General features: G+C 62.0%; 43 protein-coding genes (1 of these 43 cut by a window edge). 25 read left to right on the top strand and 18 right to left on the bottom strand.

The annotated features are described in order from the left end of the window. The coding region (locus FEV51_RS10020) for an IS3 family transposase (RefSeq protein ID WP_138615238.1) at positions 1–261 on the top strand (261 nt) is incomplete at its 5' end. Between the two features lie 26 nt (positions 262–287). Here the strand turns inward: FEV51_RS10020 and FEV51_RS10015 are convergent. Together FEV51_RS10015 and FEV51_RS13355 are read right to left on the bottom strand one after the other, a co-directional pair. Continuing rightward, positions 288–602 carry a hypothetical protein gene (locus tag FEV51_RS10015; protein WP_138618499.1) on the bottom strand — a complete coding sequence of 105 codons (315 nt, stop codon included), beginning with the start codon at positions 600–602 and terminating at the stop codon, positions 288–290. A gap of 272 nt (positions 603–874) precedes the next feature. Further along, complete coding sequence (locus FEV51_RS13355) at positions 875–1102, bottom strand: hypothetical protein (RefSeq protein WP_246034525.1); 228 nt, start codon at positions 1100–1102, stop codon at positions 875–877. Here FEV51_RS13355 and FEV51_RS13350 point away from each other — a divergent pair. Beyond that, on the top strand, positions 1101–1478 hold the full coding sequence (locus FEV51_RS13350) for a hypothetical protein (protein ID WP_342773747.1): 378 nt from the start codon (positions 1101–1103) through the stop codon (positions 1476–1478). The genes FEV51_RS13355 and FEV51_RS13350 overlap by 2 nt on opposite strands. A gap of 48 nt (positions 1479–1526) precedes the next feature. Here the strand turns inward: FEV51_RS13350 and FEV51_RS10005 are convergent, their stop codons facing one another. Then, positions 1527–2837 carry a sulfotransferase family protein gene (locus tag FEV51_RS10005; protein ID WP_246034524.1) on the bottom strand — a complete coding sequence of 437 codons (1311 nt, stop codon included), beginning with the start codon at positions 2835–2837 and terminating at the stop codon, positions 1527–1529. Between the two features lie 141 nt (positions 2838–2978). Here FEV51_RS10005 and serS point away from each other — a divergent pair, with 141 nt between their 5' ends. From serS to FEV51_RS09990, 3 genes are read left to right on the top strand one after another with little or no spacing between them, the layout of a single operon-like run. Next, positions 2979–4259 carry a serine--tRNA ligase gene (gene serS, locus FEV51_RS10000; RefSeq protein ID WP_138618495.1) on the top strand — a complete coding sequence of 427 codons (1281 nt, stop codon included), beginning with the start codon at positions 2979–2981 and terminating at the stop codon, positions 4257–4259. Continuing rightward, on the top strand, positions 4259–5023 hold the full coding sequence (surE, locus tag FEV51_RS09995; RefSeq protein ID WP_138618493.1) for a 5'/3'-nucleotidase SurE: 765 nt from the start codon (positions 4259–4261) through the stop codon (positions 5021–5023). The genes serS and surE overlap by 1 nt, the downstream gene beginning before the upstream one ends. Beyond that, the gene (locus FEV51_RS09990; RefSeq protein WP_138618491.1) at positions 5020–6126 is read left to right on the top strand and encodes a potassium channel family protein; all 1107 of its coding nucleotides are present in this window, start codon (positions 5020–5022) and stop codon (positions 6124–6126) included. The genes surE and FEV51_RS09990 overlap by 4 nt, the downstream gene beginning before the upstream one ends. Positions 6127–6138: 12 nt before the next feature. On the opposite strand, the gene FEV51_RS09985 is transcribed toward FEV51_RS09990, so the two are convergent. Further along, positions 6139–6549: a DUF1761 domain-containing protein gene (locus FEV51_RS09985; protein WP_138618489.1), complete on the bottom strand. Its 411-nt coding sequence runs from the start codon at positions 6547–6549 to the stop codon at positions 6139–6141. 75 nt (positions 6550–6624) lie between these two features. On the opposite strand from FEV51_RS09985, the gene rimO reads away from it, so the two are divergent. From rimO to FEV51_RS09945, 8 genes are all read left to right on the top strand, one after another. Then, positions 6625–7995: a 30S ribosomal protein S12 methylthiotransferase RimO gene (gene rimO, locus FEV51_RS09980; protein ID WP_246034523.1), complete on the top strand. Its 1371-nt coding sequence runs from the start codon at positions 6625–6627 to the stop codon at positions 7993–7995. A 253-nt stretch (positions 7996–8248) separates the two neighbouring features. Next, entirely contained in the window at positions 8249–10606 is a 2358-nt protein-coding gene (locus FEV51_RS09975) for an EAL domain-containing protein (protein ID WP_138618485.1), read from the top strand. Positions 10607–10841: 235 nt separating this feature from the next. Further along, entirely contained in the window at positions 10842–11645 is an 804-nt protein-coding gene (locus tag FEV51_RS09970) for a transglutaminase-like domain-containing protein (RefSeq protein ID WP_138618483.1), read from the top strand. A gap of 95 nt (positions 11646–11740) precedes the next feature. Further along, positions 11741–13183 (top strand): glucose-6-phosphate dehydrogenase, encoded by a 1443-nt coding sequence (gene zwf / locus FEV51_RS09965; protein ID WP_138618481.1) that lies wholly within the window; start codon positions 11741–11743, stop codon positions 13181–13183. Next, positions 13176–14990 (top strand): phosphogluconate dehydratase, encoded by a 1815-nt coding sequence (gene edd / locus FEV51_RS09960; RefSeq protein ID WP_138618479.1) that lies wholly within the window; start codon positions 13176–13178, stop codon positions 14988–14990. The genes zwf and edd overlap by 8 nt, the downstream gene beginning before the upstream one ends. Continuing rightward, a complete protein-coding gene (glk, locus tag FEV51_RS09955) occupies positions 14990–15958 on the top strand; it encodes a glucokinase (protein WP_138618477.1) in 969 nt (322 codons plus the stop codon). Before edd ends, glk begins: the two co-directional genes overlap by 1 nt. Next, positions 15955–16566, top strand: a complete 612-nt coding sequence (gene eda, locus FEV51_RS09950) for a bifunctional 4-hydroxy-2-oxoglutarate aldolase/2-dehydro-3-deoxy-phosphogluconate aldolase (RefSeq protein WP_138618475.1) — start codon at positions 15955–15957, stop codon at positions 16564–16566. The genes glk and eda overlap by 4 nt, the downstream gene beginning before the upstream one ends. Positions 16567–16656: 90 nt before the next feature. Beyond that, a complete protein-coding gene (locus FEV51_RS09945) occupies positions 16657–17304 on the top strand; it encodes a L,D-transpeptidase family protein (protein ID WP_246034522.1) in 648 nt (215 codons plus the stop codon). A gap of 12 nt (positions 17305–17316) precedes the next feature. Here the strand turns inward: FEV51_RS09945 and tilS are convergent, their stop codons facing one another. From tilS to FEV51_RS09920, 5 genes are all read right to left on the bottom strand, one after another. Continuing rightward, positions 17317–18267, bottom strand: a complete 951-nt coding sequence (gene tilS / locus FEV51_RS09940) for a tRNA lysidine(34) synthetase TilS (RefSeq protein ID WP_138618471.1) — start codon at positions 18265–18267, stop codon at positions 17317–17319. A gap of 115 nt (positions 18268–18382) precedes the next feature. Next, positions 18383–19330 (bottom strand): tetratricopeptide repeat protein, encoded by a 948-nt coding sequence (locus FEV51_RS09935; protein WP_138618469.1) that lies wholly within the window; start codon positions 19328–19330, stop codon positions 18383–18385. A 100-nt stretch (positions 19331–19430) separates the two neighbouring features. After that, on the bottom strand, positions 19431–20285 hold the full coding sequence (locus FEV51_RS09930; protein WP_138618467.1) for a helix-turn-helix domain-containing protein: 855 nt from the start codon (positions 20283–20285) through the stop codon (positions 19431–19433). 159 nt (positions 20286–20444) lie between these two features. Next, a complete protein-coding gene (gene ptsP / locus FEV51_RS09925; protein WP_138618465.1) occupies positions 20445–22715 on the bottom strand; it encodes a phosphoenolpyruvate--protein phosphotransferase in 2271 nt (756 codons plus the stop codon). Positions 22716–22789: 74 nt separating this feature from the next. Beyond that, a complete protein-coding gene (locus FEV51_RS09920) occupies positions 22790–22945 on the bottom strand; it encodes a YdcH family protein (RefSeq protein ID WP_138618463.1) in 156 nt (51 codons plus the stop codon). A 152-nt stretch (positions 22946–23097) separates the two neighbouring features. On the opposite strand from FEV51_RS09920, the gene FEV51_RS09915 reads away from it, so the two are divergent. Next, positions 23098–23307: a YdcH family protein gene (locus tag FEV51_RS09915; RefSeq protein WP_138618461.1), complete on the top strand. Its 210-nt coding sequence runs from the start codon at positions 23098–23100 to the stop codon at positions 23305–23307. A 107-nt stretch (positions 23308–23414) separates the two neighbouring features. Beyond that, positions 23415–23870 carry a DUF1465 family protein gene (locus tag FEV51_RS09910; RefSeq protein ID WP_246034520.1) on the top strand — a complete coding sequence of 152 codons (456 nt, stop codon included), beginning with the start codon at positions 23415–23417 and terminating at the stop codon, positions 23868–23870. Here FEV51_RS09910 and glpK read toward each other — a convergent pair whose 3' ends face one another. Continuing rightward, positions 23871–25334, bottom strand: coding sequence for a glycerol kinase GlpK (gene glpK / locus FEV51_RS09905; RefSeq protein WP_138618459.1), 1464 nt, complete (start codon positions 25332–25334; stop codon positions 23871–23873). Positions 25335–25439: 105 nt separating this feature from the next. Here glpK and FEV51_RS09900 point away from each other — a divergent pair, with 105 nt between their 5' ends. From FEV51_RS09900 to FEV51_RS09880, 5 genes are read left to right on the top strand one after another with little or no spacing between them, the layout of a single operon-like run. Then, positions 25440–26312: an MBL fold metallo-hydrolase gene (locus tag FEV51_RS09900; RefSeq protein ID WP_138618457.1), complete on the top strand. Its 873-nt coding sequence runs from the start codon at positions 25440–25442 to the stop codon at positions 26310–26312. Continuing rightward, positions 26297–26983: a DUF4230 domain-containing protein gene (locus FEV51_RS09895; RefSeq protein ID WP_138618455.1), complete on the top strand. Its 687-nt coding sequence runs from the start codon at positions 26297–26299 to the stop codon at positions 26981–26983. The genes FEV51_RS09900 and FEV51_RS09895 overlap by 16 nt, the downstream gene beginning before the upstream one ends. Beyond that, the gene (nadA, locus tag FEV51_RS09890; RefSeq protein WP_138618453.1) at positions 26980–27966 is read left to right on the top strand and encodes a quinolinate synthase NadA; all 987 of its coding nucleotides are present in this window, start codon (positions 26980–26982) and stop codon (positions 27964–27966) included. The genes FEV51_RS09895 and nadA overlap by 4 nt, the downstream gene beginning before the upstream one ends. A 47-nt stretch (positions 27967–28013) precedes the next feature. Then, complete coding sequence (locus FEV51_RS09885; RefSeq protein ID WP_138618451.1) at positions 28014–30128, top strand: prolyl oligopeptidase family serine peptidase; 2115 nt, start codon at positions 28014–28016, stop codon at positions 30126–30128. Between the two features lie 34 nt (positions 30129–30162). After that, positions 30163–31479: a DUF2254 domain-containing protein gene (locus FEV51_RS09880; protein ID WP_138618449.1), complete on the top strand. Its 1317-nt coding sequence runs from the start codon at positions 30163–30165 to the stop codon at positions 31477–31479. Here FEV51_RS09880 and FEV51_RS09875 read toward each other — a convergent pair. Further along, a complete protein-coding gene (locus FEV51_RS09875; protein WP_138618447.1) occupies positions 31476–32399 on the bottom strand; it encodes a DMT family transporter in 924 nt (307 codons plus the stop codon). The genes FEV51_RS09880 and FEV51_RS09875 overlap by 4 nt on opposite strands. Before the next feature lie 54 nt (positions 32400–32453). On the opposite strand from FEV51_RS09875, the gene FEV51_RS09870 reads away from it, so the two are divergent. After that, on the top strand, positions 32454–33569 hold the full coding sequence (locus FEV51_RS09870) for an alkene reductase (protein WP_138618445.1): 1116 nt from the start codon (positions 32454–32456) through the stop codon (positions 33567–33569). Between the two features lies 1 nt (position 33570). On the opposite strand, the gene FEV51_RS09865 is transcribed toward FEV51_RS09870, so the two are convergent. Together FEV51_RS09865 and lipB are read right to left on the bottom strand one after the other, a co-directional pair. After that, entirely contained in the window at positions 33571–33882 is a 312-nt protein-coding gene (locus FEV51_RS09865; RefSeq protein WP_138618443.1) for a hypothetical protein, read from the bottom strand. Further along, complete coding sequence (lipB, locus tag FEV51_RS09860) at positions 33879–34550, bottom strand: lipoyl(octanoyl) transferase LipB (RefSeq protein WP_138618441.1); 672 nt, start codon at positions 34548–34550, stop codon at positions 33879–33881. Before lipB ends, FEV51_RS09865 begins: the two co-directional genes overlap by 4 nt. A 74-nt stretch (positions 34551–34624) precedes the next feature. Here lipB and FEV51_RS09855 point away from each other — a divergent pair, with 74 nt between their 5' ends. After that, the gene (locus FEV51_RS09855; protein WP_138618439.1) at positions 34625–35443 is read left to right on the top strand and encodes a glycerophosphoryl diester phosphodiesterase membrane domain-containing protein; all 819 of its coding nucleotides are present in this window, start codon (positions 34625–34627) and stop codon (positions 35441–35443) included. On the opposite strand, the gene FEV51_RS09850 is transcribed toward FEV51_RS09855, so the two are convergent. Continuing rightward, on the bottom strand, positions 35440–36039 hold the full coding sequence (locus tag FEV51_RS09850) for a class I SAM-dependent methyltransferase (RefSeq protein WP_425466617.1): 600 nt from the start codon (positions 36037–36039) through the stop codon (positions 35440–35442). The genes FEV51_RS09855 and FEV51_RS09850 overlap by 4 nt on opposite strands. A 124-nt stretch (positions 36040–36163) precedes the next feature. Here FEV51_RS09850 and FEV51_RS09845 point away from each other — a divergent pair, with 124 nt between their 5' ends. Beyond that, a complete protein-coding gene (locus FEV51_RS09845) occupies positions 36164–37555 on the top strand; it encodes an MFS transporter (RefSeq protein ID WP_138618435.1) in 1392 nt (463 codons plus the stop codon). 6 nt (positions 37556–37561) lie between these two features. On the opposite strand, the gene FEV51_RS09840 is transcribed toward FEV51_RS09845, so the two are convergent. After that, the gene (locus FEV51_RS09840) at positions 37562–37906 is read right to left on the bottom strand and encodes an arsenate reductase family protein (protein WP_138618433.1); all 345 of its coding nucleotides are present in this window, start codon (positions 37904–37906) and stop codon (positions 37562–37564) included. 170 nt (positions 37907–38076) lie between these two features. Here FEV51_RS09840 and FEV51_RS09835 point away from each other — a divergent pair, with 170 nt between their 5' ends. Next, entirely contained in the window at positions 38077–40167 is a 2091-nt protein-coding gene (locus tag FEV51_RS09835) for a TonB-dependent receptor (protein ID WP_138618431.1), read from the top strand. A gap of 12 nt (positions 40168–40179) precedes the next feature. Here FEV51_RS09835 and FEV51_RS09830 read toward each other — a convergent pair whose 3' ends face one another. From FEV51_RS09830 to FEV51_RS09820, 3 genes are read right to left on the bottom strand one after another with little or no spacing between them, the layout of a single operon-like run. Beyond that, a complete protein-coding gene (locus FEV51_RS09830; RefSeq protein ID WP_138618429.1) occupies positions 40180–40728 on the bottom strand; it encodes a (2Fe-2S)-binding protein in 549 nt (182 codons plus the stop codon). Positions 40729–40741: 13 nt separating this feature from the next. Continuing rightward, positions 40742–40957 (bottom strand): hypothetical protein, encoded by a 216-nt coding sequence (locus tag FEV51_RS09825; RefSeq protein ID WP_138618427.1) that lies wholly within the window; start codon positions 40955–40957, stop codon positions 40742–40744. Further along, positions 40957–41724 (bottom strand): class II aldolase/adducin family protein, encoded by a 768-nt coding sequence (locus tag FEV51_RS09820; RefSeq protein ID WP_138618425.1) that lies wholly within the window; start codon positions 41722–41724, stop codon positions 40957–40959. Before FEV51_RS09820 ends, FEV51_RS09825 begins: the two co-directional genes overlap by 1 nt. Positions 41725–41795: 71 nt before the next feature. Here FEV51_RS09820 and FEV51_RS09815 point away from each other — a divergent pair, with 71 nt between their 5' ends. Then, positions 41796–42273: the 5' portion of an MATE family efflux transporter gene (locus tag FEV51_RS09815; protein WP_342773746.1), read on the top strand. Its footprint extends 965 nt past the window's final position; only the first 478 of its 1443 coding nucleotides appear in the window; its start codon is at positions 41796–41798; its stop codon lies off the right edge, out of view.

Genomic DNA, 42273 nt, shown 5'->3' with positions numbered 1-42273 from the left:
TCCTACGATTATCAAAAGATGCTGCAGGCTTACGGCCTGCGGCCATCGATGAGCGGCAAGGGTAATTGCTATGATAACGCCTCTGTCGAGACATTCTTCAAAAGCCTGAAGGCGGAACTAATCTGGCGGCAGAGCTGGCCAACACGGCGACAAGCCGAGGCCGCCATCTTCCAGTACATCAACGGGTTCTACAATACCCGCCGCCGCCATTCATATCTGGGCGGCATCAGCCCGCTCGCATTCGAAGCCAAAGTGGCATAATGAGATCAGTGACCGGCACAAAACCGTTACAAGTCCAGGTCAGAGAGCTCGACTTCGGAGGTTTCCATCTTGAGCAGCGTCTGTAGGTCCTTCGCCTGAGCCAAGCACATCTCCCCGAATACCGCGCTGGACAGGTCAGCGACCTTGTTCAGGAATATCTTGCGGCCATCGCCGTCGCCCACGTCGAATATCCGGTCATCGGGCCGCGACCATAGCTGCGAGGTCCCATTATCGGTGTTGAGCGCTTCGCGGCACAGGACCTCGAGCGACTTGCCCTTGAGCAACGTCGCATCCCCGGGCGTGAAGCGCCGATAGTGGACCATGTGGTAGGTGTTAGCCATCGTTCCCCCAATCAATTGGCAAGACTTTCCGGCCGTTATTGCCTGTGGCGGAGGAAATGCCAAGTAAACAGGACGAAGAGCCGGACCGATCACGGCAGCGGCGATTTACACAGCATAGGGGCTCACGTCGCTGTTCGCGCACCCGTAGCACAGGCGATGGTGCGGCCCCTCGCTCTCGATGGGCGTACGGCAGCGGAGGCAGGGCCGCGTCACCGTCTCCACCGGGTCGTCGAACACGTCCCGGCGCTTGCGGTAGTTTCGCGGCCGCTCGCTCACGCAACCTCGAGCATCGCCAGCATGGTGCCGAAGGCGCGCGATTGCTTCCTCGTCATCAGCCGCTTCGCGTCGTCCGTCCCCGGCGCATTGCGCAGCACGTCCACCCAGAGCTCCTTGCCCCGGTCGATACGGCACATCAGCCCAAACCAAGCCCCGAGCTCGGCCATCGACACCCCGAAGAGGCGCGCGAAGCGGCGCATCCAGAATACACCAGAATGGACCATGGCCGGAACGCTCGGCGCGAATGTGCCAGTGGGGAGCGGCGATCTCAATTTCAGCACCACAGTAAGCTATCGCAGCAAGACCAATCAGTTCGAAACCCCGAGCGCATATCTCGATCAGCCGGGATACGCTCTGGTGGACGCTTCACTGGTGTGGAGTTCCGCCAGCGATCGGTTCAGCCTTGGTGTGCATGGTCGCAATCTGACTGACAAGCGGTACATCACCTCGGGCTATCAGTTCGTGGCCACAAATCCCGATGGCACACCGATCCTCAATGCCGGTGGCCTGCCTTCACCCACGCTGGGTCTCGAAGGCATCGTGACAGCGTTCTACGGCAATCCGCGGCAGGTTTTCGCGACCGCAACGTTCAAATACTGAGTCTGAGATACGACTGGCGGCGGCGCAGCCTGGTGCGCGCGCCCCATATCACGCTTCAGTAGCGGCGCGAAGGTTGGCTCCGAAGGACAACGGCTGTTCCACTGGAACATCGAACGCGCGCACGTAATCGCCCAGCCGGTCGTAAACCTCGCCTTGGGTCAGGCCGAATTCTTCAAGGCTGTAGCGATGGGGGCGGCGCTTGAGGGCGGCAGCCTTCGCCAGATAGCTTTCCATCGCGGGCACGGCCGGGGCGATGTCGAAGCCCAGAAAGCGGTAAACCCGCTCCATCGTGCCGCGCCAGTCATTGTCCATCGCGTCAAACTGGACGTCGATCATCCGTTCTGCCGGGATATTCGCGCGGACGGCGCGCATCCGGTCGATCATCACTCCTGTCTTGCGCAGCCATTCGCGGCCCACTTCCTGCGCATCGGCATGATCCGAATAGATGATCGTCTGGTTCCACGCGAGCGAGGCGGCGCTGCCAACGATCTGCTGGGGATCGCGGTGCGTGAAGATCAGCCGTGCGTCTGGGAACACCTCGAGCAATGCAGGCAGGTCGAGCATATGCTGCGGGGTTTTCAGGATCCATGGCCGCAAGCTCGATTCCTGCTGTGACCAGCCGATCAGCCGCAGCAGATTGGCCATGTGGCGATAGGCGGGCACCGCGCTTTGCCCCTCGCACCAGCGGCCATAGGTGGGCACGCGCCATTGCGCCTCGTGCTTCATGCCCCACAGGCTGGCGACCAGCAGGCCCAGCTCCTCCTCGGGCTCATAGAGTCCGGTGGGATGGATCGAGAGTGTGCGCGGATTGGCCAGCCGGGCCACTTTCATGATCCGCGCGGCCAGCTTCGGGCGGAAATCCGCTTTGCGGCCCGCCATCACTTCTTCGAAATCGGGGCGCGGGACCGGGCTGATCGTTTCGAAACTGCGCAAATGCGCAAAGCGCGTATCGCTGGCCAGCAGCCGGTGAAGCCGCGTTGTACCCGACCGCATGGGCCCGACAATTATCACCGGGTTCCGGATCGGACGGGCAAGGATTTCAGGATGCCGTTTGAACCACATCTGCGCCAGCAAACGGTCGCGCAACACATGATGGAATTGCGCCGCAGCAGACCAATCGCCTGCCGCATTCAAGCGCGCTTCGGAACGGATGGAATCGAGCAGAACTTCCAACGGCCCCTCGAACCAGGGGTCGCCAAAATCGTCCAGCCTGGTCGCCTCGGCCGCTTTGGCGAGCATGGCGTCTTTTTCAAGATGCGCCCGATCAATGGCCCCGACCCGGCGTCCAGCACGGATGGCAGTGTCCAGCACATCGATAAACCGGGTCCGCCGTGGCGGCTGGATCGGGTCGGCTCGCAAGTCGGTTCTGCCCCTAAGTTGCCGTGGCGGGTGGAAAAGCTGCCTGTGCCTAACGCCCCGCCCGCACAGTCTCAACCCCGTTCACCGGCCCGTTGCCCAAGCCTCTGGTCAAGCGCGCGGCGAGAAGGCATAGCCCGCGCCATGCACGACATCGCCACTATCCGCGCCAATCCCGAAGACTTCGACACCGCCATAGCCCGGCGTGCTCTCGAGCCGGTTGCCAGCCGCATTCTCGCCCTCGACACCCAGCGCCGTGAAGCGCTGACCAAGGTGCAGGAGGCGCAGGGCCGCCGCAATGAAGCATCCAAGGCCATCGGTCAGGCAATGGGCCAGGGCGACAAGGACAAGGCCGAAGCTCTCAAGGCCGAAGTTGCCGAGATCAAGGCGGCAATGCCTCGATGGGAAGAGGCCGAGCGCAAGGCCGCCAGCGAGCTGGAAGATCTGCTCGCCGCGCTGCCCAATGCGCCTGCTAGCGACGTTCCCGCCGGTGAAGACGAAGCTGACAATGTCGAGATCGCACGCTGGAGCACCCCGCGTACCTTCGATTTCGCGGCGCAGGAGCACGCCGACATCGGCCCGGCGCTGGGCATGGATTTTGAAACCGGCGCAGCGATTTCCGGGGCGCGGTTCACCTTCCTGCGCGGCGGTATGGCGCGGCTGCACCGGGCGCTGGGCCAGTTTATGCTGGACCAGCAGACGGGCCAGAATGGCTACACCGAATGCGCCCCGCCCGTGCTTGTGCGTGACGAGGCGCTGTTTGGCACTGGTCAGCTGCCCAAGTTTGCCGAAGATCAGTTCAAAACCACCGATGGCCGCTGGCTGATCCCCACCGCCGAGGTCAGCCTGACCAATGCGGTGCGTGACCAGATCATCGACACCGCCAGGCTGCCGATGCGCCTCACCGCGTTGACGCCCTGCTTCCGGTCTGAAGCGGGTGCTGCGGGCCGCGATACGCGGGGGTTCATTCGCCAGCACCAGTTCGAAAAGGTCGAGCTGGTGTCGATCGTCCGGCCCGAGGATAGCGAAGCCGAGCATGAGCGGATGACTGAAGCCGCCGAAGGTATCCTGCAGGCGCTGAACCTGCCCTATCGCAAGATGCTGCTGTGCGCGGGTGATATGGGTTTCACGGCGCGCAAAACCTTTGACCTTGAGGTCTGGCTGCCCGGCCAGAGTGCCTATCGCGAGATTTCATCCTGCTCCAACACTGGTGATTTCCAGGCGCGCCGAATGAATGCGCGGTTCAAGCCTGAGGGCGAGAAGAAGACCGTTTTCGTGCACACGCTCAACGGCTCGGGACTGGCGGTCGGACGCACGCTGGTGGCTGTGCTGGAGAATTACCAGAACGCCGATGGCAGCGTCGATGTGCCAGATGTGCTCGCTCCCTATATGGGCGGCGTAACCCGGTTGGAGCCTGCCGCCTGATGCGCATTTTGCTGACCAATGACGATGGCATCCGCGCGCCGGGGCTGGTCGTGCTGGAGGAAATCGCGCGCCAGTTCAGCGACGATATCTGGATCTGCGCACCCGACGAGGAGCAATCGGGCATGGGCCATGCGCTCACGCTAACCCGCCCGATCCGGATGCGCCAGCATGACGAGCGGCGCTTTTCGGTCAGCGGCACGCCTACCGATGCCGTGACGATGGGACTGCGCAAAGCTCTGCCCGGCCCTCCCGATCTGATCCTGTCCGGCGTCAATCGCGGTGCCAATCTGGGCGATGATGTTACCTATTCAGGCACCGTCTCTGCCGCCATCGAAGGCGCATTGGCGGGTGTCCGTTCGATTGCGTTCAGCCAGGTCTATTCGCGGGAGGGACTGGGCGATGCGGTGCCCTTTGAGGCAGCGCGTGCATGGGGTGCCAAAGTGCTCGCCCCCTTGCTCGACACGCCGCTGCCCAGCCGCACATTGGTCAATGTCAATTTCCCGGCCCGTCCCGCAGCGGACGTCAAAGGCATCCGCATCGTGCGGCAGGGTTTCCACGACTATTCGCGCGGAACCGTCGTCGAAGGGCGTGACCCGCGCGGTTACAAATACTATTGGTTCGGTCTGGAAGCGATCGAGCACACGCTGGATCACGGAACCGATCTGGAGGCAATCGACGAGGGCTATGTGTCGGTAACGCCGTTACAACTTGACCTGACCCATCACGCCTCGCTTGGTGCAATGGCGGAACGCTTTGCCGAATGACGCTGCTCGGTGATATCACCAAGGCGCGGGCAAAGCGCATCAAGGCCAGCAACCCGGTGCAGACGCCGTTGCGGCGCGCGGTCCAGATTCCGGTCTGGGGCGATCTATTTATCCGGATCGGCCTGGCACTATCGCTGATCACGCTGGTGATCCTGATCCATTGGTGGGACCGCGAAGGCCTGGTCGACAACCTTGATGGCGATGTCAGCTTTCTGGATGTCGTCTATTTCACCATGATCTCGATCACCACCACCGGATTCGGCGATATCGCGCCGATTTCGGACCGGGCACGACTGGTGGAGGCGGTGATTGTTACGCCGGTCCGCTTTGCGGTCCTGTTTATCTTTGTAGGCACAGCCTACAACTTCCTGATCAAACGTACTTGGGAGAAATGGCGCATGACCCGAATTCAGGAACACTTGTGCGGCCATATCGTCGTACTCGGCTATGGTGTCTCGGGCTCCGAGACGGTTGCCGAGTTGATCGAACGCAGCACCGATCCTAGCTCGATCGTAGTGATCGACCCCAGCGAAGAGCGGCTGGCGGAGGCCGAACGGCTGGGCTGTAATGTCATGGTAGGTGACGCCACCCGCGATGAAACCCTGAAGGCGGTGCGTATTGAAGAGGCCGAAAACGTCCTCATCTCTGCTGGCCGTGACGACACAACTATCCTGATCACGCTGACCGCTCGCTCGTTGGCACCCAATGTACCAATCAGCGTGGTCGTGCGCGCCGATGACAATGAAATGCTCGCACGGCAGGCGGGCGCGAACAATGTCATCAACCCTGTACGGTTCACCGGTCTGTTGCTGGCTGGCAGCGCGAAGGGCGAACATATCGCCGAGTACCTGGCCGATCTCGCTTCGATTTCGGGACGCGTGCAATTGATCGAGCGGATCGTCGATGCTGAAGAGGCCGGACGCCCGATCTCCGAGCTTTCTACGGGGGGGCGCGGGCTGCGTGTATATCGCGGCGGCAAAGTGCTCGGCTTCTGGGAAGATGAATGCAGCATCCTGCAAGCAGGCGACGTGCTGGTCGAGATCATCCCGACCGTGAACGGTTCGACGCAGGGTGATGGCCACGATCGGGACGATACGGAGTAAGCCAAGCCGCGCTTACGGCAGGTAGGCGTGCACCACACCCATCGCGATGTAGAACAGCGCCCAATAGCCTGCATCGATGAAAAACAGCGCCTTGCTCTTTTGACTGAACAGATAGTTCGTCCCGATCGCCGGTATGATAAATCCCACCGCCACGCCCAGCGCGGTCATCACTTTGGCCATGACAGACAAATCCTGCGCGTAGCTGTCAAAGGTGTGCGCCAGCGTCCAACTCGCCAGCAGCGAGAACAGGAACGCGCCGCCATAGACCATGGCCATGTTTGCATTTTTCACCTGTTCCTCGGTCAGGCCGACCGCGCCCAGCCACTTCTTTCCCATGACCGGACCGTACCAGATGCCGCCGACGACAAAGCCAGCCAGCGCCGCCAGCACCACGGCCCACCAGTTCACTGCAAACAAGTTCATTGCAAACCTCCCCAACCCGCGACCCAGCGAAATGCTAGCGCAATCTTGCGCATGGGTGTAGGGGCGCGCGCAATCATGACTGCTGCAACAACTCTCCCTGACCAGAAAAAGGTCGGCATGGTCAGCCTCGGCTGCCCCAAGGCGCTGGTTGATTCCGAGCGGATTCTGACGCGCTTGCGCGCCGATGGCTATGCCATGAGCCCCGATTATGCGGGCGCCGATGTTGTGCTGGTCAACACCTGCGGCTTCCTCGATTCGGCGAAAGAAGAAAGTCTCGAGGCGATTGGCGAAGCGATTGCCGAAAACGGCCGGGTCATAGTAACCGGCTGCATGGGCGACGAGGCCGATGTGATCCGTGCGCGCTTCCCGCAAGTGCTCGCCGTGACCGGCGCGCATCAATATGAAGACGTGGTCGAAGCTGTGCATGAGGCTGCGCCGCCCAGCCAGGGCCCATATCTCGACCTGATTCCCCAGCCCGACGTCAAGCTGACCCCGCGCCATTACAGCTATCTGAAGATTTCTGAAGGCTGCAACCATTCCTGCGCATTCTGCATCATCCCGGATTTGCGTGGTAAGCTAGCCAGCCGCCGTATCGACGCAGTGCTGCGCGAGGCGGAGAAGCTGGTTGCCGCCGGCACTCGTGAATTGCTGGTGATCAGTCAGGACACCTCGGCCTATGGTGTCGACACCCGGCATGACGAACGCAGCTGGAAGGGCCGCCAGGTTCGCGCCCATATGACCGATCTGGCGCGTGAACTGGGCAAGTTACAGACGCCTGAGGGCGCTCCGCCTTGGGTGCGGCTGCATTATGTCTATCCCTATCCCCATGTCGACGCGGTGATCCCGTTGATGGCCGAGGAATTGCTGACGCCCTATCTCGATATTCCGTTCCAACACGCCAGCCCCAAGGTGCTGCGCGCCATGAAACGGCCCGCGAATGAGGCCAAGGTCCTTTCGCGGCTCAAGAACTGGCGCGAGATTTGCCCCGAGATCGCCATCCGCTCCAGCTTCGTGGTCGGCTTCCCGGGCGAGACAGAGGACGATTTCCGCTATCTGCTCGACTGGCTTGAAGAGGCGCAGCTGGACCGGGTCGGCGCATTCCGTTTCGAACCGGTCGAAGGGGCACAGGCCAACGCCCTACCCGATCAGGTGCCTGAAGCGATCAAAGAAGAACGCTACGCCCGGATCATGGAAGTGACCGAACGGATCTCGACGGCGAAGCTGGCCGGCAAAGTCGGCAAGACCATCCCGATTATCATCGACGAAGTTGGCGAGGCAGACGAGGACGGCGATATCGGCGCAACCGGCCGCAGTCAGGCCGACGCCCCGGAAATCGACGGTGCCGTCTATCTGCGCAATGTGCCCGACACGCTGTTGCCGGGCGCGATTGTCAACGCCGCGATCGAAGACGCCGACGAGCACGATTTGTTCGGAGTGGTCGCCTGATCGCGTCCGCTCGAGGATGTCGAACGCAGCGTTTACCTTCTCGCTCAATCATGCGCTGAACCGCTATGACATTGTGCAGCAATGATCTTTTCTTCGGCAGTTTGCGAAACCCGCAGCAAACCTTCGTCAATTCTTCGGGGTATTTCCTAAGCCCGGCTTAACCATCGGATGCCCCGCAAATCGGTCGGCGAAGGTAAAAACACGCGGCGGCGTCAAAACAATCTTAAACTTAATGACTGCATAAGAGCGGGTGATGGTTGACGTGCTCGCCCTTGGAAAACCCCTGCGCTCTGCGCTGTCCGACGGTATTGTCCGTATGGGCCGGAGGCTTGAGCGCTTGCAGCACATGTTGTTGGCAGCTGTGATCTCGCTGGCGATGATGGCAGTACTTATGCTGAGTCCGGTCGACCAGTTCCTTTGGCTGGTGCAGTCCAAAGTGGCCGCACACGACCCATCTGGCGACATCGTCTTCGTCGGCACCGATCGGGCGATGGGCGACCCGGAAACCGCACATCGCCGCAGTGAGCTTGCTGAGACGCTGCACGAATTGAATCGTCGCGGTGTCGGAAAAATCTATCTTGATCTGACATTCGAAAGTGCGAGTGACACCAAGAACGATGCAGCTCTTCGTAATGCAATCACCAGCCTTGGCCCGCGCATAGCAGTCGTGGACCGCCTCGAATATGACGTAGCCGCAAAGGCTCGGTTGCACAGGACGCTGGACTCCATCGCCGGCACTTCTGGCCGCGTACTGAGCGTTCGCAATCCGAACTATCTTGGTTTCGAATGGCAAGTCGACCACCGCAAGCGCGTTAATGGAATTGACTATCGCACGTTTGGCGCAGCTCTGGGCGGGGTAAATCCCGCCAGCCGCAGCCGTTACGAAATCGATTATGGCATCGATGTCACCAAGATTCCGAGTACCGAATTTCGCGCTCTGACGAGTAACAATAGCAAATCGGGCAACATCGACCTTGCGGGCAAGACGGTCGTAATTGGACGCGGGCGCCAATTGGCAGATGCTCTTGTGGCAATCCCCGGGCAGCACAGTGTCCCGTCCAGCTACGTTGCCATATATGCGGCGGAAACCTATAAAGCTGGCCGCACAAGGATCCTCGGATCTCTAGTAATCTTGCTCTACATTCTGTTTGGTCTGGTCACGACGATATTATTCGCCGGATCACGCAAGCACCGCCGCGTTGCTTATGCGTTGCTGGTGATCTCGCTTCCGCTCGGATTGTTCATGGCGGCAAAAGTCGGCGTTCGCGTCGAAATCGCCAATGCTTGCGCCATGTTGCTGATGTATGCCGTGTTTCGTTCGCGAGCGCGCTGGCAGCAACGGGTTGCATTGATCGATCAGGACACCGGACTGCCGACATTGCGCGCCTTGGGCATTTCCATGGCCCGTGAGGCTCATAAGGGCGGGCACGTCGTCATCGCCAAGGTGCATGGCTATGAACACGTGCTCCAGACGCTCAAGGTCGAAGACAAAGCTTCCTATGTCCTGCGCCTGACCGACCGGTTGCGCGCTGCCGACAAGGAACTGACAATCTATCTCGATGGTCACTTCCTTGGCTGGCATGTCGATGGCGACGATACCGATGCCCTGGTCGACCATCTTGAAGGCTTGCGCGCAATCTTTGCCGCTCCTGTCACTGTCCGAGGCCATACAGTCGATGTTGGAATCACCTTTGGCATTGCCCGCGTCGATGGGGCTGGCGACAACCTTATCCCGACTGCAATCGCTGCTGCTGAAGAGACGACCGAGGCATCGCTGCCAATCAAGGTTGCCGAAACAGGGTCCGAGCTCGACCTGCTGTGGGATATCTCCCTGCGCGCCCGAATTGACGAGGCGATGGAAGCCGGTGAGGTTTATTGCGTCTACCAGCCGAAAGTCGACATAACTGAAAATCGCATGATCGGGGTCGAGGCTCTGGTCCGTTGGCACGATCCCGCCAAGGGCTTCATCGCGCCGATGCATTTCATTCAGCAGTGCGAAAATGCCGGACGGATGGAACACCTCACCCGCTACGTCCTCCAGAGCGCCTGTACCGCTGCCAAATTGCTGCACTTCCGTGGGCAACCGATCACCATGTCGGTAAATATCTCGGCCACGCTGCTCAATGACATGCGGATCGTCGGCCTGGTACGCAATGTCCTGCAAGCCACCCAGTTCGACCCCAAGCATTTAATGCTCGAAGTAACAGAAACAGCACGGATCACAGATTTGAAGACGGCTGCCAGCATACTTCTGGAGCTCAAGGAACTTGGCACTCGTATTTCGATGGATGACTTCGGCGTCGGTGCAGCCAATTTCGAAACCTTTTACGAGCTGCCGTTCGACGAAATCAAGATCGACCGACTGTTCATTTCCAATGCCGCTACGAGCCGCAAAGCACACGCCATCGCTGCCAGCATCGTCGCCATGGGTAATGAAGCGCGAATCAGTGTGGTAGCTGAAGGGGTTGAGGATCCTCGTGACCTTGGAATGCTGCGCGATATGGGCTGTTCTGAGGTACAGGGCTACGCGTTATCGCGCCCCATTTCCTTAGCTAAACTGTTGGAATTCAATGCAAATGCCTCTGACGACAAGTTAACAGGTATAGTTTAGACTTTACAAACAGGCATGGTTAACAGAATAATGGCTCCTGAACACAACAGGAGGCTTTGTCATGTGGGATATGTGGAAGTGGCTTCTCGGTTGACCTAAAGGTCACCGTTTGGTCCTATAACCGAACAATAAGGGGCTCGCTTGCGGGCCCCTTTTTCGTGGCCGTGGCACTCCTCACAAAAAGACTTCTCGGCATGGCGAAACGGAACCGCACTCTGGTGCGTTAGACCGCCACATGGCCCTTTTGATTGAAACCCGCTTCGTCTTCACCCTCGACCAGCCGACTGATGTCCTGCTGCAGTTCGAGGCCGCTGCCCTGCCCGAGCAGCGTATCCTGTCATCCAGCACGCAAATGTCCGACAGCGAGCATTGCGCGCGGGTTGCTGCTCAGGACGATATCGGCGAGCGTCTGTGGATCCGCGCCAACGGCAGCTTCGCGGTCGATTACCGCGCAGAAGTGGAAACGCAGCGCCAGATCGCCGATCTCAGCGCGCTGACCCGCCTGCAACCACATGATATGCCTGGCGAGGCGGTCCAATATCTGTTCGACAGCCGCTATTGCACCGCAGATAAGTTCCAGCCCTTCGCCGATGCCGAGTTTGGCGGGACCGACGGCGGGGCTCGCATAGAAGCCATCCGCAGCTGGATCGCCAACAATTTTACCTATCAGCCCGGCGTCTCCGATGCCCGCACCACAGCGCTGGACAGCTTTGTCGAACGACGCGGCATCTGCCGTGATTATGCGCATGTGCTGGTCACGCTGGCCCGCGCCAGCACTATCCCTGCCCGCTTCGTGTCATGTTATGCGCCCGACGTCGAGCCGCAGGATTTTCATGCAGTCGCCGAGGTTTTTCTGACCGATCCGGAAACTCAAGGCGGCGGCACGTGGCAATTGGTCGATGCCACTGGAATGGCCAACCCTGCCGAAACGGTAAAAATCGGCGTTGGCCGCGACGCTGCCGATGTCAGCTTCCTGACCAGTTTCGGCGCCAGTTCCTTTGGCGACAAGACCGTATCGGTAACGCGCACTGGCAGCTGAAACATGAATAGGAATGCGGCGCACTGGCAACCCCTGCCCCGCACTGGTAACCGACCAAAAACGAAGGGATGAGTTATGGGCGGAGCGTTGCGGGCATGAGTTTTACGGCCGACCGCCTGTTGTTGTTTGGCGCCACTGGCGATCTTGCCCAACGTATGCTGCTGCCCTCGCTATGCGCGCTGGATGCCGATGGCCTGCTCTCGGACGATCTGCGGATCGTTGGCACCGCCCGCTCGCAGATGAGCACTGCCGAATACCGGCAATTCGCGCGTCAGGCGCTGGAGAAGTTCCTCCCCGCCGATCGCCGCGGCGGCCTTGCCACTTTTCTCAACCGGATCAGCTATGTCGCGGTCGATGCCACCACTATCGAGGGCTATGACGAGTTGGCAACGGCGGTTGGCAATTATGACAACGGCCTCGCCATTTTCCTGTCGACTGCGCCCAGCCTGTTCGAAGCGACGATTGCCGGGCTTGATCACGCCGGTCTGACCAAGGGCAATGTCCGCATCGGTCTGGAGAAGCCGCTCGGCACCAGTCTGGAAACCAGCCAGGAAATCAACGACGCAGTGGCCCGCGCCTTTAGCGAGGACCGGATTTTCCGCATCGACCATTATCTGGGCAAGGAGACAGTCCAGAACTTGCTCGCATTGCGGTTTGCCAATCTGCTGTTCGAACCGATCTGGAACGCCAAATATATCGACCACGTGCAGATCACCGTCGCCGAGACCGTCGGGCTGGAAGGGCGCGTTGCCTTTTATGATGATGCCGGGGCGCTGCGCGACATGGTTCAGAACCATATGCTGCAATTGTTGGCGCTGGTGGCGATGGAGCCGCCCACCAGCTTCGACGCCACATCGGTGCGCGATGAAAAAGTGAAGGTGCTGCGCGCCTTGCGCGAAGTGGGCGATGCGGAGACGGTCACCGGCCAATACCGCGCCGGTGCGGTGTCAGGCGCCGCAGTGCCCGGTTACGATGACGAGCTTGGCAAGGATTCTTCCACCGAGACTTTTGTGGCGATCAAGGCCCATGTCGATAACTGGCGCTGGAAAGGCGTGCCGTTCTACCTGCGGACAGGCAAGCGCCTACCCGAGCGCGTTACCGAAATCGTGATCCAGTTCCGCTGCATCCCGCATTCGATCTTCGCAGGGCGCGGCGCCACCACCAAGCCCAACCGGTTGGTGATCGGTATCCAGCCTGAAGAAAACGTCCAGCTGTCAATGATGGCCAAAGTGCCGGGTCTCGACCGCGAAGGGTTGCGGCTGCGCTCCGTTCCGCTGGATATCGCCATGCCAGATGCCTTTTCCGGCACTGTGCGCCGGATCGCATACGAACGGCTGCTGCTGGACCTTGTAGAGGGTGACCAGACCCTGTTCGTGCGCCGTGACGAGGTTGAGGCGCAGTGGGAATGGATCGACGCCATACGCGCGCTGTGGGCGGAAGCAGGCATCACGCCTAAGCCATATGGCGCGGGCAGCTGGGGGCCCAGCGCCGCCATTGCGTTGGCCGAACGCGACGGAGTGAGCTGGCACGATGAGTAAGTCGCTGAACGATACGATCCACAGGGTTACTCAGCGTGTGATCGACAATTCGCGTGACCGCCGCGCTGCTTATCTGGCGCTGACCGACCGCGAGGCCGAACGGCAGGTCGACAGGTATGGCCTGTCGTGTTCAAACCTTGCCCACGCCTTTGCGGGTGCCGAAGACGATCAGGCGGCGATCAAGGCGGCGGGCGGCCCCAACCTCGGTATCGTCACCGCTTACAATGACATGCTGTCCGCACATCAGCCGTATCACCGCTATCCCGAGCGTATGAAAATCTGGGCGCGCGAAGTGGGGGCCACTGTCCAGGTGGCAGGCGGCACACCAGCAATGTGCGACGGCGTGACGCAGGGCCAGGACGGCATGGAGCTGTCGCTGTTCAGCCGTGATGCGATTGCGCTGTCCACTGTGGTGGCGCTGAGCCATGCAATGTTCAACGGCGTTGCCCTGCTGGGGATTTGCGACAAGATTGTCCCCGGCTTGCTAATGGGCGCGCTGCGTTTCGGTCATTTGCCAGCAATTTTCGTGCCTTCCGGCCCGATGGGCACAGGCATTTCGAACGCTGAAAAGCAGCGGGTCCGCCAGCTCTATGCAGAGGGCAAGGTGGGCCGCGAGGAATTGCTCGCCAGCGAAAGTGCCAGCTATCACTCGCCCGGCACCTGTACATTCTATGGCACCGCCAATTCCAATCAGATGATGATGGAGATGATGGGACTGCATGTGCCCGGCGCGGCGTTTGTGCCGCCGGGGGCCAAGCTGCGCCAGGAATTGACCCGCAGCGCCACACACCGGCTGGCCGCAATTGGCAAGGATGGCGGCGATTTTCGCCCGCTGGCCCGTGTCGTCGATGAGAAGGCGATTATCAATGCAGCCATCGGCCTGCTGGCAACCGGCGGCTCCACCAATCACGCGATCCATCTGCCTGCCATGGCACGGTCCGCAGGGATCGCTTTCGACTGGAGCGATCTGGCCGAACTTTCGTCCGCCGTCCCGCTGATTGCGCGGGTCTATCCCAATGGCGCGGGCGATGTGAACCATTTCCACGATGCGGGCGGCATGGGTTTTGTCATCGGCGCGCTGCTCGATGAAGGATTGGCGCACGCAGATATCCTGACCGTCTGGGACGGCGGCTTCGCGGCCTATTCACGCGAACCCGGCATGGAAGATGACACGCTGACCTGGCGCGATCCGGGGCCAAGCGGTGATGCCGAAATGCTGCGCCCGGCCGCCGAACCCTTCCAGCCCGATGGCGGCATGCGACTGGTCGAAGGCAATCTGGGCCGCGCCTGTTTCAAGGCCAGCGCGGTGGGCGAAGAACGCTACACGGTAGAAGCCCCGGCGCGGGTGTTCGAGAATCAGTCCTCGGTCAACGAGGCTTTCACTCGCGGTGAGTTGGATCAGGACGTGATCGTGGTGGTTCGCTTTCAGGGGCCGCGCGCCAATGGGATGCCGGAATTGCACAAGCTGACCCCCGCACTCGGCGTGCTGCAAGATCGCGGATACCGCGTGGCGCTGGTTACAGACGGGCGGATGTCGGGCGCCAGTGGCAAGGTCCCGGCGGCCATTCACTGCACCCCAGAGGCGCTTGGCGGCGGCCCGCTGGCGCGCTTGCGTGATGGCGACATTATCAGGCTGTGCGCCAAGACGGGAACGCTGACGACGCCAGCCGATCTGGCAGCGCGCGACCCGGCTCCCGATCCGCGCCCCGATATGGGTATGGGCCGCGAATTGTTCGCCATGTTCCGCGCCAATGCGGACGGTGCAGAGCAGGGCGCATCCTCGATGCTTGCGATGGCAGGTCTGTGATGGAGCTGGTCACAGTCGATATCGGCGGCACCCATGCCCGCTTTGCGATTGCCACCGTGGCGGATGACGGCAGCATTTCGCTGGGCGAGCCCGACACCCTGCACACCTCCGATCATGCCAGTTTCCAAACCGCGTGGCAGGATTTCCGCGAACGCCGGGGCGGTAGCCTGCCCCCGCGCGTGGCGATGGCGATTGCGGGTCCGGTAGGCGGGGACATTATCCGCTTCACCAACAATCCTTGGATCATCCGCCCGGCGATGGTGAAATCGAAGCTGGGCGTGGAGGCGTACACCATCGTCAATGATTTCGCGGCGGTGGCGCATGCCGTGGCGCGCGCGCCGGAGGAACAATTCCTTCATCTGACCGGACCGGACCAGCCGCTTGCCAGCGAAGGCACAATCAGCGTGCTTGGCCCTGGCACCGGGCTGGGCGTGGCGCATCTGTGGCGTTCAGGCAGGGATTACCGCGTGCAGGCGACCGAGGGCGGACATATCGATTTCGCCCCGCTCGACTCTATCGAGGATGCCATTCTTGCCCGGCTAAGAAGACGTCACAACCGCGTATCGATCGAACGCGTGGTCGCCGGGCCAGCCATTACCGACATTTACCAGACGCTTGCCGCGATGGAGGGGCGCAAGACCCGCGATGAAGACGATGTCGCGATCTGGACGCGCGGGATGGCAGACAGCGACAGCCTCGCCGCCGCCGCAGTCGACCGCTTCTGCCTGTCCCTGGGCAGTGTCGCGGGAGATATAGCGCTGGCTCAGGGCGGGCTTGGCGGTGTGGTGATCGCAGGCGGGCTGGGTTACCGGTTGCGCGATACCCTGCTCACTTCCGGCTTTGCCGAACGCTTCCGCGCCAAGGGCCGGTTCGAATCGCTGATGGCGCAAATTCCGGTGAAATTGATCGTCCATCCACAGCCGGGCCTGTTCGGCGCCGCCGCCGCCTTTGCAAGAGAGCACGCATGACCATCGAAGAAATCATGAAAACCGCGCCGGTTATCCCGGTCATCGTTGTCGATGATGTAGCCCATGCCCAGCCGCTGGCGCGCGCACTGGTCGCAGGCGGGCTGCGGGTGCTCGAAGTAACTCTGCGCACCCCCTGCGCGCTCGAAGCGATCCGCGCGATGAAAGCAGTTGATGGCGCTATCATCGGCGCGGGTACCGTTACGAACGAAGCGGAATTGCAGGCCGCACTGGATGCGGGCAGCGAGTTTATCGTTTCACCCGGCTTGACCGAACCACTGGGCCGCGCTGCCTTGCGCGAAGGCGTGCCATTCCTGCCCGGTATCGCCAATGCCGGGGACATCATGCGCGGGCTGGATCTGGGGCTCACGCAGTTTAAGTTTTTCCCGGCGATGGCGGCTGGGGGCCTGCCCGCGCTCAAGGCGCTCGCCGCGCCGTTTGGCCAGTGCCAGTTCTGCCCCACAGGCGGCATTGGTGTCGACACCGCGTCCGAATGGCTGGCCTTTGATCCGGTGCTGTGTGTTGGCGGCAGTTGGGTCGCCCCCCGCGGCGCACCCGATGTCGCCGCCGTAGAGCGTACCGCGCGCGAAGCAGCACAGCTCGCGCGTTAATCCGCTAGGGCGGTCTGTGCCCCTGTGGGACGCAGCAGGCGGCGTGACTGGCGCAAATAGGCTTCGTCCCCTATATTGCTAGCTATGGATGTGATCTTGAAATGGATCGGCGGGGCTACCGTCGCAGTCGCATTGGTGCTGACCGGCGTCGCCATCGGCGGCTCTGCGCTGGCCGAAGGCGAGGGACTGACGCCTGCCATACAAGCCACGCCGCCCGCCCCGGCTTTTCAGCCGGAAGGCGCAATTGCTGCCAAGATCGCCGCCGATGCTCGCCGTCCCTTCACCGTGCGCCGTGTGCTGCCAATCGAAGGTCCGATCAAATATGGCGAATGGCACTGGGATGATGAGGGTGTCCCTGATGGCCCCTTGGTAATCACAGTCGATTTGCAGGCGCGCGTGATCTCGGTCTTTCAGGGTGGCTATGAAATCGGCGCGGCGGCAGTGATGCTCGGGACTGACGAGCATCCGACCCCCGTTGGCAAGTTCCCGATCCTGACCAAGGAACGGCATAATGTCTCCGAGAAATACGGCAATGCGCCAATGCCCTGGACGCTGCGGTTGACCTGGGACGGGATTGCAATCCACGGCGGCACCGAGGTCGAGAACGGCTATGCCAGCCACGGCTGTGTCGGCATTCCCGATGAGCTGGCCAAGCGCGTGTTCGCTATCGCCAAGAAGGGCGATATGGTCGTTGTGACGGATGGCAAATCGGTCGGGCTTGGCGACTCGATTATCTGACCCCTTGCGGCGTTAATGCGTTGTCCTGGCCGGTTCTGGATGAAAGCGCCACACCCGCACTGAAACCGGCCCCTCGGGTTCCTCAAACTCGTCTGCTGGCCCCGGCCCCGGCGCTGGTTCGCGCTCCATTTCTTCAGTCGTCGGCACCGCCAGAATTCCGCCCAGCGAGGCGTTGTGCCCAGCAAACAGCCGGTCATGCAGACGCCCGATTTCCGACCGTGTGGCCGCGCTGCCCATTTCGGCAATAATGAGCCGGATCACTTCGATATTCAGCAGCCGCGTGCCTTCGGGGAAGAAGCGGAAACCCGGTCCTTCGGGGAACACGCAATCGTTCCAGAACTCCTCGACCATCCAGCCGATCGTCTCCTGCGCCTCGGCCAGCAGATGCGCGCTTTGCGCTATCGCCAGCGGGTCGAGCCAGTCGCTGGTCGCCAAGGCCCTGCGAATGCGCACCCGGTCGAAACTCTCGTTTTCGTTGGAGGGATCGCTTGCCGGTTCCACACCCGCATCCGCGCAGACCTTCTCCAACTCGCTCTTGCGCCAGTTCAGCAATGGCCGCACCAGTCGGATCGCATCGGTCAGCAACGCCAGCCCGCGCACTCCGGCGAGGCCCGCCATCCCGCTGCCGCGATTAAGCCGCATGACCAGCGTTTCCGCCTGATCATCAGCATGGTGCGCGGTCAAAATGGCGTCGATTGCCTGCTCGTCCGCCCATTCCGCCAGAGCTGTATAGCGCGCCTTGCGAGCCCGCGCCTGAAGATTACCGCGCTCGACCTCGACCGGCAAAATGCGGTGCGCGATGCCCAGCTTTTCGCACAGCGAAGCGACCATTGCCGCCTCATCCGCGCTTTCGGGACGCAAACCGTGATCGACAGTGGCCGCCTGCACCTGACCGGGCAGCGCGGCATGGGCCAGCAGCAGCAGTGCGAGACTGTCAGGACCGCCCGACACCGCGATGCCCAATTGCGTTCCGAAAATCTCGGCATCGGGCCAGACGCTGGCCAGATCGGCGCGGAAACGGGCGATCAGCCCCGGATCGGGAGCACCCGGATTGCGCGGTGCCGGGTCCAGCGGCTTCTCAATTGCACTTCACCTTGCGACGATCCGTTTCATACTGACCTTGCAACCGTCCGGCGGCGAGCGCGGGATAGGTTTCGCCAAACTCCGCCAGCGCGATGCAAGCGCGGCCAGTGTCTTTCAGCTCGATCATCGCTTCTGCAAGATACAACAGGCTGTCACCGGCCCGTTCGCCCGATTTGTTGGACTGGTAGTTCTTGAGGAACCAAGGTGCTGCCTCGCGCGCCTTGCCATCATCAAGATAGGCCCGGCCCAGCAAATTGCGCGCATAGCTCAACCGCCAATGGCTCGGATATTTTTCGACAAACATGGTCAACGCCTGCTGCGCCTCTGGGTGGAAGCCCGCGTCCCACAGGCGGTAGCCATAGGAATATTCGTCATCGCCAGCATCGTCAGTCTGCGGCTTGGCAATCGCCTGCACTGCGGCAACGCGGTCAGCGCTGGGGCCGGAGCTGGCTGGCACAGCGCGCGCTGCAGGGGCTTCCACCACAGCGATGCGAGCGGCGGGCGTGGTCACTGTCACAGCAGGTGTGGTGGCCGGAACCGAGGTGCTAGCCGAAAGATCGACGTTGCCGCTTGTCCCAGAACCTTCGAGCATATCAACCCGTTCGCTCAGCAACCGCATGGCATTGCCATTTTCTTCGTAATTCGAAGTCAGCCGCTGAATCTGCATTTCCAATGCATCGAGCCGCGCCAGAATATCGGTCACCGCTGTCGTCGATGAGCCGTTGGCGGATGGCCGAGTGGTTTGCGGGGCGGAAATTTCAGCTTCGAAATAGCGCCCGTCACTTCCCGGGAAGACCTTGCGCTGCAAAGCGCGTACTTCGCCTTCAAGCTTGCGCAGGCGTGCTTCGTCATTGCCGTCCTGTGCCAGTGTGGGGGTTCCAGCGGTGAGTACGGCCAAGGCCATGCTCCCGATAGCAAATCCGCGTGCGGTGCGTCCGATCATGCTCGGCAAATCTCCAGATCGAATAAGGTAAAGGTTAACCTGCCGTAACACCCCCAAACTGTCGAGGGGATGAAGCAGGTTTTCCTATTCAAAAGCTGACTTAACCGGCGGGAGCTGTCCGAGCCGCCGGTGGCGTGGTGGGAGCAGCGGTGCTGCGCGCCGGGGCTGGCCGTGATGCCAGAGCCTGCGCAGTTACCGGGATATCTTTCATGATGACATCTTCTTCGGACAGCTTGGGCACCGTTTTGCCGCCGACCGTTATCGCCAGCGCATAGGGCCGCCCCGTCCAGACCTGCGGCCCTTCGGCATCGGCGGGAATGGTGAAGCTGTCACCCTTGGCCATCTGCGCTTCGTACAAGCGCTCGCCCTTGGCATCGTAGAATTTGACCCAGGTGTCATCCATCAGGCTGGTGAAAACCACTGGCCCGCTGGCCGCGACAGGAGTCGCCGCTCCGGCTGCCGCGCCGTTTTTGGCAGGAGCCTTGGCCGCTAGAGGAGTTTCCTCGGTCAGCGGAGCAGGGCCGAGGCCGGGGGCCAGATAGCTGCTGTAGAACGCGTAGACGCCGCCCATCAGCAGAATCGCGGCCAGCACGGCAAACCATGCCAGACCGCGGCTGGGCACGCGGGCGGGATCACCGGGTTCGAATTTCGCCGTTCCTGCAACGCCGTTACCCGGCGTACCCTCGGCCAGTTCGGCGCGGACCTGATCAACCACGTCGCGCTCGTCCAGCCCAACCATGCGGGCATAGGTGCGGGCAAATCCGATGGCATAGGTGCGCGATGGCAGTTCGGCATAATGGCCCGCTTCGATCGCGACGAGATGGCGGTGCGGGATACGGGTCTCGGCAGCAACCTGGCTCAGCTCATAGCCAGCCTCCTGCCGAGCCAAGCGCAGCCGGTCACCCACCCGATCCGAAGGTGTAGCGGTTTCTTCGACGATGTCGTCCTGTTCCATGCGGTCCCCGGATTTCGGCCCTGCGGGTCATGCCCGCACTATTTTTTGGTTGCCCGCCAAAAGCGGTGCGGCGCGGCTGCTGTCAAGCGGTGTCAGCATAGCACATTCACCGCAAACCGGCCAACCGACTGTTTTGCGCGGCAAAGCCACGCTGAAAGATCAATCGGTGTCGATTTCGCGCTCCGCCGCCCAACCCTGCAATGCCGCACGCATATTGGGCGGGGGGCGCAGCAGCCATTCGGTCATCTGCGTGGTGATTTCCTCAAGGTCGACCTTGCGCACCAGTTCCTTGATCGGCCCGACCGCCGCCGGAGTGATCGACAAGCGGCGATAACCGATGCCCAGCAGCGCCAACGCTTCCAGCCGCCGTCCGCCCATTTCCCCGCACACTGCCAGATCGACCTTGTGCCCCACCACCCCTTGTGAAACCCGCGCCAGAAAGCGCAGGATCGCCGGGCTCAGCCAATCATAGCGTTCGGCAAGCTTGGGATTGGCGCGGTCGGCAGCGAACAGGAATTGCGTCAGATCATTGGTACCAACCGATATGAAGGACGCCCGCTCGACCATCTGCTCCATCACCTCCGCCAGCGCGGGGACTTCGAGCATGCAGCCGTAATTGATCACTTCGGGCACCAGCTTGCGCCGTCCTCGCAAATATTCCAGCTGTCCTTCGAACACCGCCCGGGCATCATCGAACTCCCACGGTTCGGACACCATCGGGAACATCACATTCAGCGTGCGCCCCGCCGCCGCTTCCAGCAATGCACGCGCTTGTGATTTGAGCAAGCCTTCGCGCTCCAACGCCAGCCGCAATGCGCGCCAACCCAGCGCCGGGTTCTCGTCCCGCTCGGCAATGGCGGAATTGAGATAAGGCACCGCCTTGTCGCCGCCGATATCGACTGTGCGAAAGATCACCGGCTTGTCGCCCGCTGCATCCAGCACGTCGCGATACAACCGGGTCTGGCGCTCGCGCTGCGGCAGGGTTGATGACACTAGGAATTGAAACTCGGTACGGAACAGGCCCACGCCGTCAGCCCCGCTAAGCGGCAATGTGCTCATATCGTCGCGCAGCCCGGCGTTCATCATCACCGTGATGCGCGTGCCGCAGCGGGTGAAGGGTTCGACATCACGCAATTCGGCATAGGCAGCCTGCCGTTCGCGGCTCTTGGCGAAACGCGCATCAAAGGCATTGAGCATCTGTTGCGAGGGGCGCAGCGTCACCGTGCCTTTGTCCGCATCGACCAGTATGGAATCGCCTTCGCTGACCTGCGCGCGCACATTGGAAACGCGGCCCAGCACCGGAATACCCATCGCCCGCGCCACAATCACGACATGCGCGGTCAGCGATCCTTCCTCCAGAACCACGCCCTTAAGCCGCCGCCGATCATATTCGAGCAGTTCGGCCGGCCCCAGATTGCGCGCAATCAGGATGGCATCACGCCGCAATCCCTGCGACGCGGCAGTGCTCATCTGGCCCGATACGATCCGCAGCAGGCGGTTCGAAAGATCCTCCAGATCGTGCATCCGGTCAGCCAGCAAGGGATCGTCAATCTCGCGCATCCGCATCCGGGTGCGTTGCTGAACACGCTCAATCGCGGCCTCAGCGGTCAGCCCGCTGTCGATCGCTTCATTGATACGGCGGCTCCAGCCTTCATCATATGCAAACATCCGATAGGTTTCGAGCACATCGTCATGGTCGCCGCCCTTGCCGAATTCAGGCTCTTTTCCCATCGTGTCGATCTGTTCGCGCATCTTGTCGAAGGCGCGGTAAACCCGCTGGCGCTCCGCCTCGGTATCCTCGGCCACGACCTGATCGATTTGGATGCGCGGCTGGTGGAACACTGCCTGCCCGGCGGCGAGGCCTTTCACCAGCACCAGACCTTCCAGCACATCCGCTTCGACGTGCGCAGCCTCAAGCTCAATCTGCTCCTGATCGTCGACCAGTTCCTTGTGGGCGATCAGTTCGGACAGGATCATGGCGGTGGTTTGCAGCGCCTCGATCTCGACTTCTTCATAGCGGCGCGGGTCGACATGCTGGACGCACAGCACGCCCACCGCGCGTTCACGATAGACAATCGGAACCCCGGCGAAGGAGTGGAATTTTTCTTCCCCTGTCTCGGGCCGATATTCAAAATCGGGATGCGCCTTGGCCTCGGCCAAATTCAGCGTTTCGATATTGCCTGCGATCTTGCCCGTCAGCCCCTCGCCCACCATCATGCGGGTGACGTGGACCGCCTCGGGGTTCAGGCCGCGCGTGGCATAGAGTTCCAATGCGCCCTCACGCAGCAGATAGATCGAGCAGACCTCGCTATCGAGGCTCTCGCCGATAATTTCGACAACCCGGTCCAGCTTGTACTGGGCGTGGGTACGCCGGGCCATGACCTCGTGCAATTGCGTGAGAATCTGGCGAGCGGATGCAGCAGCGGTCATGCCGCAAGGCTATAGCAAAAAAGCAGGTTTGCGGAAGCGGCACGAACACGCGCCGCTTCACGCAGAGATGTAGCTCAGATGCTCGACAGCTCTTCCTTGAGCGCGAGCTTGCGTTTCTTGAGCTGTTGAATCATTCCGACATCGGGCGCAGGACGCGATTGTTCATCGCGGAGGCGGGCCTCAAGGCCGGCATGTTTGGATTTGAGCGCATCGATATGGCTTGATTGCATCAGGCTATCTCCATCAGAGTTTACGACCCCGGGTAGCGACTCGCAGCAAAAGCGGTACGAGCCGCCAGATCATCATCAGACCACAAGCTTTCCAATTTACAAAGCCCTTGATTTCGGGAAACGCGATAAAGCGAAACACAGGAAGGACCGGCGTGAACGAACAGGAGCTGCGAAAACGGCTGGAGACGCTGCGCAGCGAGCACCGCGATCTGGACGTGGCGATTGCTGTGCTGACCGAAGCGGGCGAGCGTAACGGCTTTGTCGATCAGCTTCAGGTGGCCCGGATCAAGAAACGCAAATTGCAACTGAAAGACCGGATCGCCGCCATCGAGGATTCGCTGGTCCCCGACATTATCGCCTGAACCATCGCCGCCCGCCGCGGCGTCTCACATCGGGACGCGTCTGAAAAACCCGTGGCGCGGCGGGAACCATAGGCATAAATGGAACGATAGCGAATAGCGTGATAACCATGGCCACAACCATCAACGAACAGATTATCGAGGCGCTTTATGGCGAGGCACTGATGCTCGCCGACGAGGCACGGCTGTGCTTTGACATGCGCATTCCCGATCGCACCGCCGATGCCAATGATCTGACACGGGTGGCGCTGTCGATCGAAGGATTGCGCAGCACCACGCGGCTGATGCACACGCTGGCGTGGCTGCTGAACCAGCGCGCCTATCTGGCGGGCGAAATGAGCGAAGGCCAGTTGCGGCGGCTTGGCCCGCTGCCCGAGGATCGTCCTTCTGAACCCGATCAGCTGGCGCTGCTAGAGCCTGAGACCCGCGCTCTAATCCGCGAAAGCGAGCGGCTGCACGCCCGCGTGGCGCGTCTGGATGGTGATTGGCGCGCGCAGGACCCCTCGGAAAATGCCCCCGTGCTGGCCATGCACGGACGGCTGGCGCAGGCGTTCAAGACCGGCTGATCAGGCGGCAGTCAGCGCGCGCGCATAGCGTGCCAGCCGCGCCTCGCGAACATCGTCCGCCATATCTGCTGCAAATTCCTTCGCCGGACCGCGCATCGCCTGTGCCGCGTCATTCAGCGAGCCATACAGCCCCGTGCCAACTGCTGCGCAGATTGCTGCGCCCAGCGCGGTCGTCTCGACAAAATCGGGGCGTTCGACAGGCAGGTCGATCACATCGGCCAGATCCTGCGCCATCCAGTCATTGGCGCTCATCCCGCCATCAATCTTCAGCCGCGACCACGGCGCGCCATCGGCGGCAAAGGCGCGCGCCAGATCCTGCGTCTGATGCGCCATCGCCTCCAACGCCGCGCGCGCGATCTGCGCGCGGCCACTGGCGAAGCTGAGACCCGAAATCACTCCGCGCGCATCAGGCCGCCAGTGCGGTGCGCCAAGTCCGGCCAGCGCGGGCACGATCACCACCTCACCGCTATCGGGGATCGAGCGGGCCAGCGCCTCGGTCTCGGCTGCGCTGCCGATCAGCCCCAGCGTATCGCGCAGATATTGCACCAGGCTGCCCGCAACGAAGCACGATCCCTCCAAGGCATAAATCCGCTGTCCCGCTTGCTGGCACAGTATCGTCCCCAGCAGGCGGTTGGCCGATCGCGGGATGTCGCTGCCCTTATTGGTCAGCACAAAAGCGCCAGTGCCATAAGTCGCCTTGGTTTCGCCCAGCGTCAGGCAGCCTTGCCCGATGGTCGCGGATTGCTGATCCCCCACCAGCCCGCAAATCGGGATCGCCGCGCCAAGATGCTCGCTCGCGCAAATCGCCAGCGCGCCATGTGTGTCGACCACTTCGGGCAGCGCCGAACGCGGCACACCGAACAGATCGCAGAGTCCAGGATCAAACTGCGCCACGTCCAGCGCCAGCAGCAGGGTGCGGCTGGCATTGCTGGCGTCCGAAACATGTGCGCCGCCAGACAATTTCCACACCAGCCAGCTTTCCACAGTGCCAAACGCCAGATCGCCGCGCTCTGCCGCGCTGCGCACCGCGTCCTGATTATCGAGCAGCCAGCGCATCTTTGTGGCGGAGAAATAGGGATCGAGCAGCAGGCCGGTCTGGCGCTGCACCGCATCCTCGTGCCCAGCATCCTTTAATTGCGCGCAGGCAGCGGCGGTTCGGCGGTCCTGCCAGACAATCGCATTGGCCAGCGGCTCGCCAGTCTGGCGGTCCCATGCGACCACGGTTTCACGCTGGTTGGTGATGCCAATGGCCGCAATGCGGTCTGGCGTGTCGCCAACCACCTCACGCGCGCAGGCAAGCGTCTTGGCCCAGATTTCGGCAGCATCATGCTCCACCCACCCGGCTTGCGGATAATGCTGCGTCAGTTCCTGCTGCGCCACCGCCAGCATCTGCCCGGCAGCATCGAAAACCATCGCCCGTGTCGAAGTTGTCCCCGCATCGAGGACCAGAATCTGTTCTCCCATTCGCCCCGTCTGCCGTGCCCCGCGCCCGGTGTCGAGGGCAAGGTCACGCGGGCCCTTGCTCGTGCGGCTCGACACAGGCGGCGCGCTTCCCCATATGCCAAGCCGATGACAGCAATTCCGCCCAAACCCTGGCCCACTGGCACCGCCGAACAGATCGAGCCACTGGTGCGGCGTGTGCTGGCCCCCAATCCCTCGCCCTATACCTATACCGGCACGCAGACTTACATCGTGGGACTGGGCGATGGCTGCGCGGTGATCGACCCCGGCCCCGCTACGCCCGACCATCTGCTGGCGCTGGACGCGGCGATTGGCGGGGAGCATGTCTGCGCCATCATGTGCACGCATACGCACCGCGATCACTCGCCCGCTGCCGCACCGCTGGCCCGGCGTACTGGAGCGCCCGTGGTTGGCTGCGCACCGCTGGTGCTGGATGACAGTGGCCCGCGTGTCGATGCCGCTTTCGACCGCGATTATTCGCCTGACCGCGTGCTGGACGATGGCGAAGCAATGACCGGGCCGGGCTGGACCCTGCACGCAGTGGCCACGCCGGGCCATGTTTCGAACCATCTGTGTTTTGCGCTGGAGGAAAGCGGCGCGCTGTTCACTGGCGATCATGTCATGGGCTGGTCGACCAGCGTGATTGTGCCGCCCGATGGCGATATGGCGGACTATATGCGCAGTCTGGAGATACTTCAGGACCGTGAAGACCGGATCTATTATCCCGCGCATGGTCCCGCCGTTACCAAACCGCGCCAGCTGGTTCGCGGTATGATCGGCCATCGCCGTCAGCGCGAGAACCAGATTGTCCGGCTGCTGGGCGAGGCACCGCACCACGCGGCCGGTCTGGTGCCCAAAATGTACAAAGGTCTGGACCCGCGGCTGACAGGCGCGGCAGAGATGTCGGTGACCGCGCATCTGATTGATCTGGAACGCCGGGGGTTGGTCGCTCGTTCGGGGGATACATGGCAGACAAGCTGAAAACTCATCCGACCACGCTGCACACCGAGCCGAGCCGCGAACAGCCGCTGGCGCGCGTGCAGGGGGTTCCGTGGCTGATCGTGATCGTCCTGCTGGCCGCCGTGGCGTGGCTGGGCTGGCGCGCGTTTTTCTACGAGGAAGAGGGCGATCCGGTCGGCAGTGCGATGCTGGCGTTCGAGAAACAGAATTCTCTGGTGGTTTTCAACTCGCGGTTTCAGGTGGTGGCGCAAAGCACCAATACCAGCCGGGTGATGGGCGTGCCGATCATGGAATCGGCGCAGGCGATGATCGTCCCCGCCACGGTCGATTACCGCCTCGACCTGTCGCAGATGGACCGTGACCGGATGAGCTGGGATGGCGAGGCCAAGACGCTGGAAGTCCGGCTGCCGCCGCTGCGCACCAGCGAACCCAATATCGACGAGGCGGAAGCGCTGTTTTTCGAAGAGGGCCTGTTCGTCACCGGCACCACCTCCCGCTCGCTCAGCACGAACAATTCCGAGCAGGCGGGCCGCAAAGCCACCGCCTTTGCCAAGAACCCGCAGGTCATGGCGCTGGCCCGCAGCGCCGCCAAGGCAGCGATCCGCCAGAACCTCACCATCCCGCTACAGGTCGCCGGTTATGGCGATGTGACAGTCAACGTCCGCTTCGACGGAGAGAAAGCACCCCAATGACGGCACAATCCCCCCTCCCAACCGGCACTGACCTGCTCGCCGAAATCAATCGCCTGCGCAAAGAGCGCAATGCAGTGATCCTGGCGCATTATTATCAGACGCCCGACATTCAGGACCTTGCCGATTTTGTCGGCGATTCGCTCCAGCTCAGCCAGATGGCGGCAGAAACCGATGCTGATGTCATTGCGTTCTGCGGAGTGAAATTCATGGCTGATACCGCCAAGATTCTCAGCCCGGAAAAGATCGTCGTTCTGCCCGACATGGACGCCGGCTGCTCGCTTGAAGACAGCTGCCCGCCAGACAAATTTCGTGCTTTTCGTGAAGCGCATCCCGATCACATCGCGCTGACTTACATCAATTGCTCGACTGAGGTGAAAGCACTGTCGGACGTGATCGTTACCAGCTCCAGCGCCGAGACGATCCTGCAGCAAATCCCCAAAGATCAGAAGATCATCTTCGGACCCGACCGGCATCTGGGCGGCTATCTGTCGCGCAAGTTTGACCGCGAGATGTTGCTGTGGCCGGGCGTGTGCATTGTGCACGAGGCGTTCAGCGAGACCGAGCTGCTCAAGCTGAAAGAACAATATCCCGGCGCGCCCATCGCAGCGCATCCCGAATGCCCACCGAACATCGTCGATCATGCCGATTATGTCGGTTCGACCAGCGGCATCCTGCAATTCGCCGAAACCTTTACCGGCGATACGCTGATCGTCGCGACCGAACCACATATTATCCACCAGATGGAAAAGGCGCTGCCGAACAAGAATTTCATCGGAGCGCCCGGCGCGGACGGCAATTGCAGCTGCAATATCTGCCCGTACATGGCGCTCAACACGATGGAGAAGCTCTACGCCTGCCTGCGCGATCTGGAGCCGCGTATTGAAATCGAGGAAGGTCTACGCCTGCAAGCCAAGCGCAGCCTCGACAAGATGCTCGAAATGGCCAGCGGCACCATCGGACAGGGCGATCTCGGCCCCGCCTGACTTGGCATCAATGCCAATAACGACATAATACCTTCGGAGAGACCCGCATGATCGCTCGCCTGACCTTCGCCGCCGCTATCGCGCTCACTGCCAGCGCCGCCTATGCGCAAGAAACCGACGCCGATGACCCGTATATCTGGTTGGAGGAAATCAAGGGCGACCGCGCGCTTGAACAGGTCGACAAGTGGAATGCCGAGACCGAAGCGCTGCTGACCAAGGCGCCCGAATATCCGCTTGCGCGGGCATGGGCGCGGCAGATTCTCGACGACGACCGCCAGATTGCGATGCCCGATACGATCCAGGGCGAATATGTCACCAATCTGTGGCGCGATGCCGACAATCCGCGCGGAGTGTGGCGGATTGCCACCCTGCTTAGCTACACCGACGGCGCGCCCGAATGGCGCACGCTGATCGATATCGATGCACTGGGCAAACAGGAAGAACAAAGCTGGGTCTGGCACGGCGCAAACTGCCTCGCCCCGGAATATCGCCGCTGCCTCGTCTCACTCAGCCCTGGCGGCACCGATGCCGATGTGGTGCGCGAATTTGACCGTGAGACTGGTACATTTATCGAAGACGGCTTTACGCTGCCCGAAGCAAAGTCGAATGTCGCATGGTTTGACGAGGACACGCTGATCGTCGGCACCGATGAAGGTCCCGGCAGCATGACCGATTCCGGCTATACCCGGCTGGTCAAACTGTGGCAGCGCGGCACCGCATTTTCCTCCGCCAGACTGGTGGCCGAGGGCAAACAGGAAGATGTCGCGATCAGCGGCTTTTCCGTCATGGACGGCGGCACCCGCTGGCGGTTCGTAAACCGTTCGCCCAGCTTCTGGACCAATCAGATTTCGCTGCTGGGCGAAGATGGCCGCACGATCCCGCTGCCCCTGCCGGACGATGCCGAGTTCGAGGCGGTGCTGGATGGGCAGGTAATCGCCAAGCTCAATTCACCGATTGAAACGGCGCGGGGCAACGCGCAGGCCGGAACGCTGGTCGCATGGTCACTCACCGATATCGCAGCGGGCCGCACGTCTCAGCCGGAGGTTATTTTCAAGCCAAGCGCCAGCCAGGCAATCGAACAGGTCAGCGCGTCCGAGACGATCTTGTGGATCAAATTGCTGGATGATGTTTCGGGCAGTCTGATCGCGCTGGCCCCGGCAGAGCCGGGGTGGGTCAGCCGCGGATTTGATTTGCCGGAAAACAGCACGGTCACGCTCGCCAGCACCTCTGGCAAGGGCGACCTTGCCTATGTGACAGTGGAAGGCATGCTGACCCCGCCAACACTCTATGCCGTTTCGACCAAGGGTGAGCCGCGAGCAGTGGCCAGTGTCCCAGCACAATTCGACGCGTCCAAATTCGTGGTTGAGCAGCGTTTCGCGCCGTCCAAGGATGGCACCAAAGTGCCGTATTATCTGGTCCGGCCCAAGGGCGCCACAGGCCCGCTGCCCACGCTGATACACGCCTATGGCGGTTTTCGGAACGCGCAGACGCCCAAATATCTGACTGCTGAGCCTTATCGCAGCGGACCGCTGGCGATGTTCTGGCTGGAGCAGGGCAATTCCTATGTCCTCGCCAATATTCGCGGCGGGGGGGAATACGGCCCGCGCTGGCATGAGGAGGCCCTGCGTGAGAAGCGTCAGAATTCGTTTGACGACCTGCACGCCGTTGCCGATGATCTGGTGGCAGGCAATCTGGCCAGTGCCGGCAAGATCGGCATTTCAGGCCGCTCAAATGGCGGCGTGCTGGTGGGCGCAGCGGCCAACCAGCGCCCCGACCTGTATGGCGCAGTGATTTCCGGCAGCCCGCTGATCGATATGCGGCGCTATTCCAAGCTACTGGCCGGGGCGAGCTGGATGGATGAATATGGCAATCCCGATGTGCCCGCCGACTGGGCCTTTATGCGGGAATGGTCGCCGTACCAGAACCTGCGCGCGGTCGCGGATTATCCCGCGTCGTTCTATTATCTCTCGACGCTGGATGACCGGGTCCATCCCGGCCATGCCCGCAAGATGGCGGCCAAGCATCAGCAGCTGGGTCAGACGGTCTATTATCACGAATACCGTGAAGGCGGGCATTCGGTCGGATCGGACCACGCAGAGGACGCCAAACGTGCCGCACTGTTGCTGGCATTCCTGAACCGCGAGATTGGCGACAGCGAATGACGCGGGCGGTAGTTATTCGGGACTTTGAGCGCGCATGAACGTTGATCTGCGCTGGCTGCTGACGCGGCTCAACTCAAACTACTGGTTCTATCCGGCGCTGTTCTCGATCCTCGGCGGCGCGCTGGCGTTCACGCTGGTTTATGTTGATCGCAATGGCTTTGCCGAGTTTCTGAACAAGGTGGAATGGTTGGTGCCCGCCCGGCCCGATGGCGCATCGAATATGCTCACCGTGATGGCAGGTTCGATGATTGGCGTCGCTTCCACGGTGTTCTCGATCACGATTGCCGCAGTTGCCTATGCCAGCGGCACATACGGCCCGCGCCTGTTGACCAATTTTATGGAGGACAAGGGCAACCAGCTGAGCCTGGCCACGTTTATCGGCACCTTCGTTTATGCAATCACCGTGCTGCGGGCTGTTCGCGGCGAGGATGAGGCCGCAGCCAGTGTAGAAGATGCAGTTTCAACCACCCTACCCGGCTTCGTCCCGCAACTGTCGCTGCTGGTGGCTTATTTGCTGATGACTTTGTCGATTGCGGTGCTGGTGTATTTCCTCAATCACGTCCCCTCCAGCATCCGTATCAACACCGTGTTAAAAGACATCGGCAAACGCCTGCTGGAGGATATTCGCGACAATTATCCGCAGGAAGACAAGGGCGGCGAGCTGCCCCCTGCCCCCGATGGCACACCGCTCCCGACCGAGCGGACCGGCTACATCCAGATCATCGATTTCGAGGAATTGCGCAATCTGGCGATCCAGCACGGATGCATTATTGGGCTGGAAGTCCGCACTGGCGATTTCGTCCATCCGGGCATGGCGCTGGTGCGCATCTGCGATGCCGAGGCGGATGAGGATTTTGCTGCGGAGGCCAGCAAGGCCTTCACCATCGGCAGTACCCGCACGCCGACGCAGGACCCCCAATTCCTGATCGACGAATTGGTCGAGATTGGCCTGCGCGCCCTGTCACCGGGCATCAACGATCCCTTCACCGCGATCACTGCAATGCACTGGCTGGGCGCGGCCACGGCCGAGCTGGGGCGGCGCGATTTGCGGCGGCGGTATGAGGACCACCCCGATGACAAGCGGGTTCACCCGATGCCCGATACCTTCGCGCATTTCCTGAACCGTGGTTTCGGCACGATGCGCGGTGCAATTGCTACCAGTCCCACGGCATCGCTGATCATGTTTGACGCGCTTCGCACTGCTGCTGCTCCGATCGAGGATGAGGGCCGCGTCGCCATGTTGCGCGCTGAGGGTGAGAGACTGCTGGACCAGGCACGGCATGAGCTGGCCGGACCCGATCTGGGCGAGGTCGAAGATCGCTATCTGATGTTCCTCAAGGCGTTCCGCTAACGCCTGAGCGGGGCACCACGACCCAAACGCGGCTCCGCCATTTTGGCGAGCATCAGCGCGCCTGCGACCAGCGCCATGCCGGCAATATCTGACGGGGCCAGCAATTCGCCAAAGGTAGCCCAGCCGACCACCGCCGCCACCGCAGGCTGGGTAAGCAGGGCGACCCCGATGACCAGCGGCGGAAAGTGCTTGAGCGAGAACACCAGCAGGCCCTGACCGACCAGCTGGCTCGAAATCGCCAGCGATGCCACTGGCCCCCACCCCGCAGCGCCCGGCCAGATGGGTTCGCCCAGCCCCAGCGCCATGCCCAGCATAATCGGAGCGGCGACCATGCTGACCAGCAGCAGGACACTCCATTGCCCAAGGCTGGCCCGCGCGTGCTGCGCCGGGAGGAGATAGAAGGCATAGAACAATCCGGCCAGCAGGCAGAACAGATCACCGCGCAGATTGACGGCTGAAATTTCCAGGCTGCGGCCCATTAGAATGGCGGCCCCGCCAAGCGCCGCCGCAACCGCCAGCACTTCCAGCCCGCCCGGCCTGCGCCGCAAGGCGATCATACCCCACAGCATCAGGATCACGCTACCCGAATTGCCAAACAGCGTTGCGTTGGCCAGCCGTGTCTGTTCGATCCCGATATGCCAGCTCGCCAGATCCAGCGCGAAAAAGGCCCCCGCCGCCATCACCAGCAGCGCCAGCCGCCGGTCTATCGGCCCCGCAGTTCGCCCGCGCCATGCCAGCAAAGCCAGCAGCGGAATTGGCAAAGCCAGCCGCCAGAACCCGGCAGCCACCGGACCAGTGTCCGCCAGACGCACCAGCCACGGACCCAGCGCCAGCGCAACATTCCCGCCAAGCAGCGCGGCGAAGTGCCACGCGCCCGGTTGAAAGGCATTCTTGTCCGGCGCTGGAGTTGTGCTGGTCATGACCGCCCCCTACCTCCCCTTTTCCACCGCGCCAGCAAAAAGGGTATTTCCGCGATGCACGAAACACTGTTCGATCCGCTGACCATGGGGGCGCTAGAGGCGCGGAACCGGATTTTTATGGCGCCGCTGACCCGTGGCCGTTCGACGCAGCCCGGCTCGGTCCCCAATAATATGATGGCGACCTATTACCGCCAGCGCGCGGGTGCCGGACTGATCATCAGCGAAGCGACCGGGATCAGCGTCGAAGGTCTGGGCTGGCCCGCTGCACCGGGTATCTGGAGTGACGAACACGTCGCAGGCTGGAAGCCGGTGACCCAGGCCGTGCACGAAGATGGCGGGCTGATCGTGCTCCAGCTGTGGCATATGGGCCGTCTTGTACACCCCGATTTCCTCGGCGGCGAAGCGCCAGTTTCCGCCAGCGCCACGCACGCGCCGGGCCATGCGCACACCTTCGAAGGGCGCAAGGATTACCAGCCAGCACGCGCGCTGAGCAAAGACGAGATTGCCCGCGTGGTCGGCGATTATCGCAAGGCTGCCGAAAACGCCAAGGCAGCCGGTTTTGACGGTGTGCAATTGCACGGCGCGAATGGCTATCTGGTCGATCAGTTCCTGCGCGACGGGACCAATCTGCGAACTGACGAATATGGCGGCAGCCACGAAAATCGCACGCGGTTCCTGCGCGAAGTGCTGGAGGCGCTGATCAGCGTGTGGGGCGCGGACCGCGTGGGCGTGCGCCTATCGCCCAATGGCGAAACGCAGGGCTGTGATGACAGCGATCCGGCGGCGACATTCGGCGCCGCTGCCAAAGTGGTCGAGGAACTGGGACTGGCTTTCCTTGAGCTGCGCGAACCGGGTCCGGACGGCTCATTTGGCGCGACCGAAGTGCCCAAGCAGAGCCCGCTGATCCGCCAGCTCTATTCAGGCCCCCTGATCCTCAACAGCGATTACTCGCCCGAGGGTGCCGTGGCTGATATCGATGCGGACCGCTGCGACGCGGTGAGCTGGGGACGCGATTTCATATCGAACCCCGATCTGCCCGACCGTTTCCGGCTGGGCGCAGAGCTGGCACCGAACGTCAATGTGCCGCTCAGCTGGTATCTGCCGGGACCGGATGGTTACATCGACTATCCCGCGCTGGGTGACCCAGCCAAACAGGTCGCGGCGGGCTGATTTAGTCCGCTGCTTCAGGCTCCGCCGGGCCATCAGGTTCGGCGGAGTCAGCAGCGGCGGGCGCATCGTCATCACCGTCCGCAGAACTTGCCGCCGATCCGCTTGATCCAGTGGTGGTTGCAGTGCCTTCCTCGCGCAGCGGCGGGGATTGCGATTGCACAGTGTCGAGCGGCAGCATCGCGTCGCTGATCGCACCGCCCAGCACCTCGCCCTTGGCGGCACGGCCATCATTGTCCTGTACCGGCGGCGCGGCTTCCTTGTCACAGGCGACAAGCGCCAGTGCGGCAGCGATGCAAAGAGCGTTACGAATCATGGCAGCGCGTCGGCCTTTCCTTCAAGCGCGGCGAGGAAATCGCCAGCGCGGCGTTGCAATGCCTCATCGAAGGCAGCGGGCGCAAGGTCGATCCCAAGACGCGACAGGCTGGTCACACCGAATTCCTCGATCCCGCAAGGTATAATGCCGCTAAAATGCGCCAGATCGGGTGCCAGATTGACCGAGAAACCGTGCATCGTCACCCAGCGGCGCACCCGCACACCAATCGCGCCGATCTTGGCCTCGCGCCCGTCGATATCGCGCGTCCAGATGCCGATTCGCCCCTCGGCCCGCCAGCTCTCCACGCCCACGTCCGCCAAGGTGGCGATAACCCAGCCTTCCAGCGACTGGACAAAGCCGCGCACATCGCGGCCACGTTCCTTCAGGTCGAGCAGGACATAACCGACACGCTGGCCCGGCCCGTGATAGGTGTAGCGCCCGCCCCGTCCGGCTTCGACAACTTCAAAGCGCGGGTCGAGCAATTCGGCACCATCGGCGCTGGTCCCGGCGGTGTAGACCGGCGGATGTTCGAGCAGCCAGACCAGTTCACGCGCCCCGCTATCGGAAATCTCGCGATTGCGCGCTTCCATTTCGGTCAGCGCCGCGCGATAGGGCACCTGCCCGCTTTCGCTGCGCCACTCCACGGTGTCAGGGACAGACTGCGTCATGCGCAATCGAGTGGCGCGAAGCGGGCCGCATAGCAAGGCCCCGTGAAACAGGACCTGTGAAAGGACGCTCCGCCGTGAAACTCGACTATGACCGCGCCTGGCGCGAAGCCACTGGCCTGATGCGCGACAACCGCGCTCTGCTTACTGCGATGGCGGGGATTTTCTTTTTCCTCCCCTATGCCGTGCTGCTGGTAACGCTGCCGCGCATTGCAACGCTGCCAACCCCTTCGCCCGATGCTGATTTTTCGGCGATGATGGCGGCGATGACGGAATTCTATGGCCAGGTTTGGTGGGCGATTCTGCTAATTGGTCTGGTGGTGACGGCTGGAACCCTGTCGATGCTGGCGCTTCTCAAGCTGCGTGCCAAGCCCACCGTGGGACAGGCGATTGGGGGCGGCCTGACGGCCACGCTGCCCTATCTGGTTGCCATTGTCCTGCAATCGCTCGCCACGGGTATTGCGACCGGCTTGATATCGCTGATCACCGCCGCAACCGGCGTGCCGCTGATCGCACTTGCCGGGCTGATCCTGGCGCTGGCTGTACAGTTTTACATACTTGTGAAGTTTTCGCTGACCGCGCCGGTCATGGCGATTGGTGGGGTCCACAATCCGCTAAATGCGATGAAGGCATCGTGGCAAATGACCAAGGGCAATAGCCGCCGCCTGCTGGGCTTTTACGCGCTGCTGTTCTTGGCATTCACAGTGACTGCGCTGGTGGTGTCGATGCTGACCGGCGTGCTGCTGGCGCTGGGCAGCGAATCGATCCAGTCACTGGGGAGCGCGATTGTGTCAGCGGGTCTGATTTCCGCCGCGCTGGTGCTGTTCGTTTGTGTGCTGGCGGCGATCTATACCCAGCTGGGCCGGGCTGCGGCGGCTACCCCTGCGAGGGATTAGTCTTTCCAGCCCCAGAACAACTGGCACGGCAGCACGTTGAGCGGTTCGAACCCGCTGTCGATGCGGGGGAAATGCCTAGCCATGTAATCGCGCGCCTTGGCGGAGAATTGATACACCAGAAACGCGCCGCCCTTGCGGATTACGCGGTGCGTTGCCGCAGCGATTTCAGGGCCAACGCCTTCGGGCAGGGTTGAGAACGGCAGGCCTGACAGCACATAATCGGCCCCGTCATAACCGTGCGCCCGCACGATTTCTTCGACATCCTCGGCTGAACCAAGCACCGCATGGAACCGGCTGTCGCGGATCGTTTCCTTGAGATAGTCGATGAACAGCGGATTGGTGTCGATCACGATCAGCGCACCGTCGCGGCGCATACGGTCAAGCACCGGCTGGCAGAATGTGCCGACACCCGGACCATATTCCACGAACACCTCACACCGGTCCCAATCGACGGGTGCGAGCATCTTTTCGATGGTGAAGCGCGATGACGGAATGATCGATCCGACCATGCGGGGTTCTTCGACGAAACCACGGAAAAATACGCCCCATTGCCCGAACAGGCGTGTGGCCCGCTGCTTGAAGCTGCGGCGTTGGATGGCGCTGGCGCCCTGTTGACCGGTCAAATGTAGTTCCCTCGAGGCGACCAAATTGGAAGCGCGCGGTCTGGCAGGACCGGTGGCCCATTGCAAGCGGGCGGCAGCGAGCGTAGCGGCTTGCCGCATGGCCGATATCGATCCTGCGCGCGCTGCAGCGCCCCCGGCCCCGCCTGTCAGCGCGCCGCGGATTTCACGCGAGCGGATGGTGCTGCTGTTCATGGTCATGCTGACCACGGCGGCGGGCAATACTGCGATGCAATCGGTGATGCCGTCGATCGGGACGGAGCTGGGCATCGCCGACGTGTGGATCAGTCTGGCCTATAGCTGGTCGGCGCTGCTGTGGGTGGTGTGCGCGCCGCTTTGGGCCGCGCGTTCGGACCAGCGCGGGCGCAAGGCGATGATGGCGCTGGGGCTGGTCGGCTTTATCGTCAGCTTTTCGCTCTGCGGCTTTGCGCTCTGGCTGGGGCTGAGCGGCGTGCTGCCAGCGTTCTGGGCGCTGATCGCCTTTGCCGCCGCGCGCAGCCTTTATGGCGGGTTTGGCAGCGCCGCCCCGCCCGCGGTGCAGGCCTATGTCGCCAGCCGCACCCCGCGTGCGGAACGCACGCAGGCACTATCGCTGGTGGCATCGAGCTTTGGCCTTGGCACTGTGATCGGCCCCGCTCTGGCACCGCTGATGGTCTTGCCGGGGCTTGGCCTGACCGGCCCCTTCGTCCTGTTCGCGCTGATCGGCGTGATTGCGATGGTCGCATTGCGCCTGCGACTGCCCGATGACGAACCGCAATTTGCTGCGCGCGGCAATACTTATGACGCACCCTATGCTGGCGGCGCGGCGGGCGGCGGAAACCAGAGCAAGCAAAGCGCGGATCCGGCGGTGATCGAGGATGACGACGACGAGGACGAGGAGCAGGTCGAGCCGCACAAGCTGCGCTGGTTCGAACCGCGCCTGCGCCCGTGGGTCACGGTCGGCCTGCTGGGCGGTCACGCGCAGGCTATGGTGCTGGGAATCGCCGGTTTCCTTGTCCTCGACAGGCTGGGGCTGCGGTCCAGTCCCGGCGAAGGCACAGGGCCGGTCGGGCTGGTGCTGATGTCGGGCGCGATTGCGACATTGCTGGCGCAGTGGGGCCTGATCCCGCGCTTCGATCTTGGCCCGCGCTCTGCCACGCTGTCGGGCATTGCGATGGCGGCGGTGGGTGTGGCGATGCTGGGCGTGGCGCAGGATTTGCACATGATTGCGCTCAGCTTTGCCATCGCCTCGCTCGGGTTCGGCCTGTTCCGTCCCGGTTCGACATCAGGGACATCGCTGGCGGTTACGCGGGCCGAACAGGGTCAGGCGTCGGGCATCACCGCCTCGGTCGCCGGTGCCAGCTACATCTATGCGCCAGCATTGGGCGTCTATCTTTACAACCATTCCGAATGGCTCGGCTTTGGCCTGATCGTCGCGCTGTGCTTTGCCGTGTTTGTCTATGGCTGGTGGGCGCTGGACCGCGATAAAGATCTGATCCGTTCGCGCAGCTAGGCTAGGTCAGAGAATTTCCTCGACCCGCTCCTTGGGGCGGCACAGCCGGACACCCAGATCGGTTTCAACCAGCGGACGTTCGATCAGGCTGGGATCATCCGCCATCGCCTCCAGCACAGTATCGTCGTCCGCGTCAGGAAGCCCGCGCTCCTGCGCATCGGTGCCGCGCAGGCGCAAACCCTGTTGCGGGGTCATTTCGGCTTCACGATAGAGCTGCGCCAGCTTGTCACGCGTGGGCGGGGCCTTGAGATATTCGATCACCGCGACATCATCGCCCAGCCGCTCCTGCAGAATCGCCAGCGTATTGCGCGAAGTGCCGCATTTCGGATTGTGCCAGATGGTTGCCTTCATTGCGTCTGATCTCCTTGTTGGCTGTTGCTGCTAAGCCACATTTCGCCCCGGCGATAGCGGGACGAGTCAATTTGTCCCGCATTTGCGATTACAAAGCTTGCAATTGCGAATAACTCGCAATAGCAGCGGTTGCGAGATTGATAATCATTCGCAAGAATCGAAAGCCCAGCATGACCATTGCCAATTTTCGCGCCGTATTCCTGATCGGCGCGGCTCTTTCCGTTATCGCCAGCCCGGCCCATGCCGCCGATGCGGCAGATCAGCCCGAGCGTGAATATCTGCCCACCGACATCATCGTGACCGGCGAACGGGATGGTTACGGGATGGATGACGGATCAACCGCGACCAAGACGCCGACCCCGCTAATCGACGTGCCGCAAGCAGTCAGCTTCATCACAGAGGATCAGCTGGAAGACCAGTCGATCCGCCAGCTTGGCGAAGCGCTGCGCTATGTGCCCGGCATCAGCATGGAAACTGGCGAAGGCCACCGCGACGAAGTGTTCATTCGCGGGCAGGAATCCACCGCCGATTTCTTCATCGACGGATTGCGCGACGATGCGCAATATTACCGCTCGCTCTACAATATCGAGCGGGTCGAGGTGCTCAAGGGCGCCAATGCGCTGATCTTTGGCCGGGGTGCCGGCGGCGGAGCGATCAACCGCGTGGCCAAGCGCGCCAAGCTGGGTCGGAGCATTATCGGCGGCGAGGCTTCGGTCGACAGTTTCGGTGCCTTCGCGCTGCTGGCAGATCTCAACCAGCCGCTTGGCAACACTGTCGCGCTGCGGTTGAACACCACTTACGAAGAATTTGCCAACCACCGCGATGTCTATGAGGGCCGCTTCATCGGCGTCTCGCCAACGCTGACTGCCGAGCTGGGGCCGGAAACCCAGCTAATAGCCAGCTACACCTATGATGACGACCACCGCGTGACCGACCGGGGCGTGCCATCGCTCCGCAATGGTCCGCTGACCGGGTACGACAAGACATTCTTCGGCGCGCCCGGCTTCAATGATGCGCAGGCCGAAGTACACATTGGCCGCGTCCGTCTGGAACATGATTTCAATGACGGCCTGACCGCCAACGCCACGGTCCAGTTCGCCGATTATGACAAGGCCTATGCCAACATCGTGCCGGGCAGCATCGATGGCACCATCGTCCTGCTAAGCGGCTATCGCGATACGACTGAACGCACCAATTGGATCGGCCAAGGCAATCTGGTCTGGCAGACCGAGTTCGGCGGGTTCGAATCTACCCTGTTGTTCGGATTCGAGGCGAGCCGTCAGGACACGCAGAACGCCCGGCAGACTGTGTCCTTCACCGGCGACAATTTCGCGCCGCTGGCCCGCACCATCTCAGTGCCCGCATTCACACTAAACCCGACTTCGCGCGCTCGTGACAGCGAGCTGGAGACATTGTCGGTCTATCTTCAAGAGCAGCTGATGATCGGCCAACATATTGAACTGGTCGCGGGGCTGCGCTGGGACCGCTTCAACCTCAAGACTGTCGATGTGCTCGGCGGCGTGCGCGGGGACCGGGTTGACGAGAAAGTCAGCCCCCGGCTGGGTGTGATCGTCAAGCCGACTGCCGATCTGTCGATCTATGCCAGCTATTCGCAAAGCTTCCTGCCGCAAGCGGGAGACCAGTTCCTGTTGCTGTCCCCCACCGCGTCACAGTTCGAGCCGGAGAAGTTCACCAATTACGAAATCGGCGCCAAGTGGTCGCCGCTGGCGGGCGTGCTGGTTTCGGCGGCGGCCTTCCGTCTCGACCGTACTAACACCCGCGCCGCCGACCCCGCCAATCCTACGCTGACAGTGCTGACCGGCGAAAGCCGTGTCGATGGTTTCGAGATGGCCGCAGTGGGCGAGATCACCCAGTTCTGGCAGGCCAATATCGGCTACACTTACCTGGATGGAGAATTGCGGACCGGCTCCACCTTCGGCACCGCTGGCAACCGCTTGCAGCAGCTTCCCCGCCACCAGTTTTCTGCATGGAACCGCTTCGATGTGTCCGAGAAAATCGGGCTGGGTCTGGGCATCATCCACCAGGGACAGCAGTTTGCCAGCTTTAGCAACACTGTGGTGCTGCCCAGCTACTGGCGGGTGGATGCGGCGGCGTTTTACACTGTCAGTGACCGGCTGAGTGTCCAGCTGAATATCGAGAACCTGCTGGACGAAAATTACTATCCCTCGGCACATGGTGACGGGAATATCCAGCCTGCCGAACCGTTCAGCGCCCGGATCGGTGTGCGCTTCGAAATGTGACGCCAAGCACCACTATTCGGGGGCGTCGGGAACACTCAATGCGGGCACTTCGCGCGCGGCATCCTCGGCGCTGATCCCCGGCGCGGGGGCGGCGCTGATGGTATCGCTTCGCTGCGTCACGCGTCCGGCCCGCTCTATTGCGCTGACCAGTCGCGGGTAAACGCCGCAGCGGCACAGATTGGGAATGGCGGCCTTGATCTCCTCCTCACCGGGAGACGGGGTCTTGGCCAGCAGCGCCGCTGCCGCCATGACGATGCCGGGCGTGCAAAACCCGCACTGGATCGCCTGTTCGGCAACCATTGCCTGCTGGACCGGATGCGACCGGTCACGGCTGAGGCCTTCGATGGTGGTGATGAGACGTCCTTCGGCCTCAGCAATAGTGATCAAACAGGACCGCAGCGCTTCGCCGTCGACATGCACCATGCACGCGCCGCAATCCCCCTCGCCGCAGCCATATTTGGTGCCGGTCAGGTTTGCCGCATCACGCAGCGCCCACAGCAATGGCGTTTCGGGGTCCATTGCGAAGCGCACCGCCCGCCCGTTTACCGTCATGCTGGTCATCGCCGCGCGCCGCTTATTTCACGTAATTTTCAAGGAAGCCGCACCGCTCGCAGCGGAAGCTGGCAATATCGCGCAGATTTGCCTTCTTGGTCTTGATCGATCCGAACCACGTCTTCTGCGGGGCGCCCTCTTGCCAGCGCGCGGGGGTCACGCTGCCATAACCCATGTCGATGGTATGGCCTTCGACCATGCGCCCATCGCATTTCAGGCAGCGCGAAGGGGTCGCCATCAGTTCTTCCAGCTATCGTCGATCTTGCTTACCCGGCGCTTCCACGCTTCGAAATCGAACATCCCGGCCCCGCCCTGCGTCTGCATTACCGACAGATCGCGCTGGTGAGTTTCGACCACGTCCTGACCAACCACGACCGGATTGCCCATACCCAGTGTGGCGACCTGGATTTCGCAGGCGCGCTGGAATGACCACATGGTCAGGAACATCTCTTGAATAGTGCGGCCCATGATCACCGGCCCGTGGTTCTTCAGCATCAGTACCCTGTGATTGCCCAGATTGCGCACCAGCCGCTCGCCTTCTTCGGGGCGGACGGTCACGCCTTCAAAATCGTGGTAGCCGATCTGGTCCTGAAAGCTGCAGGCATAGAAATTGGTCGGCAGCAGCCCGCCTTCATGGCTGCATACCGCCATCGCCGCTGTGGTATGCACATGGCAGATCGCGGTGGCCCGGTCGCCCAGATGCTGGTGGAAATAGGCGTGCTGGGTGAACCCCGCTTTGTTGACCATATAGGGCGACCCGCCAATATTGTTGCCTTCCACATCGATCTTGACCAGATTGGATGCGGTCACTTCGTCATAAAGCAGACCGAAGGGGTTGATAAGGAACACGTCCTTTTCGCCCGGCACCGCGACCGAGATGTGATTGTAGATGGATTCGCTCCAACCCAGATGGTCGAAGATCCGGTAACAGGCGGCCAGATCCAGCCGGGCCTGCCATTCGGCGTCCGAACACTCGATATCCCGCGTCTTCATCTGGGTGGCCACGCCGCCTCTCCTTTACGATTGCACTTTGCAACGCGTATCGCACAAGGTCGGCGCTTTGGGCAAGTTGGCGCGTGGCACTCGCCGCTTCCCATGTCCGCTGCGCCCCGCTACCGCGCACGGCGATGAGCGAGACGGCCAGACTGACCCGCGGCAGCATTGCCGGCCACCTCGTCACGCAGACGTTGCCGATGATCATTGCTGTTGCCGCGATCATGTCGGTGGGCCTGATCGACGCCTATTTCATCGGCCAGCTGGGTAGCGCCGAGTTGGCTGCTGTGTCGTTCATTTTCCCCGTCGGGATCGCGCTATCCAGCCTTGGCGTGGGCGTAATGGTGGGCGTGAATTCGGTGATCGCGCGGGCGCTGGGCGCAGGCGATGTCGAACGTGCCGGACGGCGTGCCAATTTCGGCGTGGTGTTTTCCAGCGGGCTGGGCCTGCTGCTCGGCGCAGCGCTGTATCTGCTGCTCGATCCGCTGTTCCGGCTGATGCAGGCGCCCGAGGCGCTGATGCCGCTGATCAGGGAATATATGCGTCCCTTTGCGCTGGGGA

Origin of the sequence: Qipengyuania marisflavi (assembly GCF_005884405.1) — a bacterium.
Taxonomy (GTDB): domain Bacteria; phylum Pseudomonadota; class Alphaproteobacteria; order Sphingomonadales; family Sphingomonadaceae; genus Qipengyuania; species Qipengyuania marisflavi.
This window is presented reverse-complemented; position numbering and strand designations above follow the sequence as displayed.

Coding starts and splice junctions, on each gene's coding strand:
- FEV51_RS10015 (WP_138618499.1), bottom strand. CDS start 602: ATGGCTAACACCTACCACATGGTCCACTATCGGCGCTTCACGCCCGGG.
- FEV51_RS13350 (WP_342773747.1), top strand. CDS start 1,101: ATGGCCGGAACGCTCGGCGCGAATGTGCCAGTGGGGAGCGGCGATCTC.
- FEV51_RS13355 (WP_246034525.1), bottom strand. CDS start 1,102: ATGGTCCATTCTGGTGTATTCTGGATGCGCCGCTTCGCGCGCCTCTTC.
- serS (WP_138618495.1), top strand. CDS start 2,979: ATGCACGACATCGCCACTATCCGCGCCAATCCCGAAGACTTCGACACC.
- surE (WP_138618493.1), top strand. CDS start 4,259: ATGCGCATTTTGCTGACCAATGACGATGGCATCCGCGCGCCGGGGCTG.
- FEV51_RS09990 (WP_138618491.1), top strand. CDS start 5,020: ATGACGCTGCTCGGTGATATCACCAAGGCGCGGGCAAAGCGCATCAAG.
- FEV51_RS09985 (WP_138618489.1), bottom strand. CDS start 6,549: ATGAACTTGTTTGCAGTGAACTGGTGGGCCGTGGTGCTGGCGGCGCTG.
- rimO (WP_246034523.1), top strand. CDS start 6,625: ATGACTGCTGCAACAACTCTCCCTGACCAGAAAAAGGTCGGCATGGTC.
- FEV51_RS09975 (WP_138618485.1), top strand. CDS start 8,249: ATGGTTGACGTGCTCGCCCTTGGAAAACCCCTGCGCTCTGCGCTGTCC.
- FEV51_RS09970 (WP_138618483.1), top strand. CDS start 10,842: ATGGCCCTTTTGATTGAAACCCGCTTCGTCTTCACCCTCGACCAGCCG.
- zwf (WP_138618481.1), top strand. CDS start 11,741: ATGAGTTTTACGGCCGACCGCCTGTTGTTGTTTGGCGCCACTGGCGAT.
- edd (WP_138618479.1), top strand. CDS start 13,176: ATGAGTAAGTCGCTGAACGATACGATCCACAGGGTTACTCAGCGTGTG.
- glk (WP_138618477.1), top strand. CDS start 14,990: ATGGAGCTGGTCACAGTCGATATCGGCGGCACCCATGCCCGCTTTGCG.
- eda (WP_138618475.1), top strand. CDS start 15,955: ATGACCATCGAAGAAATCATGAAAACCGCGCCGGTTATCCCGGTCATC.
- FEV51_RS09935 (WP_138618469.1), bottom strand. CDS start 19,330: ATGATCGGACGCACCGCACGCGGATTTGCTATCGGGAGCATGGCCTTG.
- FEV51_RS09930 (WP_138618467.1), bottom strand. CDS start 20,285: ATGGAACAGGACGACATCGTCGAAGAAACCGCTACACCTTCGGATCGG.
- ptsP (WP_138618465.1), bottom strand. CDS start 22,715: ATGACCGCTGCTGCATCCGCTCGCCAGATTCTCACGCAATTGCACGAG.
- FEV51_RS09920 (WP_138618463.1), bottom strand. CDS start 22,945: ATGCAATCAAGCCATATCGATGCGCTCAAATCCAAACATGCCGGCCTT.
- FEV51_RS09910 (WP_246034520.1), top strand. CDS start 23,415: ATGGCCACAACCATCAACGAACAGATTATCGAGGCGCTTTATGGCGAG.
- glpK (WP_138618459.1), bottom strand. CDS start 25,334: ATGGGAGAACAGATTCTGGTCCTCGATGCGGGGACAACTTCGACACGG.
- FEV51_RS09900 (WP_138618457.1), top strand. CDS start 25,440: ATGACAGCAATTCCGCCCAAACCCTGGCCCACTGGCACCGCCGAACAG.
- FEV51_RS09895 (WP_138618455.1), top strand. CDS start 26,297: ATGGCAGACAAGCTGAAAACTCATCCGACCACGCTGCACACCGAGCCG.
- nadA (WP_138618453.1), top strand. CDS start 26,980: ATGACGGCACAATCCCCCCTCCCAACCGGCACTGACCTGCTCGCCGAA.
- FEV51_RS09885 (WP_138618451.1), top strand. CDS start 28,014: ATGATCGCTCGCCTGACCTTCGCCGCCGCTATCGCGCTCACTGCCAGC.
- FEV51_RS09880 (WP_138618449.1), top strand. CDS start 30,163: ATGAACGTTGATCTGCGCTGGCTGCTGACGCGGCTCAACTCAAACTAC.
- FEV51_RS09875 (WP_138618447.1), bottom strand. CDS start 32,399: ATGACCAGCACAACTCCAGCGCCGGACAAGAATGCCTTTCAACCGGGC.
- FEV51_RS09870 (WP_138618445.1), top strand. CDS start 32,454: ATGCACGAAACACTGTTCGATCCGCTGACCATGGGGGCGCTAGAGGCG.
- FEV51_RS09865 (WP_138618443.1), bottom strand. CDS start 33,882: ATGATTCGTAACGCTCTTTGCATCGCTGCCGCACTGGCGCTTGTCGCC.
- lipB (WP_138618441.1), bottom strand. CDS start 34,550: ATGACGCAGTCTGTCCCTGACACCGTGGAGTGGCGCAGCGAAAGCGGG.
- FEV51_RS09845 (WP_138618435.1), top strand. CDS start 36,164: ATGGCCGATATCGATCCTGCGCGCGCTGCAGCGCCCCCGGCCCCGCCT.
- FEV51_RS09840 (WP_138618433.1), bottom strand. CDS start 37,906: ATGAAGGCAACCATCTGGCACAATCCGAAATGCGGCACTTCGCGCAAT.
- FEV51_RS09835 (WP_138618431.1), top strand. CDS start 38,077: ATGACCATTGCCAATTTTCGCGCCGTATTCCTGATCGGCGCGGCTCTT.
- FEV51_RS09830 (WP_138618429.1), bottom strand. CDS start 40,728: ATGACCAGCATGACGGTAAACGGGCGGGCGGTGCGCTTCGCAATGGAC.
- FEV51_RS09825 (WP_138618427.1), bottom strand. CDS start 40,957: ATGGCGACCCCTTCGCGCTGCCTGAAATGCGATGGGCGCATGGTCGAA.